This is a genomic window from Flavobacterium zhoui, from assembly GCF_042787235.1.
GTDB classification, from domain to species: Bacteria; Bacteroidota; Bacteroidia; order Flavobacteriales; family Flavobacteriaceae; genus Flavobacterium; species Flavobacterium zhoui.
On sequence record NZ_JBHZPY010000014.1, the window covers coordinates 1 to 57,671 of the forward strand.

The 57,671-nt window shown below is 33.3% G+C and carries 45 protein-coding genes and 3 tRNA genes (1 of these 48 running past the window's edge); 27 read left to right on the forward strand and 21 right to left on the reverse strand.

What is annotated here, in order from left to right; all coding sequences use genetic code 11:
- Positions 1 to 206: 206 nt before the first annotated feature.
- The 3 genes from ACFX5F_RS14185 (at position 207) to ACFX5F_RS14195 (ending at position 2,338) form a co-directional block, all read left to right on the forward strand.
- A complete protein-coding gene (locus tag ACFX5F_RS14185) occupies positions 207 to 1,058 on the forward strand; it encodes an NAD(P)H-hydrate dehydratase (protein ID WP_379852672.1) in 852 nt (283 codons plus the stop codon).
- Between the two features lie 124 nt (positions 1,059 to 1,182).
- Positions 1,183 to 1,977, forward strand: coding sequence for a HipA family kinase (locus ACFX5F_RS14190; protein ID WP_379852673.1), 795 nt, complete (start codon positions 1,183 to 1,185; stop codon positions 1,975 to 1,977).
- Positions 1,955 to 2,338, forward strand: coding sequence for a DUF3037 domain-containing protein (locus tag ACFX5F_RS14195; protein ID WP_379852674.1), 384 nt, complete (start codon positions 1,955 to 1,957; stop codon positions 2,336 to 2,338). The genes ACFX5F_RS14190 and ACFX5F_RS14195 overlap by 23 nt, the downstream gene beginning before the upstream one ends.
- A 198-nt stretch (positions 2,339 to 2,536) precedes the next feature.
- Here ACFX5F_RS14195 and ACFX5F_RS14200 read toward each other — a convergent pair whose 3' ends face one another.
- On the reverse strand, positions 2,537 to 3,040 hold the full coding sequence (locus tag ACFX5F_RS14200) for an SRPBCC family protein (protein WP_379852675.1): 504 nt from the start codon (positions 3,038 to 3,040) through the stop codon (positions 2,537 to 2,539).
- A gap of 56 nt (positions 3,041 to 3,096) precedes the next feature.
- Positions 3,097 to 3,606 carry a GNAT family N-acetyltransferase gene (locus tag ACFX5F_RS14205; protein ID WP_379852676.1) on the reverse strand — a complete coding sequence of 170 codons (510 nt, stop codon included), beginning with the start codon at positions 3,604 to 3,606 and terminating at the stop codon, positions 3,097 to 3,099.
- A gap of 362 nt (positions 3,607 to 3,968) precedes the next feature.
- Between ACFX5F_RS14205 and ACFX5F_RS14210 the strand changes: the two genes are divergently transcribed.
- Positions 3,969 to 4,508, forward strand: a complete 540-nt coding sequence (locus ACFX5F_RS14210; protein WP_379852677.1) for a lipid-binding SYLF domain-containing protein — start codon at positions 3,969 to 3,971, stop codon at positions 4,506 to 4,508.
- A gap of 132 nt (positions 4,509 to 4,640) precedes the next feature.
- On the opposite strand, the gene thrC is transcribed toward ACFX5F_RS14210, so the two are convergent.
- From thrC to thrA, 3 genes are all read right to left on the reverse strand, one after another.
- The gene (thrC, locus tag ACFX5F_RS14215) at positions 4,641 to 5,930 is read right to left on the reverse strand and encodes a threonine synthase (protein WP_379852678.1); all 1,290 of its coding nucleotides are present in this window, start codon (positions 5,928 to 5,930) and stop codon (positions 4,641 to 4,643) included.
- Between the two features lie 158 nt (positions 5,931 to 6,088).
- A complete protein-coding gene (locus tag ACFX5F_RS14220; protein WP_379852777.1) occupies positions 6,089 to 7,009 on the reverse strand; it encodes a homoserine kinase in 921 nt (306 codons plus the stop codon).
- Positions 7,010 to 7,101: 92 nt separating this feature from the next.
- Positions 7,102 to 9,549 carry a bifunctional aspartate kinase/homoserine dehydrogenase I gene (gene thrA, locus ACFX5F_RS14225; RefSeq protein ID WP_379852679.1) on the reverse strand — a complete coding sequence of 816 codons (2,448 nt, stop codon included), beginning with the start codon at positions 9,547 to 9,549 and terminating at the stop codon, positions 7,102 to 7,104.
- Between the two features lie 675 nt (positions 9,550 to 10,224).
- On the opposite strand from thrA, the gene hutH reads away from it, so the two are divergent.
- Genes hutH through ACFX5F_RS14240 form a run of 3 tightly spaced genes read left to right on the forward strand, consistent with a single transcriptional unit; the run spans position 10,225 to position 13,806 of the window.
- Positions 10,225 to 11,736, forward strand: coding sequence for a histidine ammonia-lyase (gene hutH / locus ACFX5F_RS14230; RefSeq protein ID WP_379852680.1), 1,512 nt, complete (start codon positions 10,225 to 10,227; stop codon positions 11,734 to 11,736).
- Positions 11,737 to 11,786: 50 nt separating this feature from the next.
- Positions 11,787 to 12,431, forward strand: a complete 645-nt coding sequence (locus tag ACFX5F_RS14235) for a DUF47 domain-containing protein (RefSeq protein ID WP_379852681.1) — start codon at positions 11,787 to 11,789, stop codon at positions 12,429 to 12,431.
- A gap of 28 nt (positions 12,432 to 12,459) precedes the next feature.
- Positions 12,460 to 13,806: an inorganic phosphate transporter gene (locus tag ACFX5F_RS14240; protein WP_379852682.1), complete on the forward strand. Its 1,347-nt coding sequence runs from the start codon at positions 12,460 to 12,462 to the stop codon at positions 13,804 to 13,806.
- 102 nt (positions 13,807 to 13,908) lie between these two features.
- Here ACFX5F_RS14240 and ACFX5F_RS14245 read toward each other — a convergent pair whose 3' ends face one another.
- The 3 genes from ACFX5F_RS14245 to ACFX5F_RS14255 form a co-directional block, all read right to left on the reverse strand.
- Positions 13,909 to 14,418, reverse strand: a complete 510-nt coding sequence (locus tag ACFX5F_RS14245; protein ID WP_379852683.1) for a DUF421 domain-containing protein — start codon at positions 14,416 to 14,418, stop codon at positions 13,909 to 13,911.
- A 21-nt stretch (positions 14,419 to 14,439) separates the two neighbouring features.
- Positions 14,440 to 15,810 (reverse strand): 30S ribosomal protein S6--L-glutamate ligase, encoded by a 1,371-nt coding sequence (gene rimK / locus ACFX5F_RS14250; protein WP_379852684.1) that lies wholly within the window; start codon positions 15,808 to 15,810, stop codon positions 14,440 to 14,442.
- A gap of 138 nt (positions 15,811 to 15,948) precedes the next feature.
- Positions 15,949 to 18,495: an ATP-dependent Clp protease ATP-binding subunit gene (locus ACFX5F_RS14255; RefSeq protein ID WP_379852685.1), complete on the reverse strand. Its 2,547-nt coding sequence runs from the start codon at positions 18,493 to 18,495 to the stop codon at positions 15,949 to 15,951.
- Between the two features lie 256 nt (positions 18,496 to 18,751).
- Between ACFX5F_RS14255 and gyrA the strand changes: the two genes are divergently transcribed.
- Both gyrA and ACFX5F_RS14265 read left to right on the forward strand, forming a co-directional pair.
- Positions 18,752 to 21,373 (forward strand): DNA gyrase subunit A, encoded by a 2,622-nt coding sequence (gyrA, locus tag ACFX5F_RS14260; RefSeq protein WP_379852686.1) that lies wholly within the window; start codon positions 18,752 to 18,754, stop codon positions 21,371 to 21,373.
- A gap of 47 nt (positions 21,374 to 21,420) precedes the next feature.
- Entirely contained in the window at positions 21,421 to 22,689 is a 1,269-nt protein-coding gene (locus tag ACFX5F_RS14265) for a tetratricopeptide repeat protein (RefSeq protein ID WP_379852687.1), read from the forward strand.
- Between the two features lie 50 nt (positions 22,690 to 22,739).
- Here ACFX5F_RS14265 and ACFX5F_RS14270 read toward each other — a convergent pair whose 3' ends face one another.
- Entirely contained in the window at positions 22,740 to 23,501 is a 762-nt protein-coding gene (locus tag ACFX5F_RS14270; protein WP_379852688.1) for a C40 family peptidase, read from the reverse strand.
- A gap of 71 nt (positions 23,502 to 23,572) precedes the next feature.
- Positions 23,573 to 24,751, reverse strand: a complete 1,179-nt coding sequence (locus ACFX5F_RS14275; protein ID WP_379852689.1) for an acetyl-CoA C-acyltransferase — start codon at positions 24,749 to 24,751, stop codon at positions 23,573 to 23,575.
- Between the two features lie 230 nt (positions 24,752 to 24,981).
- Here ACFX5F_RS14275 and ACFX5F_RS14280 point away from each other — a divergent pair.
- The 4 genes from ACFX5F_RS14280 (at position 24,982) to ACFX5F_RS14295 (ending at position 26,004) form a co-directional block, all read left to right on the forward strand.
- Positions 24,982 to 25,065: transfer RNA gene (locus tag ACFX5F_RS14280), tRNA-Ser, on the forward strand.
- 17 nt (positions 25,066 to 25,082) lie between these two features.
- A tRNA-Pro gene (locus ACFX5F_RS14285) sits at positions 25,083 to 25,157 on the forward strand.
- Positions 25,158 to 25,180: 23 nt separating this feature from the next.
- Positions 25,181 to 25,254 (forward strand) — tRNA-Arg (locus tag ACFX5F_RS14290).
- A gap of 93 nt (positions 25,255 to 25,347) precedes the next feature.
- Positions 25,348 to 26,004 carry a M15 family metallopeptidase gene (locus tag ACFX5F_RS14295; RefSeq protein ID WP_379852690.1) on the forward strand — a complete coding sequence of 219 codons (657 nt, stop codon included), beginning with the start codon at positions 25,348 to 25,350 and terminating at the stop codon, positions 26,002 to 26,004.
- On the opposite strand, the gene ACFX5F_RS14300 is transcribed toward ACFX5F_RS14295, so the two are convergent.
- The 9 genes from ACFX5F_RS14300 to tsaD all read right to left on the reverse strand — a co-directional run bounded on the left by ACFX5F_RS14300 (position 26,005) and on the right by tsaD (position 35,219).
- Positions 26,005 to 26,571, reverse strand: a complete 567-nt coding sequence (locus tag ACFX5F_RS14300) for a hypothetical protein (RefSeq protein WP_379852691.1) — start codon at positions 26,569 to 26,571, stop codon at positions 26,005 to 26,007. It abuts the gene before it with no gap.
- Positions 26,572 to 26,573: 2 nt separating this feature from the next.
- The gene (locus tag ACFX5F_RS14305; protein WP_379852692.1) at positions 26,574 to 27,755 is read right to left on the reverse strand and encodes a THUMP-like domain-containing protein; all 1,182 of its coding nucleotides are present in this window, start codon (positions 27,753 to 27,755) and stop codon (positions 26,574 to 26,576) included.
- Between the two features lie 2 nt (positions 27,756 to 27,757).
- Positions 27,758 to 28,849, reverse strand: a complete 1,092-nt coding sequence (locus ACFX5F_RS14310) for an AI-2E family transporter (protein ID WP_379852693.1) — start codon at positions 28,847 to 28,849, stop codon at positions 27,758 to 27,760.
- 74 nt (positions 28,850 to 28,923) lie between these two features.
- Positions 28,924 to 29,874: a zinc metalloprotease gene (locus ACFX5F_RS14315; RefSeq protein WP_379852694.1), complete on the reverse strand. Its 951-nt coding sequence runs from the start codon at positions 29,872 to 29,874 to the stop codon at positions 28,924 to 28,926.
- Between the two features lie 196 nt (positions 29,875 to 30,070).
- Positions 30,071 to 31,021, reverse strand: a complete 951-nt coding sequence (locus ACFX5F_RS14320) for a zinc metalloprotease (RefSeq protein ID WP_379852695.1) — start codon at positions 31,019 to 31,021, stop codon at positions 30,071 to 30,073.
- Positions 31,022 to 31,500: 479 nt separating this feature from the next.
- The gene (locus ACFX5F_RS14325) at positions 31,501 to 32,451 is read right to left on the reverse strand and encodes a zinc metalloprotease (RefSeq protein ID WP_379852696.1); all 951 of its coding nucleotides are present in this window, start codon (positions 32,449 to 32,451) and stop codon (positions 31,501 to 31,503) included.
- Positions 32,452 to 32,823: 372 nt separating this feature from the next.
- Positions 32,824 to 33,462 carry a DUF4159 domain-containing protein gene (locus tag ACFX5F_RS14330; RefSeq protein ID WP_379852697.1) on the reverse strand — a complete coding sequence of 213 codons (639 nt, stop codon included), beginning with the start codon at positions 33,460 to 33,462 and terminating at the stop codon, positions 32,824 to 32,826.
- 23 nt (positions 33,463 to 33,485) lie between these two features.
- Entirely contained in the window at positions 33,486 to 34,193 is a 708-nt protein-coding gene (locus ACFX5F_RS14335; RefSeq protein WP_379852698.1) for a 16S rRNA (uracil(1498)-N(3))-methyltransferase, read from the reverse strand.
- A gap of 3 nt (positions 34,194 to 34,196) precedes the next feature.
- On the reverse strand, positions 34,197 to 35,219 hold the full coding sequence (gene tsaD, locus ACFX5F_RS14340; RefSeq protein WP_379852699.1) for a tRNA (adenosine(37)-N6)-threonylcarbamoyltransferase complex transferase subunit TsaD: 1,023 nt from the start codon (positions 35,217 to 35,219) through the stop codon (positions 34,197 to 34,199).
- Positions 35,220 to 35,429: 210 nt separating this feature from the next.
- Here tsaD and ACFX5F_RS14345 point away from each other — a divergent pair, with 210 nt between their 5' ends.
- The 4 genes from ACFX5F_RS14345 (at position 35,430) to ACFX5F_RS14360 (ending at position 43,239) form a co-directional block, all read left to right on the forward strand.
- Complete coding sequence (locus ACFX5F_RS14345; protein ID WP_379852779.1) at positions 35,430 to 39,863, forward strand: translocation/assembly module TamB domain-containing protein; 4,434 nt, start codon at positions 35,430 to 35,432, stop codon at positions 39,861 to 39,863.
- Positions 39,864 to 40,180: 317 nt separating this feature from the next.
- A complete protein-coding gene (gene pfkA, locus ACFX5F_RS14350) occupies positions 40,181 to 41,167 on the forward strand; it encodes a 6-phosphofructokinase (RefSeq protein ID WP_379852700.1) in 987 nt (328 codons plus the stop codon).
- A gap of 76 nt (positions 41,168 to 41,243) precedes the next feature.
- Positions 41,244 to 42,248: a type I glyceraldehyde-3-phosphate dehydrogenase gene (gene gap / locus ACFX5F_RS14355; protein ID WP_073211298.1), complete on the forward strand. Its 1,005-nt coding sequence runs from the start codon at positions 41,244 to 41,246 to the stop codon at positions 42,246 to 42,248.
- A 139-nt stretch (positions 42,249 to 42,387) separates the two neighbouring features.
- Positions 42,388 to 43,239, forward strand: coding sequence for an N-acetylglucosamine kinase (locus ACFX5F_RS14360; protein ID WP_379852701.1), 852 nt, complete (start codon positions 42,388 to 42,390; stop codon positions 43,237 to 43,239).
- A gap of 144 nt (positions 43,240 to 43,383) precedes the next feature.
- On the opposite strand, the gene ACFX5F_RS14365 is transcribed toward ACFX5F_RS14360, so the two are convergent.
- Complete coding sequence (locus ACFX5F_RS14365; RefSeq protein WP_379852702.1) at positions 43,384 to 43,764, reverse strand: RidA family protein; 381 nt, start codon at positions 43,762 to 43,764, stop codon at positions 43,384 to 43,386.
- Between the two features lie 135 nt (positions 43,765 to 43,899).
- The gene (locus ACFX5F_RS14370; protein WP_379852703.1) at positions 43,900 to 46,647 is read right to left on the reverse strand and encodes a putative LPS assembly protein LptD; all 2,748 of its coding nucleotides are present in this window, start codon (positions 46,645 to 46,647) and stop codon (positions 43,900 to 43,902) included.
- Between the two features lie 82 nt (positions 46,648 to 46,729).
- Between ACFX5F_RS14370 and ACFX5F_RS14375 the strand changes: the two genes are divergently transcribed.
- The 10 genes from ACFX5F_RS14375 to ACFX5F_RS14420 all read left to right on the forward strand — a co-directional run.
- A complete protein-coding gene (locus tag ACFX5F_RS14375; RefSeq protein WP_379852704.1) occupies positions 46,730 to 47,899 on the forward strand; it encodes an N-acetylmuramoyl-L-alanine amidase family protein in 1,170 nt (389 codons plus the stop codon).
- Between the two features lie 47 nt (positions 47,900 to 47,946).
- Positions 47,947 to 49,104 carry an N-acetylmuramoyl-L-alanine amidase family protein gene (locus tag ACFX5F_RS14380; protein WP_379852705.1) on the forward strand — a complete coding sequence of 386 codons (1,158 nt, stop codon included), beginning with the start codon at positions 47,947 to 47,949 and terminating at the stop codon, positions 49,102 to 49,104.
- A gap of 50 nt (positions 49,105 to 49,154) precedes the next feature.
- Positions 49,155 to 50,120, forward strand: a complete 966-nt coding sequence (locus ACFX5F_RS14385; protein WP_379852706.1) for an MlaD family protein — start codon at positions 49,155 to 49,157, stop codon at positions 50,118 to 50,120.
- Positions 50,121 to 50,125: 5 nt separating this feature from the next.
- Positions 50,126 to 51,463 (forward strand): 4Fe-4S dicluster domain-containing protein, encoded by a 1,338-nt coding sequence (locus ACFX5F_RS14390; RefSeq protein WP_379852780.1) that lies wholly within the window; start codon positions 50,126 to 50,128, stop codon positions 51,461 to 51,463.
- Between the two features lie 58 nt (positions 51,464 to 51,521).
- Positions 51,522 to 52,313, forward strand: a complete 792-nt coding sequence (locus ACFX5F_RS14395) for a (Fe-S)-binding protein (protein ID WP_073211249.1) — start codon at positions 51,522 to 51,524, stop codon at positions 52,311 to 52,313.
- 33 nt (positions 52,314 to 52,346) lie between these two features.
- The gene (locus ACFX5F_RS14400) at positions 52,347 to 53,120 is read left to right on the forward strand and encodes a phosphatase PAP2 family protein (protein WP_379852707.1); all 774 of its coding nucleotides are present in this window, start codon (positions 52,347 to 52,349) and stop codon (positions 53,118 to 53,120) included.
- Between the two features lie 34 nt (positions 53,121 to 53,154).
- Positions 53,155 to 53,637 (forward strand): ABC transporter ATPase, encoded by a 483-nt coding sequence (locus ACFX5F_RS14405; RefSeq protein WP_379852708.1) that lies wholly within the window; start codon positions 53,155 to 53,157, stop codon positions 53,635 to 53,637.
- Positions 53,638 to 53,651: 14 nt separating this feature from the next.
- Positions 53,652 to 56,645, forward strand: coding sequence for a serine hydrolase domain-containing protein (locus ACFX5F_RS14410; protein WP_379852709.1), 2,994 nt, complete (start codon positions 53,652 to 53,654; stop codon positions 56,643 to 56,645).
- A 159-nt stretch (positions 56,646 to 56,804) separates the two neighbouring features.
- Positions 56,805 to 57,425, forward strand: coding sequence for a phosphatase PAP2 family protein (locus ACFX5F_RS14415; RefSeq protein ID WP_379852710.1), 621 nt, complete (start codon positions 56,805 to 56,807; stop codon positions 57,423 to 57,425).
- 38 nt (positions 57,426 to 57,463) lie between these two features.
- Positions 57,464 to 57,671: the 5' end (the start) of an MFS transporter gene (locus ACFX5F_RS14420; RefSeq protein ID WP_379852711.1), read on the forward strand. Its footprint extends 974 nt past the window's final position; only the first 208 of its 1,182 coding nucleotides appear in the window; its start codon is at positions 57,464 to 57,466; the stop codon falls past the right edge of the window.

A 57,671-nucleotide genomic window follows, 5' to 3' on the forward strand; every position in this document is an offset into this window, starting at 1 on the left:
TTTACTATATTTGACATAGATATTGGTTGTTTAGCGACTTCAAGATACTGAATTTCAGTATCTTGACCAATATCTAATCAATTTATTTTGCTTTAAATAATTACACCCAACGGGTTAGAACTTAAATTTTCAGAACGCCAAATTTTTAGAATTAGAATCATTAAATTCGGTTAATAATTTGTAATTTTAAACAAACTAATCCTCCGATGAATCCCATTTTTATTGACAAAATCGAAATCCTAAAACTCTATAAACGCGTTGATACACATACTCACAAAGGCATTCAGGGTCACGCTTTAATCATTGGCGGAAGCTATGGAAAAATTGGAGCTGTTTGTCTTTCATCCAAAGCGGCTCTTAAAAGCGGTTGCGGTTTAGTCACTGCTTTTATTCCAAAATGCGGGTATGAAATTGTGCAAATCTCCATTCCCGAAGTGATGGTTTTGACTGATGTTCAGGAAAAATTCATCTCGAATATCACTTTCGATATCAAGCCACAAGCGATAGGAATTGGTCCGGGAATAGGGCAGGAAGTTGCCACGCAAACAGCTTTTCATGAATTCCTAAAAACCAATAAAACACCTTTGGTCATTGATGCGGATGCGTTGAATATTCTATCCCAAAATAAATCTTGGCTTTCTTTATTACATCCTAAAACCATTATTACACCACATCCCAAAGAATTGGAGCGATTGATAGGAAAATGGAATTCAGAACCTGAAAAAATCGAAAAAACAATAACTTTTTCAAAACAATATCATCTTATTATTGTGATGAAGGGCGCTCCAACTCATATAATTGATGGCGATACAATTTACGAAAATACAACAGGAAATGCGGCTCTGGCCACCGCAGGATCGGGCGATGTTTTAACAGGAATGATCACCAGTTTATTGGCCCAATCCTATGAACCAATAAATGCAGCCATATTGGGTGTTTACCTTCACGGATTAACTGCTGATATTGCTTTGCCCGAAACCGGTTATCAATCCTTTGTTGCTTCGGATGTTATTGCAAATATTGGGAAAGCCTTTTTGAGTTTAGAAAACAAGGATTAGTATTTTGTTTTCCATTTGTCATTCGTGACAAATTATACGCAATCATTCTACAAAATTGTAATTAAATTCATCCTACTTATTTGTAAGTTTGTAGTCAAGAAAAATAGCTTTATCCAATTCAATTATGGAAAAAACACCCCATCTTAGAACCGTAAATGTTACAAGATACATCACTCCTTTGCGGGAAGGAGGTTCCTTACCTGCACTTGCGGAAGCCGATGACGATTTTAAATATGTGTTGAAATTCAAAGGTGCCGGTCACGGTGTAAAAGCCTTAATCGCCGAATTAATTGGCGGTGAAATAGCCCGTGTTTTAAACCTAAAAATGCCCGAATTGGTTTATGCCAATCTCGACGAAGCTTTCGGACGAACAGAAGCCGACGAAGAAATTCAGGACTTGCTTCAAGGAAGTCAGGGACTTAATTTGGCTTTGCATTATTTATCGGGTGCCATCAATTACGATCCTGTTGTAACGGTTGTTGATCCTGTTTTAGCGTCTCAAATTGTTTGGTTGGATGCCTTTATTACTAATGTCGACCGGACATTCAGAAATACAAACATGTTGATTTGGCACAAGGAATTGTGGCTGATTGATCACGGTGCAAGTCTATATTTTCATCATTCTTGGACTAATTGGGAAAAGCATGCACAAAGCCCTTTTGCACTGATAAAAGACCACGTATTATTACCTCAGGCTTCTTTGCTAAAAGAAACGGATGCGATATTCAAAGAAATATTAACTGACAAAGTGCTACAGTCCATTGTGAATCTTATTCCGTTGGAATGGCTGCAATGGGAAGATACGGATGAAACTCCCGAAGCCATCCGGGAAGTTTATTTCCAGTTTTTATCCATACGCTTAAACCATTCCGAAATTTTTATAAATGAAGCCCAAAATGCAAGAGAAACACTTATATGAGTATGCCGTAATCCGGGTTGTACCAAGGGTAGAACGCGAAGAATTCCTCAATGTGGGTATTATACTCTTTTGCAAAAAAGCCAAGTTTATAAAAGTGCTCTGTTCAATTAATGAAGCTAAACTTCAATTGTTTTCAGCCGATTTAGATTTGGAACAAATGCATTTAAATTTGCAGGCATTTGAGAAGGTGGGACATGGCGAGAAATCGGGTGGGCCAATAGCGCAATTCGATATTCCGTCCCGTTTCCGTTGGTTGACCGCCATTCGTAGTTCGGCTATTCAAACCTCAAGACCGCATCCGGGCATGTGCGATGATTTGGAACAAACAACACAACGCCTGTTTGAAGAAATTGTTTTGTAAAAGAGATTTAAACTCAAAAATTGTAGTCATAATTTGGGCGTAACCCCAAAGCAGAAAATCCCGTTTTATATTCACGAATTTGCGGCTTTGGGGTCGGGCTTTTGGCTCTATCTTTATTTTTTGAAAGAAAAAAAATAAAGGATACCGCCGCAATCCCTTACGCGAGCAGCCGAAGATTAAGAGAAATTTTACTTATCGCTAGATTCTATTTTCTTGAAATAACTTTTCCAATTGTTCAAGGCAAGCAGTAATACCTTGCTCAAAGCCCATTTCTATTATGGTCTTTATTTCTTCTTCACTTGAATAAATCATCTTGAATTCAACCAAAGTACCATTGTTTGTTTGAGTAAAAACAATTGATCCAGTTGAAACGGGTAGGGAAGTGTTTACATTTCCTTCTGCATCACAAAAACTATCTTTGATTTCAAAGCTTTCGTGAGGTCTTATTGCAGTATAGTCCATTCGTCCCCAGTGTTTTTCATTTTCAGGACTTACCATAGCATACAACCAATATCCACCAACTGAGAAGTCCATTGTTTTAGTTTCGGCTTTCCAAGGTTGTGGTGCCCACCATTGTTCCAGTAATTCACTTTCCGTGTAAGCACGCCACACTTTTTCAAGCGGAGCATTAAATTCTCTGGAAACAAGAACTGATTTTTCCTCTAAATCTTTTATTACTAGTGTTTTGTTGCTATTTTTCATTTTGAATTAAGATTTGTTTATAACCAGTTAACCATTTTTGTAAATGGACTATGAAATTACGCTATTTTTTTCTCTAACACAATTAATTCCAAGGGTTGTTCGGAGATTGAAATATGAACATCGCTTGCAGGGAACGGTTCTCTTGCTCCTGTATCTGCATAACCATGACGTTTGTACCATGCTATCAATTCCTCCCGAACGGAAATCACTGTCATTACAATTTTTGGTAATCCCAGAGTTGAAGCATGAATTTCGGCCTGCTGCAATAATTTTTTGCCAATGCCACTGTTTTGTAATTCTGGCGAAACGGTCAGCATGCCTAAATACAATTTTTGTTCTTTCTCCACCAACAACACACAACCTATAATCTGTTCGTTCTCCGTAAATTTCAGAATTGTATTTTTTGTATTCTGAATGATTTCAGCAAGTTCTTGTTCATTAGTTCGGAGTCCTTCTAGAATATTGGCTTCAGTGGTCCATCCTTTTTTAGAAGATTCCCCGCGATACGCTGAATTGATTAATTTATTTAATAAGGAAACGTCTTCTAAAGTTGATTTTGTAATCATGAATACTAATGTTATATTTTTTTATTTGTCTTTTTCAAAGGTAGAAAAAAGGATAACACAATTAGATTTTGGTATTATAGAACCTAGAGGAATTGGAGAAATCCCAACTATCGAGGTTGAAAGCTAAAAATACTTGAAAGCAAAAGTTCTAATTTCAAAAAAGTAATTCTGAAAGTAAAAGCAATAATTGTGTAACATTCCTTCAAAGTAATTCTGTTAATTTAGTTTTGTGTGATAATGACCTGATAAATCGAAATTTATATTATCTATAGTATTGATAATCAATGCTAAATTGAATTTTTTAAGGAATTTATCTTAACTTTGAATAAAGAAATTTAATACTAATTTAATAGCTGTAATATATGAAAAATTTAAAGATTATTTGGATAATACTGATTGCTTTTGCAATAAACGTAACACCTACATTTGGGCAATCGACTGCTAGAAAAAATAAAGTTATTGCAGACAGTCATACCGCCAAAGCAGAGTTCATTAAAAGTGATCCTTTAATGAAAGGACTTTTTGAAAAAGCGGCAGGTTATGTTATTTTTCCTAATGTTGGTAAAGCAGGATTTGGTATTGGAGGAGCAGCTGGAAACGGTGTTGTATATGAACATAACACGATGGTCGGTATGGCTAAATTGTCGCAATTGAGCATAGGATTTCAGGCAGGCGGACAAGCGTACCGAGAGGTAATATTTTTTGAGACAAAAAAGGAATTGGAACGGTTTAAAGAAAGTCGATTCGAGTTTTCCGCTCAAGCTTCAGCAGTTGCCGTAACCGAAGGTGCCTCCGCAAATGTAAAATATACAGAAGGCGTCATGGTATTCACCATGCAAAAAGGGGGACTCATGTACGAAGCATCGATTGGCGGGCAGAAGTTTAAGTTTAATAAATTGTAAGATTCTTTACTATTTCAAATTCGAGCGATTTAGTTTTAAACTGCTCGAATTTGATATATTAGAATTATTTAAAACAAAACGGCTGAGAAATTTTTCAGCCGTTTTTGTCTTTTTAAGAGGGAGCTATAGAAACTAGGCTAAAAACGCTTTCAATTCTTCATACGTTTTAATCTTTACACTTACTTTCTCTTTTCCTAATACACTTTCAATTTGTGTTGGAATCGGCAGTTTTACGTTTAATGTTGGTTCAACTGTATCCAAAAACTTAATAGGATGGGCGGTTTCTAAGAATATACCTATAGCATTTGGGTGGTTTTGTAATTCTTTTTTCAATCCTAGATAACCAACAGCTCCGTGAGGTTCTGCAATATAACCATCACTATTGTAAATGGTTTTCATGGCTTCTAAAGTCTCTGCATCAGAGAATGTAAACGAAGAAAAATCTTTTTTAAATTGCTCTAAATCATTGTCGTACATTTCCTGAATTCGGATGAAATTACTTGGATTCCCCACATCCATCGCATTCGAAATCGTAGCGATAGAAGGTTTTGGATCGTAAATTCCATTTTCTAAAAACCTCGGAACAGTATCATTTACATTCGTAGCGGCTACAAAATGCTCAATAGGCAATCCCATTTTTTTTGCAATAATCCCCGCACAAACATTTCCGAAATTTCCACTTGGACAAGAGAAAACTAAAGGTTTATCTTGTTTTTTTAAGACTTTATACGCAAAGAAAAAATAAAACATTTGCGGCAACCAGCGTGCAATATTTATCGAATTCGCCGAAGTCAGGTTTTTATGTTTTAGACTTTCGTCCAAAAACGCTTTTTTGACCATATCCTGGCAATCATCAAAAACGCCATCCACTTCAAGCGCTTTAATATTCTGACCCAAAGTGGTTAATTGTCGTTCCTGAATATCGCTCACTTTTCCTGATGGATACAGTATTATCACTTCAACGCCTTTTACGCCAAGGAAACCGCTGGCCACAGCGCCACCAGTATCACCGGAAGTTGCTACAAGAACTGTGTTTTTACTGTCTTTGTTATCTTTATTGAAATAACCTAAACAACGTGACATGAATCGTGCGCCTACATCCTTGAAGGCCATGGTTGGGCCATGAAACAATTCAAGGGAATAAATGTCTTTTTCCACTTCAACGAGAGGGAAATCAAAACATAAAGTTTCGGCAATGATTTGCTTTAAAGTTGATTCTGGGATTTCGTCACCCACAAATTGTTGAATCGCTTCAAAAGCAATTTCCTCGTTGCTTAATTTTTCGATAGCATCAAAAAAAGCAGGTGCTAACGGGGTAATGGTTTCCGGGAAATACAATCCTTTATCGGTTGCTAATCCTTGTATTACGGCTTCTTGGAAAGAAACTTTGGGTGCGTTATGGTTTAAACTGTAATATTTCATTGTGATTTTTGATTTCTGATTTAAGATTAACGGTTTTTTATTTGTTCTCGAAGATAAGCTACATCTGAAATGCTTCGTCAGTTCGTTGACGCTTGGGTCAAAAATCGTTAATCAAAAATCTTAAATGTTTCATTTTAAGTGTTCTCCTTTAATTTGTGCTATAAAATTTTCATTCCTTCATCGTTCACTTTAGAAACATGAATTTCATAAGGTAAATTCATGTCGTCGTAAACAGCGCTCATGGCTTTTGCAATTTTATCAGCGGTTTCCTTTCCTTTGCTTAAAGCAAAAATTGAAGGACCTGAACCTGAAATTCCAGAACCTAAGGCTCCGTTTTCGTAAGCTGTTTTTTTGATTAAATCAAATCCTGGAATCAATACACTTCGCAACGGCTCTACGATTTCATCATGTAATGAACGTCCGATTAATTCATAATCTTTGGTGTACAATCCGGCAATTAATCCGCCTACATTTCCCCATTGCGTAATGGCACTTTTCAAGGAAACCGTTTGTTTCAATACGGAACGTGCGTCCGAAGTTTTCAACTCAATTTGAGGATGTACCACAGTGGCGTACAATTCTGATGGACTTTCTATTTTAATAATGTCTAATGGATTTGAACTTCTCACCAACGTAAAGCCGCCCAAAAGTGCAGGAGCAACGTTATCAGCATGAGCGTTTCCGCTGGCTAATTTTTCGCCTTGCATAGCGAATAAAACCAATTCTTTTCTCGTAAATGGACGTCCTAGTAATTCATTGATTCCAAAAACAGCACCCGCTGAACTGGCGGCACTGCTTCCAATTCCGCTTCCGGCTTTGATGTGTTTGTAGATTTCGATCTCAAAACCAAATTCCGTTTCAACGGCTTCGAGCAGCGCCAAAGCAGATACTCCGGCCACATTTTTTTCGGTTTCCAAAGGCAAATCAGCACCCACAATTTTAGTGATGCGAATCCCTTTTATGTCTGATTTTCGAATAATCATTTCGTCACCCGCAGTTTCTAAACACAGTCCGAGGACATCAAATCCACAAGAAAGATTGGCGATTGTAGCGGGGCAAAATATTTTTATTTCATTCATGATTTCTTGTTTCATGTTTAAAGTTTCAGGTTTAAAGTTGTTGCCAGTTGTAGAACTTGAAACTTTAAACAAAGAAAACTTTAAACTATTTCTTATACGTTTCCAATTCTAATCACATCAGCAAAAATTCCTGAAGCCGTAACTGCAGCTCCGGCACCTGCACCTTTTATCAATAAAGGTTGGTCCACATAGCGGTCCGTAAAGAATAAAACAATATTGTCTTTTCCTTCCAAATTGTAAAAAGGATGGTCTTTAGGAATGAATCTTAAACTAACATTTGCTTTTCCGTTTTCGAATTGTGCCACATATTTTAAACGAGAATCTTTGCTTAAAGCCTCCTTGTAAATAGTTTCAAAATGTGCCGCATGAATTTTCAGGGATTCGAAGAAAGCTTCATTTGAAGTTGTTTCGAGACATTCAGCCGGCATAAACGATTCATTCGCAATTTCGTCAATTTCCATTTTGTAACCGCTTTCTCTGATCAGGATTAATATCTTTCGGGCAACGTCAATTCCGCTCAAATCAATTTTAGGATCCGGTTCTGTAAATCCTTGTACACCAGCTTCTTTAACGACATCATGAAAAGTGTTTTTTTTATCAAAATTATTAAAGATAAAGTTCAAACTTCCTGATAAAACAGCTTGAATTTTATTCACTTTATCACCAGAGGCAATCAGGTTTTTTACGGTATCAATAATTGGTAATCCAGCTCCAACATTAGTTTCAAACAGAAACGGAGCGTTGAATTGTCTGGATAGTTTTTTTAATTTTTTATAATTGTCATACTCCGATGCACAAGCAATTTTGTTACAAGTGACTACGGCAATATTTCGTTTTAAATATTGTTCGTAGGTTTTAGATACACTTTCATTAGCTGTGATATCCACAAAAATACTGTTGCGTAAATTCAGTTCTTTTACGTTTGCAATGAACTTTTCTTTGTCAGCAGGTTCTCCGGTTTCCAATAAAAATTGCCATTCTTTTAAAGCGATTCCGTCCTCGTCAAAATACATTTTTCGAGAATTGGACAACGCAATAACGCGCAGATTTATTTTTAGATTTTCTTTTAGGAATTTCTTTTGTTGGTGAATTTGCTCGATGAATTTCTCCCCTACATTTCCAACACCCATCACAAACAGGTTCAACTGCTTTGTATTTTCTTCAAAAAAGTTTTCGTGTAAGGTATTCAACGCCTTCTTAACATCTCTTTCGTTGATAACCGCCGAAATATTTCTTTCGGAAGCTCCTTGCGCAATCGCTCTGATGTTTACGTTATTTTTCCCCAAAGTACTAAACATTCGACCACTTAAGCCTTGGTGATTTTTCATGTTTTCACCAACTAAAGCAATAATGCAAAGGTTTTTTTCAACAATACAAGGGTCAATTTTGTTTTGTAATATCTCAATTTCAAAAGCTTTATTTATAGCTTCTTCGGCAACTTCAGCATCAGAATTTAAGATTCCAATACAAATTGAATGCTCCGAGGAAGCCTGAGTAATGAAAATTACATTGATATTTTCATGCGACAATACTTCAAAAAGCCTTTTAGAAGAACCGCTGACACCAATCATTCCAGATCCTTCAAGAGTTATTAAGGTGATGTTATCGATATGGCTAATTCCTTTTACCGGATTAGTGTGCGCCATTTCTTGATTTGAAATATAAGTTCCTTCGGCTTTTGGCTCAAAAGTATTTTTGATAAGAATTGGAATATTCCTTTTCAATACCGGTTGAATGGTTGGCGGGTATAAAACTTTGGCACCAAAATGCGACAACTCCATCGCTTCTTGGTAAGAAATGAAAGCAATAGGCTGTGCTTGTTTTACAATTTTTGGATTGGCGGTAAACATACCGTTTACATCTGTCCAAATTTCTAAGTCGGAAGAATTCAATGCTCCCGCCAGAATTGCAGCTGTATAATCGGAACCACCACGGCCCAAAGTAGTATTTATGCCATCAAGTGATGCGGCAATAAATCCGGGCATTACAACCACTTGATTATCATTCGATGCAAAAAAATCAGCAATTAATTGATTTGAAACTTCAAAATTTACTGTGGCTTTCCCGAAATGATTATCAGTTTTTATTAATTCGCGACTGTCTTTATAACCGCTGTTTTTTAGATTTTGTTTTAATGCTTCTGCGATAATGTAAGAAGACAATAATTCTCCAAAACTTAGAATAGTATCAGAAGTTCTATTCGATAATTCACCCAAAAGAAAACAGCCGTCCAATAAAGTTTCCAGATGGTTTACGATCCTTTTTACATGGCTTAACAAGCTGCTTTGTTCACTTACAGGAATAAATTCTTTTAAAGCATCTAAATGTTTTTTCTCTATTTCGGCAAGAATATCTTTGAAGCTTTCATCACCCGCAGCCGCTTTTTGGGAAGCGAGTTGCAGTAAATCCGTTACTTTGCTAAAAGCAGAAACTACTACTATTAATTTTTCCTCTTGTGCTTTATTAATGACTATGTCCAGAACTAGTTTTATATTTTGTGCATTGGCTACCGAAGTTCCGCCAAATTTTAATACTTTCATTTTGTTTGTTTTATTTTAAAAAAAGGAAATGCTATTTATACATCCAATATCTTTCCTTCTTTAAAAAAAAGAAAAATACAAAATAGGATTATATGTTAAATGTATACCCCTAAGGGGTAGTAGATGTTGTAGTTGTAAACGTAGAAGCAACAGAAATTGCAACCCAGATTTGAGTTGTTATCGAAGATTGATATGTTGTTCTATTTGCTTTCATTATTGTTTTTCAAAAGTACAATTTTTTATAAAAAGTGGAACACTTAATGCCTTTTTTGCGAATATTTTAAAAATTCAATCGCAACTGGATTAAAATTAGATATTGTTTAAAAATACTAGCTATTTATTGAAGCTATTCTTATTATTGTTTAAAATTCTGATCTATTGGTGAGTAGATTTAAGTGTTTTTTTTAAGGATAAATGCGAACTTAATAGCGTTTTATGCCTGATAGCCTAAATTTTTATTTAATTTTAAACAAAAACAAGTTTGAATTTTATATTGCAGATTCTAATCATTTGAAAATAAATAGAAAGGGATTTGAACAATAATAGTAAAGATAGGATTATTTGCATGAAATCTATTTATTGGGTTTTTTTATAGTTGAATTTTAAATTATCAATAAAATATGTTGCTTTTTAATATTGATTTATTCAATTTTGGGCAATTAAACAGAACGTGAAATGGACAATACACATTATATAAGTACAGCTGTACTTTCTTTAGAAGCTTTGCACGAAATTATCGCTCATCATAAATCTTTGGAGTTATCTGACGAAGCAAAAATTAACATCCAGAAATGCAGGGATTATTTAGATAAAAAAATGGAGACGCACTCAGCGCCTATTTATGGAATAAATACAGGTTTTGGGTCACTCTGTAATGTAAAAATCTCAAACGAAAATTTATCAAAACTTCAGGAAAACCTTGTAAAATCGCACTCTTGCGGAACAGGAGAAGAAGTACCAAATGAAATTGTCAAACTGATGCTGTTGCTTAAAATTCAATCTTTGAGTTATGGTCATTCAGGAATACAATTGCAAACAGTTGAGCGTTTGATTGCATTTTATAATAATGATATTTTACCTATAATATATACGCAAGGTTCTCTTGGAGCTTCGGGCGATTTAGCTCCATTGGCACATTTGTCCTTGCCTTTATTAGGCGAAGGAGAAGTGTTTTTTGAAGGGAAAAAAGTCCATTCCAGTGTAGTTTTAAAACAGTTTAACTGGGAACCTATCGTTTTAAAATCGAAAGAAGGTCTGGCTTTATTGAACGGGACACAATTTATGAGTGCTTATGGCGCACATATAATTATGAAAGCCAATAAATTCTCTTATTTGGCAGATTTAATAGGCGCCATTTCCCTAGAAGGGTTCGATGGAAGAATTGAACCTTTTAATGAATTAATCCATTTTATTCGACCTCATAAAGGTCAAATTGTAACTGCTAATCGTATAAAAGGTATTCTTGAAGGAAGCGATATTATAGAACAAGTAAAAATTCACGTTCAAGATCCATATTCTTTTAGATGTATACCTCAGGTTCACGGTGCATCAAAAGATGCCATTGACTATGTGAAAAAAGTTTTTAAAACAGAAATCAATTCGGTGACGGATAATCCAAATATATTTGCCGAAAGTGATCAAATCATTTCCGGAGGTAATTTTCATGGGCAACCATTGGCATTAGCCTTGGATTTCATGGCAATTGCTTTGGCTGAATTAGGAAGTATTTCTGAAAGAAGAACCTATCAATTGATTTCAGGTTTACGTAATCTTCCTGCATTTTTGGTTGATAATCCAGGACTGAATTCGGGTTTAATGATTCCTCAATATACAGCGGCCAGTATTGCAAGTCAAAATAAACAATTAGCAACACCTGCAAGTATAGATAGCATCGTGTCTAGTAACGGACAAGAAGATCACGTAAGTATGGGAGCTAATGCAGCTACAAAAGCATTGCGAGTTATGGATAATTTAGAGCGAATTTTAGCTATTGAATTGATGAACGCTTCGCAAGCCATCGAATATAGAAGACCGTTAAAATCGAGTGATTTTATAGAAATGTTTCTAGGTGCGTATCGTGAAGAAGTTCCATTGGTAAAAGAAGATCGCATTTTACATTACGATATAGAAAAGTCAGTGTCTTTTTTGAATAGTTTTCAGATCGAAGATGATTTGTTAACATTATAATAACATTAGCATATAATAAAGAAGTAATTTTGCAATCTAAAATTAATAAAATGTCATTAAATAGTATTTTCCAATTTTTGGTTCCTAAGGATAAAAAGTTCTTTCCTCTTTTCGAACAAGCTTCAAGTAATTTAATTGAATTGGCTTCCAATTTGCATGAAGCAGTAAATCTTCCGTTAAAGGAGCGTGAAGTTCTTTTTCAAAAAATAGATACCTTAGAACAAAAAGGAGAAGATATAACACGTCAAACCAATCTTGAGCTAAGCAGAAATTTCATTACCCCATTTGATAGAGAAGATATTCATTCCTTAATTACTTCAATTGACAATGTGGCTGATTATCTTCACGGAGCCGCCAGCAGAATGCGCTTGTATCAGGTAGATAAAATTACTAAGTCTATTAGAAAACTGACAGAAATCAATCTTGAAGCTTGTCAACATATTGATGTAGCGGTAAAGGAACTTAGAAATTTAAAAAATATCAAAAAGATTACTGATGCTTGCGCAAAAATAAATAAGTTAGAGAATAAATCTGATAATGTTTACAATAAAGCTGTTTTCGAAATCTTTGAAAATGAAACTGATGCAAAAAATATTATTAAGTATAAAGAAGTGTTGTCAGTTTTAGAATCAGCAACTGATAAATGTAAGAGTGTCGCAAGTGTTTTAGAATCAATTTCTGTAAAACATTCTTAATCTTTCAGTTTCATTTTAAAAATTTATTATGACTTTACTTATTGTTATTATAGTTTTGGCTTTAATTTTTGATTACATAAATGGTTTTCATGATGCTGCTAATGCTATAGCTACAGTTGTTGCTACAAAGGTATTAACTCCTTTTCAGGCCGTAATTTGGGCCGCATTTTTTAACTTTTTGGCCTATTGGGTTTTTGGTTTAGGTGTCGCAAATACGGTCGCAAAAACCGCTGAAACCAGCGAAATTAATCTTACTGTTATACTGGCAGGAGTAATCGCTGCTATTGTTTGGAATCTAATTACATGGTGGCAAGGAATTCCTTCCAGTTCTTCACATACACTGATAGGTGGTTTTGCTGGAGCTGCATTGGCGCATGCTATTGTTGTTCATGGTTTTGGTGACTACATGGTCCTTGAAGAAGGTGTTGCGCATACCAGACACTGGTATAATATCGTAAGTTGGTACAAAGCAGGTAAAGACGGTGGAATGCCATCTGGGGTTTTTATCATTGTTGCTTTTATTGTTTTGGCACCATTATTAGGAGCTTTAATTTCCTATTTAATCTCAATATGGCTTTTAAACGCCTCCAAAAAAAGTATTTTTCCTAAAATTTTCACGTTGTCTTTAATGGTATTGACAATTTGGTTTGTGCAAGGCCAAATGGTGAATTATGCTGATATTGAGAAACCACGTTTTGATTCTCATTTTTGGAGCTTTGTTTTTGAATCTCATAACATAAAATGGTTTTTGGTTGCATTTATTATCTTAACAGTAAGTTTATTTTGCTTAATATTTAGCAGTCTAAATCTACACCAAGCCACAGCCTGGTTAAAGAAAATGCAATTACTTTCATCCGCGGCTTTTAGTTTAGGGCACGGTGGAAACGATTCGCAAAAAGTGATGGGTATTATTGCTGCTGCTGTTGCAGTATACATAAATACCACTGGAGCAGATATTTTTACTCTTCCAGAGTGGTTACAAGTGGTTCTTCCAAATGAAGACAAAGGCATCAAAGGCGCAATGCCAGGTTGGATTCCCTTAGCTTGTTATACTGCAATTGCTGTAGGGACTTTAAGTGGCGGTTGGAAAATTGTAAAAACAATGGGTTCCAAAATTACTAAGGTTACCTCCTTTGAAGGAGTAGCTGCCGAGACTGCTGGTGCATTAACGTTGTATTTCACGGAGCATTTCAAAGTGCCGGTAAGTACAACACATACGATTACTGGGTCCATCATTGGAGTAGGGCTTACTAAAAGAGTTTCAGCGGTACGTTGGGGAATGACCGTAAGTTTATTATGGGCATGGGTTTTAACCATTCCTATTTCAGCTATTTTAGCGGGCTTGGTATACTACGCTTTAAGTTTATTTCTTTAAAATATTTCGATAGTTATTATTCATAAAAAAACCATTCCTCGTGAATGGTTTTTTTATGAATTAAATAGTCTTTAAAAACTAAAAAAAAATTAAAAATGACTTTTAAACCAAAATTTTTTTTCTTCTTATTTTTCGTTTATATTGGGTTTGTCTAAGGTCTTGATTTCCAGAAATGATGCTTATATTCCCATCGATCTCTAACATAGCTAATTTTACATCTTTAAAATATTCTAAGCCATGTTCGCGCATCGCTTCTTTTAATTCGTCAGCCGTGATGTTTAATCTACTTAAAGATTTAAAGTCTAAATTTCCGTCATGAATTAGAATCTCTGGTTTTTCCTGCATAAAATCGCTGAAACCTTTATATTTGTACATCAATTTCTTCAAAACAAAATTGATAAAGAAAAGTACGGTTGCCGCCGCTAATCCTCCCCAAAGTGTAGTGTCCTTGCCTACCATGGCGTTCTGCACAGAGTTACTAATTAATAAAATTAGTATTACATCAGCGGTATTCAGTTGTGATAATTCTTTCTTGCCAAAAATCCGTAAAGCAATAATCATAAAAAAATAAACGGATATGCTTCTCAATATAATATCGATATATGTATTCATTTTTTGCGATTATAAAATTAATTAAACCAATTTAAAATTCTTCTCAATGGCTTTTATCATTTCGCCAGCAATGTCTTTATTAGTAGCACCTTCAATACCTTCAAGTCCCGGCGAAGAATTAACTTCTAATAGTAAAGGCCCTTTTGCAGAACGAATAATATCTACGCCTGCGACTTTGAGATCCATGGCTTTAGCAGCTTTAATTGCGATGCGCTTTTCTTCGCTTGTTACTTTTATAATGGAGGCCGTCCCGCCGAGGTGTATGTTGGCTCTAAATTCACCTGGCATCGCTTCTCGTTGGATCGCAGCTACCACTTTACCGTCAATGACAAAACAACGAATGTCTTTTCCGTTGGCTTCTTTGATAAATTCCTGAACTAATATGTTAGCATTCAAGCTTTTGAAAGCATTAATAACGCTTTCAGCGGCTTTTTTTGTCTCCGCCAATACTACACCTTTTCCTTGCGTACCTTCCAGTAATTTTACAATTAGGGGAGAACCACCAACCATTTTAATTAGATCATTGGTGTCCAAAGGAGAATTTGCAAAACCAGTGGTAGGAATATCTACACCATGATTCAGTAATAGTTGCAAAGAATATAATTTATCTCGTGATTGCGTAATTGCGGTGGAAGAATTTAAACAAAAAACTTTTAAAGCTTCAAACTGACGCGTCAAAGCACAGCCATAAAAGGTAATACTAGGTCGGATTCTAGGGATGATAGCATCAAATTGATTTAGAATTTTCCCTCCACGGTAGTGAATTTCCGGCGTTTTTGCGTCTAACTTCATGTAGCATTCCTTAATATTCAAAAAGTGCATCTCATGACCACGCATTTCACCTGCTTCCATAATTCTCTTATTGCTATACAGGTCGGGATTACTGGCTAAAAGGCCTATGCGTAAACCAGAACTCGCTTTTTCAGAATTTTTATAAAGTTCCTTCAAACTTTCAGCTGTAGGTTGGCCTAAAAGATATTTTTGTTCAGGATCAACAAGAACTCTACCGCTCATGGCTTCACGGCCTAAAAGCATTCTAAAACCCATGGAATCCCTATTGGTCAATGTCATTTCTATTGGCCATATCGATTCTCCAATTTTTAAATTGGTTTTAATAACATAACGCTGCTCTCTAAATCCACTGGAACTTTTTACTATACGTTTGTCAACCAAAGGTGCCTCACAATGAATAACAGTTTTTAGGTTATTCTGAATGGGATTGATATCAAATTTTACCCAGTTGGCTTCATTTTTTATAAATGGGGCAATATTTATAGCGTGTAAGGCGGATGTTTTTGCACCTGAATCGACACGTGCTTTTATTGTTGGAATTCCTAATTCAGGGAATGAACACCATTCTTCGCTACCCAGGATGACTTTGTTTTGAGACATAAATTGATTTTATTTAACCTGTTCTTTTGAAATCAAATGTAAATATTTGTTTTCGAAAAAATAAGAATTTATGTAAATAATAAACCCGCTATGTCATAAAAACGTAACGGGTTATTAAGTATTTAAAGTTGAGATAAACTATAGATTGGTTGGTTCACCAGCCTTATGAACTTGTACCGTCAATTCTTGGGCTCCATCTTCAATATCCATAAAAATTTCATCTCCAGAAGCAATTTTTGAAGTAATAATTTCTTCAGCAAGGGTATCTTCAACATATTTTTGAATGGCTCTTTTCAATGGTCTGGCCCCAAATTGTCTGTCAAACCCTTTTTCCGCGATAAAAGCTTTCGCTTTGTCAGATAAACTTAGTTGATATCCCAATTCTGAAACACGAGCAAATAATTTTTTCAATTCGATTTCAATAATCAAATCAATATCATGTTTTTCTAAAGCATTGAATACAATTACATCATCGATTCTGTTTAGGAATTCTGGAGCAAAAGTTTTTTTCAACGCATTCTCAATAATACTTTTCGAATTATCATCGGCTTGGGCTACTTTGGCAGCAGTTCCAAAACCAACTCCTTGACCAAAATCTTTTAATTGTCTGGCTCCAACATTGGAAGTCATAATAATTATAGTGTTTTTGAAATCAATTTTTCGACCTAAACTATCGGTTAAATAACCGTCATCAAGAACCTGTAATAACATATTGAAAACATCAGGATGCGCTTTCTCAATCTCATCTAAGAGTACTACACAATATGGTTTTCTTCTAACTTTCTCTGTTAATTGTCCGCCTTCTTCATAACCTACGTATCCCGGAGGCGCACCCACAAGTCTAGAGATAGAAAATTTTTCCATGTATTCACTCATGTCAATTCGAATCAATGCATCTTCAGAATCGAATAGTTCTTTTGCTAATACTTTCGCTAATTGCGTTTTACCAACACCTGTTTGTCCTAAGAAAATAAAGGAACCAATTGGTCGGTTCGGATCTTTCAATCCGGCGCGATTTCTCTGAATAGAACGAGCAATTTTCATTACTGCTTCTTTTTGACCAATAACCTTACCTTCAATAAGTTCCGGTAATTTCGCAAGTTTGTTACTTTCGGTTTGAGCAATACGATTTACTGGAATACCAGTCATCATCGAAACTACATCGGCAACATTGTCTTCTGTAACTTCAATTCTGTTATTTTTGGCATCTTCTTCCCATTGTTCTTGGGCAATTGCTAAATCTTTTTCTATGCGTTTTTCGTCGTCACGAAGTTTAGCGGCTTCTTCATATTTTTGTTTTTTGACAACAACATTTTTCAATTCGCGAACATCGTCTAATTGACGTTCTAAATCCAGTATGGCTTTTGGAACTTCAATGTTTGTGATGTGAACTCTTGAACCTGCTTCATCTAAAGCATCGATAGCCTTGTCCGGTAAGAAGCGTTCTGACATATATCTGTCCGTTAATTTTACACAAGCTTCAATAGCTTCTTGTGTATAAGTAACATTATGATGGTCTTCGTATTTGTTTTTAATATTGTTCAAAATTGTAATCGTTTCCACAACGGATGTTGGTTCTACGATTATCTTTTGAAAACGTCTTTCTAGTGCTCCATCTTTTTCTATATATTGTCTGTATTCGTCCAAGGTCGTGGCACCAATACATTGGATTTCGCCTCTTGCTAAAGCAGGTTTAAACATATTAGAAGCATCAAGAGAACCGGTTGCACCACCAGCGCCAACGATCGTATGAATTTCATCAATAAAAAGAATGATGTCGTCGTTTTTTTCCAATTCATTCATAACCGCTTTCATGCGCTCTTCAAACTGTCCTCTGTATTTTGTTCCAGCAACAAGGCTCGCCAGGTCTAACGTAACCACGCGTTTGTTGAACAATATACGAGATACTTTCTTTTGAATAATTCGCAACGCTAAACCTTCGGCAATAGCTGATTTTCCTACTCCGGGTTCTCCTATAAGCAGTGGATTGTTCTTTTTACGACGGCTCAAAATTTGAGAAACACGCTCAATTTCTTTTTCGCGCCCCACAACTGGGTCTAATTTTCCCTCTTCGGCCATTTCTGTTAAATCTCTCCCAAAATTATCCAAAACTGGTGTTTTAGATTTTTTGTTTGACTTGTTGGCGGGATTATTAAAAGTTCCTTCTTTAAGACTGTCATCTTGTCCTGAATCGTCATTATAGGATTCGTTTCTTGGCAAGTTTTCTAAAAATTCTTCGTCATTTGGAGTCATATTTAAATATTGTTCTTTAGCTATATCATAATCAATTTTAAGTTTATTCAATAGCTTGGTTGTGGGATCGTTTTCGTTTCTTAAAATGCATAACAATAGGTGCGCTGTACTAATCGAGGAGCTCTGAAATACTTTTGCTTCAAGAAAAGTGGTTTTCAGCGCTCGTTCTGCCTGACGTGTCAAATGCAAGTTTTTCTTTTCTACATTGACTTCAACGCTAGGGCTTGCCGGACTTAGAATTTCTACCTTTCTGCGTAAATGATCTAGATCGACAGATAAGTTATTCAAAATTTGAATTGCTTTCCCATTACCATCTCTTAAGATCCCCAGCATCAGGTGTTCTGTTCCTATAAAGTCATGACCCAATCGCAAAGCTTCCTCTTTGCTATAGGTAATAACGTCTTTTACTCTTGGTGAAAAATTATCATCCATAATATATATTTGATACTGTAAATTTAGTGAATTAGTGATTGAAAAACAAAAATCGTTCCCTTAACAACTACTGTCAGCTAATAGACAAAAATATTAATAATATTAGCGTTAAATTTTATATAATTTATTAACTAAAAGGAAAGAAAAATTTGTTAATAAATCATTGAAATAAGTAGTCTGAAATAGGTTCAAAAATTTCAAAAAGACGTATATTGGCACGTTTTGAAACTAATATAATTTTTTAATATAACAACTTATGTCTGAAGGAGAAAAGTTAATTCCTATTAACATTGAAGATGAAATGAAAACAGCTTACATCGATTATTCGATGTCAGTAATTGTATCAAGAGCACTTCCAGATGTCAGAGATGGCTTGAAACCAGTACATCGAAGAGTACTTTATGGAATGCATGATTTGGGAGTAAACTCTAGATCTGCCCACAAAAAGTCAGCAAGAATTGTCGGGGAAGTTCTTGGAAAATATCACCCCCACGGAGATACGTCTGTTTATGATGCCATGGTTCGTATGGCACAGGAATGGAGTTTGCGTTATTTATTGATTGACGGTCAGGGTAACTTTGGTTCGGTGGATGGCGATAGTCCTGCAGCGATGCGTTATACTGAGGCTAGAATGCGTAAGATTTCAGAAGAAATTTTGGCGGATATAGATAAAGAAACGGTTGATTTTAAATTAAATTTTGATGATACCTTAGAAGAGCCAACGGTTATGCCAACACGTGTTCCTACCCTATTAATCAATGGGGCAACAGGAATAGCAGTGGGTATGGCAACTAATATGCCTCCTCACAATCTTACCGAAGTCATCAACGGAACATTAGCCTATATTGATAACAATGATATTGAAATAGATGAATTGATGAACCATATTAAAGCCCCGGATTTTCCGACCGGAGGGATAATATATGGATATGAAGGTGTTCGTGAAGCATTTAAAACCGGTAGAGGACGTATTGTAATGCGTGCTAAAGTTGGTTTTGAAGAAGTGGATGGTCGGGAGTGTATTATCGTTACCGAAATTCCATACCAAGTCAATAAAGCGGATATGATTAAACGTACTGCTGATTTGGTGAATGATAAAAAGATAGATGGTATTGCTAATATCCGTGATGAATCGGATAGAAACGGAATGCGTATCGTTTATATTTTGAAACGTGATGCTACACCAAACGTAGTTTTAAATACGCTTTATAAGTTTACACAATTACAATCTTCGTTCAGTGTAAACAATATCGCAATTGTAAAAGGGCGTCCGCAAATGTTGAATCTGAAAGATCTTATTCATTATTTTATTGAGCACCGTCATGACGTTGTGACCCGCAGAACGCAATTCGAATTAAGAAAAGCAGAAGCACGAGCTCATATTTTGGAAGGTTTGATTATCGCTTCTGATAATATTGACGAAGTTATTGCTTTAATCAAAGCTTCAAAAAGTACGGAAGAAGCAAGAGAAAAATTAATCGAAAGATTCAAATTATCAGACATTCAGTCTCGTGCAATTGTAGAGATGCGTTTACGTCAATTAACTGGTCTGGAACAAGATAAGTTAAGAACCGAATACGAAGAAATTATGAAGTTAATCGAGCATTTGAAAGCTTTGTTAGCCGATGTGAATTTAAGAACCGCGCTGATAAAAGAAGAACTGGAAGAAATTCGCGATAAGTATGGCGATGAACGTCGTTCTGTTATTGAATATTCAGGAGGAGACGTAAGTATAGAAGATTTAATTGCCGATGAAAATGTGGTAATTACCATCTCTCATGCAGGGTATATTAAACGTACGAATCTAACGGAATACAAAACACAAAATAGAGGAGGAGTTGGTCAAAAAAGTGCTGGAACAAGAGATCAAGATTTCTTAGAGCACATGTTTGTAGCAACGAATCATCAATATATGATGTTCTTTACTCAAAAAGGAAAATGTTTCTGGATGCGTGTTTATGAAATTCCAGAAGGAAGTAAAACCGCAAAAGGTAGAGCAATTCAAAATTTGGTAAACATAGAAAGCGACGATAAAGTAAAAGCATTTATTTGTACTCAAGATCTCAAAGATAAGGAATATATCAATAGTCATAATTTGATTATGGTAACTAAAAAAGGTCAGGTTAAGAAAACATCTTTAGAGAAATATTCTAAGCCTAGGGTAAATGGTGTTGCTGCAATTACCATCAAAGAAGGAGATGAATTATTGGAAGCTAAACTGACTAATGGAGAAAGCCAAATAATTTTGGCTGTAAAATCAGGTAAATTAGTTCGTTTTGAAGAAACTAAAACCCGTCCGATGGGAAGAACAGCTTCTGGAGTTCGTGGAATTACTCTTAAAGATGAAACCGATGAAGTAATTGGCATGGTTACTGTAAACGATATGAGCAGTGAAATTTTAGTCGTTGCTGAAAATGGTTACGGAAAACGTTCAAGTCTTGACGAGTACAGAATTACAAATCGTGGAGGTAAAGGAGTTAAAACTTTAAATATTACGGAGAAAACAGGTAAACTTATTTCTATAAACGCGGTTACGGATGCTGATGATTTAATGATTATCAACAAATCTGGATTAACTATTAGAATGGCTGTTGAAGATTTGAGAGTTATGGGTCGTGCTACACAAGGAGTAAGGTTAATTAACATAAAAGGAAACGATTCGATTGCAGCGGTTACAAAAGTAATGAAAGACGACGTTGCTGAAGTGATTGTTGATGAAGACGGAAATGTTATTGAATCAGAAGCTATCGAAAGAGTTAAGCCAGTATTAGAAGTTCTTGAGGATGAAAGAACGGAAGAAGATGATGACGAGGATGATTCTGAAGAGAGTGAAGAGGATGAAGAAGACGCTGACGACGACGCTGATGATGAAGCTTAAAAATTAGAATATAAACAAGAATAATTATTAAATAAAAATAGAATATTATGAAAAGTAAATATGTAATACTTACATCAGCATTATTGATATCAGTAGCTACTTTTGCTCAAAAAGACCAAATTAAAGCTGCTGAAAAAGCGATTAAAGGTGGTAATTCGCAAGAAGCAGTAAATATTTTAGTAGCTGCAGAAGCCGCTTCGGCAACTGCTCCAGATACTGAAAAAGCACAATTTTTCTTTATTAAAGGAAATGCTTATTTAGATTTAGCGAATAAAAAAGTCGATACAGATAAAAATCTTTCTTTTGCTGCAAAAGCATACCAAGATTTAATCTCAGTTGAAAAAACTTCAGGGAAAATAAAATTTTCTACTCAAGCAGCAGCTTCTATTACTGATATTAAATTTAAATTAATAAATTCTGCAATTGCAGATTCTAAAGTTGACAAGCATTCAGATAGCGCTAAAAAATTATATGATGCTTATCTATTAGATAAAAAAGACACTATTAATTTATATTATGCGGCTTCTACTTATGTAAATGCAAAGAATTATGATGAGGCTCTTAAGTTATATGAAGACTTAAAAACTTTGAATTATTCTGGAAAGGGAACTAGTTATTTAGCGGTAAATAAGTTAAGTGGGGAAGAAGATCTTTTTACCACAGCTACAGAAAGAGACAGAATGGTAAAATTAGGGACTCACGAAAAGCCAAGAACTGAAGTTATACCTTCAAAACGAGGAGAGGTATATAAAAATATGGCTTTAATTTTAGTTGAGAAAGGAAAAACAGAAGAAGCTAAAAAAGCAATCGCAGCTGCTAGAGTTGCAAATCCTGAAGACACTTCATTAATTCTAACGGAAGCAAATCTGTATTTAGAAACAAAAGATTTTGATACTTACAAAAAATTAATTTCAGAGGTATTGCTAAAAAATCCTAATGATGCTGATTTGATATTTAATTTAGGAGTAATCAGTTATAATGCTAAGAATAATGCTGATGCAGAGAAATATTATTTGCGGGCAATTAAAATCAAGCCTGATTATGTAAATGCTTATTTGAATTTAGCAATTATGAAATTAGATGCTGATAAAGCACTTTTTGAAGAAATGAGTAAATTAGGAAATTCTGAAAAAGACAATAAACGTTATGCGGTTCTGAAAAAGCAAAGAGAGGTAGTTTTTACAAGTGCTTTGCCTTATTTAGAAAAAGCAAGTGAATTGGATCCTAAAAATACAGAAGTAAAAAATACCTTATTAGGTGTTTACGGAGCTTTAGAAATGACTGAAAAGAAAAAAGCATTAAAAGCAAAAATGTAAATTTTGCTTTAGAGAAAAAAAACCTATCAAATATCTTGATAGGTTTTTTTTTAAATAATTTTTTTGATAACTCGAAGTTTGTGAGTATGCTTATTTGTTTCGGAATTAAATATTCCTAGATGATCTAATCGGTCAATTCGAACTTTTCCACTTGCATGAATAATATAATTATCATCCATAATTATCCCTACATGGATTATGTTGCCTTCCTCATTGTCAAAAAAAGCCAAATCGCCAGGTTCACTTTCCTCGATAAAACTTAAAGCTTCTCCTTGTGTTGATTGCTGTGAAGCATCTCGTAGTAATTTGTAACCATTCAGTTTATAAACCATTTGAGTAAACCCAGAACAATCAATACCAAAAGGGGTTTTTCCTCCCCAAAGGTATGGCGCGTTCAAATACATGAAAGCGGTAGAGATTAAGTTTTCTTTATTCATTTCTCCACTTGTTTTTGTTCCTTCAAAATCAAAACCTGATGTATTTATCTCATTATGATTTATAAAAGACAAGGAAGAACCCAAAGGAATTGGCATCAATAAGTTGGATGGACCAGTTATATATTCTATTAAATCTGCATTTAGAATGATAGCTTCAGTCGATAACTGATTGAAACTTGATTCAGAAATTATTTGGAACTGCTTAGAATCTACCCAGCCTTCATAACCATCATATTGCATTTTGATAAGGGACCACTGCCTTTGTTGTTCCAAAATTTCAAAATGTTCACCAAATAAAACTTGTGAAACAATTTCGCTTTTATCACTGGCTTCAAACCGAAGAGGTATCATTGCTAGGTTACAAATTCCAAACATTTATGTTAATTTATGAGTGAAGAAATGTGAGTTATAAGTTGTAAAACTCATAACTCACAATTCATAATTATTTAGGCTCTTTCGATAACAATTGCTGAAGCTCCACCGCCACCGTTGCAAATTGCAGCTGCACCAATTTTACCATTGTTTTGTTCCAAAACATTCAATAATGTTACAATGATTCTGGCGCCAGAGCAGCCTAATGGATGTCCTAGGGATACAGCACCGCCATTTACATTTACTTTAGTGTCTTCTAATCCTAGAATTTTGGCATTCGCCAATCCAACGACAGCAAATGCTTCGTTAAATTCAAAATAATCAACATCGCTTATGGCTAATCCTGCTTTCTCTAAAGCCTTAGGAATCGCTTTTGATGGACTTGTTGTAAACCATTTAGGTTCTTGCGCAGCATCAGCATAACTTCTTATGTAAGCTAATGGTTTTAATCCTAATGAAATTGCTTTTTCTTCGCTCATCAAAATGATTGCAGCGGCACCATCATTTATTGTAGATGAATTAGCGGCAGTTACCGTACCATCTTTTGTAAATGCCGGGTTCAATGTTGGAATTTTATCTAATTTTACGTTTGTAAATTCTTCGTCTTTAGAAACAATAATTGGATCACCTTTTCTTTGCGGAACTGGAACTGAAACGACCTCATTGTCAAATTTCCCGTCTTTCCATGCATTTGCACTACGCTCATACGATTGAATTGCGAAGTTATCTTGTTCTTCTTTGGTAAATTTATATTCAGATGCACATAAGTCAGCACATACGCCCATAGCATTGTTATCGTAGGCATCAGACAATCCATCTCTTTGCATTCCGTCAATCATGGTTGTTGGACCAAATTTTGTTCCATTTCTCAAATGCATATAGTGTGGAATCATACTCATATTTTCCATACCACCGGCAACAACAATTTCGGCATCACCGCACATAATTGCTTGTGCACCTAACATTACTGATTTCATTCCGGAAGCACACACTTTATTAATAGTAGTGCAAGCCACAGTATTTGGTAAACCAGCAAATAAGGCCGCTTGACGAGCAGGAGCTTGTCCTACGCCAGCTTGAACAACATTACCCATAAACACTTCATCAATTAAATTTGGATCTAAATTAATTTTATCCAAAGCTCCTTTTATAGCAACCGCCCCTAATCTTGGTGCAGGGACTGCAGATAATCCTCCCATAAAACTTCCGATAGGTGTTCTAACGGCAGACACAATAACAACTCTTTTGTTCATGATATATATAATGTTAGTTTATGTAGCAAATTTAATCTTTTTTATAGAATTTCATATTTTGATTGCATCTTAATATATTTTAAATATTTATTGAACTCTATATGTTTGATTGTGAAGTGTTTTTATAAAAAGGTCAAAAAATATTAAAAAAAAAGCCTTCAAATACTTGTGAGTAACGTAAAGATGTCTTAAATTTGCAACCGCAAAACAGGACACGTTTCCTTGAGTTTGGAGGGGTGCCAGAGTGGTAATGGAGCAGTTTGCTAAACTGTCATCGAGTAATCGGTGCCAGGGTTCGAGTCCCTGTCCCTCCGCTTTATATTTTGTTTTTCGGGGTGTAGCGTAGCTCGGTTATCGCGCCTGCTTTGGGAGCAGGAGGCCGCAGGTTCGAATCCTGCCACCCCGACTAGATTTTTTTACATGAGCAATGGAGGCATAGCTCAGCTGGATAGAGCACCTGCCTTCTAAGCAGGCGGTCGAAGGTTCGAATCCTTCTGCCTTCACAAAAACCGATACTTTAATTAGTATCGGTTTTTTTGTTTTTATATCTGATGTAAACCCCTAAATTATCTTATTTTTATAAAAAAATCATATTTATGACTTCCTACTTAAAATCAGGTATTCTTTTTTGTTTTCTTTTGGGAATGGTTTCCTGTAAATCACAAGTTGGAAGTACTAAAATGGAAGAAAAAATCATTTCTATTAGTGATACTGCCTTCGTGAATTTAAAAGACTATAATCAAGATTTTGTGTATGACATGAAATACGCGACAACTGATAATTTCTTAAAAGCAAGAGTGTATGATTGTGCGGAATGTTTTCTACGTTTAAAAACGGTGAAAGCATTGATTGAAGCGAATACGGCATTCAAGAAAAAGGGCTACAAAATCAAAATTTTTGATTGTTACCGCCCTTTGGATATTCAAAAAAAAATGTGGAAGATTGTTTCTAACCCGGAATATGTTGCAAATCCCGCCAAAGGTTCCATTCATAATAGAGGAGGAGCAGTCGACATAACTTTGGTTTCTATTGATGGAAAAGAACTAGATATGGGAACTCCTTTTGATTTTTTCGGCAAAGAAGCAGGGCACAATTTCACTGACTTAACCCAAGAAGTGAAGGCAAATAGAATGTTGTTAAAAGAAGGAATGACAAAGGCCAACTTTAATTCATTCGATTCTGAATGGTGGCACTATAACTTGAAATCAGGGTTGAATGATAAGATTTCAAATGTTAAATGGAACTGTGATTGATTATTCGATACATGGGATGGTGTTGATAAAGAATTTTTCAGGCTGGTAAACGATATTGTTTAATTCAGAAGTAAATTCTTTTTTGACCACATAATCTTCCGTATCGGTTAAATATTTAATCCTCATCAACGATACAGGTGAATTTTTTAATTCTTCAAAACTATCTTTCATAAACATAAAACTCCCTGTAATTACTCGATTGTCAAAATTTTTGTCATCCCGAATCAACGAGCCACAGTTTTCTTCATCGATATGAATTAAGGTGATTATTTTTCCATTGTTTAACTGTAAAAATAATTTCGAATTTTTATCAAAACAATTTGCTTTCAAGAATCCTTTGCTTTTTTGAAGCATTTGAACATTCAAGGTTGGTAATCCGTCTGTTAAAGCTAATGAAAAAAAGATATAGTTGGTATTACCGGCAAAATTTTGCTCGGAAATAATATATTCTTTTGTTGATTTATAAGTACCTATAGAATCGGTAACATCTAAGTTGAACTCACATGGTTTTTGAGCAAATGAAGTAAAGCTTATAAGTAATAAAGTAAGTGCGATCAGTTGTTTCATTTTTATTTTATTTTGGTGCAAATTAAAACTATTTTGCGATTATTTTCATCAGTTGTAAAAAAAGTAAAAACATTTCCTCCGTCTTTTATTTTCCATTTTTTTCGAATACTTTCCACTGCATCAGGAAAATTTCTAATCGTTATATTGGCTTTTTTGTTTTCTAAATGTGTTTTCATCTCTGTTTTATGGTACGGTATCGTATTTATAATTTCAAAAATTCTTCCTGGGAAATCTAGTAAATTTTCGGAGGTATATAAATGAGAAAACTTATGAAGTTTATTAAGCTTAAAAAAAGTACTCACTTCATCAAAGCCCCCAGATTTCATAATGGCGCTATTGGGCTCATACAGATATTTTTGAGGTAAACTAAAATGGGGTAATTTTGATTCCTCGTTTAATACAAATTCAAAAGTTTCTAATTTTTCCTTAACGATATTTACCGTTTTGATTGTAATTGCTCCATTATATTCTTTGTGTAATTCCCACAGCAGTTCTTTTACTTCGTTTTCTAAAGCAACAATATGAATAGTTTTTACATTATTAAGTTCTAATAAACCTGCCGAAATATCGAGCAATGGCGCTGTTTTTATTAAAATTGAATCCGAGTTTTTAAAATAGAAGTCTATATTTTCGGGAACATTTGGTAAGCAATCTTTTAGCATAAAAACTTTGCCTTTGGCATCATTCCTTCTGGAAGGATCAATATAAATCCAGTTCCATTTTTTGTTTAACAATGTTAAAGTTGCTAAGCTGTCTCCTGCATAGCAAGTGATATTCTTTGCTTCTAATTGTTCAAAATTATGTTTTACCAAATCTGATAAATCTGCATTAATTTCGCAATGAGCAACAGCTTTTAATTTTTTGGCAAAATAAAAATCATCTACACCAAAACCTCCAGTCAAATCAATTAAACTATCTCCATAAACAATGGTCGATTTGTACAAAGCTGTTTTTTCGGAAGAAGTTTGTTCAATGGAAATTTTAGCGGGGTAAATAATATTTTTTGTTGAAAACCAAGTTGGGAGTTTGTCTTTACTTTTTGTTTTGGCTTCTATTTGATTCAAAATTGAAATCCATTCTACTTCTGGAAAAGGATTCTTCTGCAATGCTAATTTTGAAATAGAGATTCCGATATTTTTTTTTATAAATTCTTGAATTTCAGAATTTAGAATATTTACATTCAAAATTAAATATTTTTAGTTAGCAATTGAATCACTTTATTTTCTGGGAAAAATTCTTTGCCAATTACTTTTAGTATAGTATAAAGTGGTACTGCTACAATCATTCCTAAAATGCCAAACAAAAAGCCAGCCATCAATATCACAAGAAATATTTCTAATGGATGCGAGCTGACACTTTTTGAAAAAATAATAGGTTGAGATACATTATTATCAATAATTTGAACAATCCAAAAGCCCAATAAAACATATAGAGTAGTAGGTAAAATTTCAGATTGAAAATCACTTCCTAAATTACTAATCATAGTTAGAATCGCTGCTAAAATAGAGGCTATTAATGGTCCAATATAAGGAATGATATTTAAAACGGCACATAAAAAAGCAATGACAATCGAGTTTGGAATCCCAAAAATGAGTAAAACAACAATATAGGACAGGAAAACGATAAATAATTGAATTAATAAACCGATGAAATAGCGTGACAACAAGTGATTTATTTTTTCTAAAGAATTCAAAATTTGGTCCTCGTGGCTATCTGGTATTATTTTTTTTGCTCCTAAAATGAATAATATTCGATCTTTCAAAAAGAAAAATGTAATAAATAAGACAGAAGCCAGTCCCATGCCAAAACTACTAATTGTTCCAAGGATTACATTTAAAAAATTAGGTATTAGATTAAAATTTATTTTAGAGGTAATATCTGCTTCTTTTAAAATTCTTGAGGAATCAATCTGGTGGCTTTCTAGGAAAATGGAAATTTGATTGATTAATTGAACAATGCTTTTTTCAATCTCAGCTGTATTTAAAAGAGATAAATTCTGACCTTGAGATAATATCAAAGGAATAAACATCATAATAAACCCAGCAATGATAAGAATGAAGAGGAATAAAGTTATAATTGTTGCGAATGTATGATTGAATTTTAATCTTCTTTTAAAAAAATCTAAAATTGGATTCCCTATTAATGTAAGAATTAATGCTATTACAAGGTAAATCAGCACCGATTGAATTTGATATAGAAAATAAAGAAACAGAGCAACTGAAACCAGTACGATTACTGCTCTCAATATTCCATTGGCTATAATTTTTGATGTGATCATTTATACTTTTTAGGATATAAAGATAAAAAAACTCGCTAACAAGTAGCGAGTTTTAAAATGTAAAATCTTAAAAATTATATTCCAAAAGCTGATCTTACACCACCCGAAACAAATAAAGCAGACATTCTTGCTTTTTGACCAGTAGTAAACATGTACATTCCTCTGTCGTCAGTGTAATCCATATAATTCATTGTCATTTCATTGTGATCTGGTAAACAGGCGCTTACATATGGATACGTTGGTGCACCAAAATTTGCAGTTTTGTGAACCGGAGTGTCAGAAACTAAGTCGTTCCCACATGAAGCATCACCCCAAATATGTCTAAGGTTCATCCAATGGCCTATTTCGTGAGATGCAGTTCTACCTAAATTATACGGAGCACTTGCCGCGCTTGATAAACCAAAGTAGAAAGAATCGATAACAACTCCATCAGTTGCTAAAGAACCTCCAGGAAATTGTGCATATCCTAAAATGCCACCTCCTATAGTACACGCCCACATGTTTAAAGTTGTGGTTGGAGAAGTAGGATCTAATCCTCCTCTTTTTGAATTTTTCATGGCATCTCTGGTCCCCCACGAAGTTTTAGTAGTTGATTTTCTATTAATCTTAACTAATTCAAAAGTGATACCAACATTTGCAGCTACACCAGCAAACTCAGCAGGAGTGCTACTGAAATCAGGGTTTGTTGCAGTAAAGTCTTTATTTAGGACATCAATTTGCGATTGAATTTGAGCATCAGAGATATTTTCAGTAGTAGTCCTGTACAATACATTAACAACTACCGGAATTGCTACTTTACCATTTACTAGACGGTTAACTAAAATTGATTTTTTTGTAAAGTCTTCAATTTCGTTCATTCTTAAAGCTAGAGCTGGATCAGCTTTCAATTGTTCTGTTAGAACGTCTTGTGACGCACATGTTCGTTTTAGGATAGCGTTTGTTGCGGAGGATGTTAATTCTGCTTGGTCATTTTGACAAGAAAATAACATCAAAAATGCTGCTGCAATTAAAATAATTTTTTTCATAATAATAGTTTTTAATTGTAAATGACTGTTTCCCAACTGAATACTAAGCAATTTACGATAATTATTTATGAAAAGTGGATTTACAAGCCTTAAATTATGATATGCCACTATCGGAGAAAAATGATGATTCTCTAAAAGTAAAGCAAAAAAAAACTCGCTAACAAGTAGCGAGTTTGTAAATCTAAAATCTAAAAAATTATATTCCGAAACCAGATCTTGCTCCACCTGAAACAAATAAAGCAGTCATTCTAGCTTTTTGACCATTAGTAAACATGTACATACCTCTATCGTCAGTGTAATCCATGTAGTTCATTGTCATTTCATTGTGAGCAGGTAAACATGTACTTACATACGGATAAGTTGGTACACCAAAGTTTGAAGTTTTGTGAACCGGAGTATCAGAAACTAAATCGTCTCCACAAGAAGCATCTCCCCATATGTGACGAAGATTCATCCAGTGACCCACTTCATGAGAAGCAGTTCTTCCTAAATTATAAGGATAGCTTGCAGCACTTGATAAACCAAAATAGTTAGAATCAATTACAACTCCATCAGTTGCTAATGAGCCTCCAGGAAATTGTGCGTAGCCTAAAATTCCTCCACCAATTGTACAAGCCCACATGTTTAATGTTGTTGAAGGTGTTGTAGGATCTAATCCTCCTTGTTTTGTTTTTTTCATTGCATCTCTAGTTCCCCATGATGTTTTAGTAGTTGATTTTCTATTAATCTTTACTAATTCAAAAGTGATATCAATATTTGCAGCAACACCAGCAAACTCAGCAGGAGTACTACTGAAATCAGAGTTTGTTGCAGTGTAATCTTTGTTTAATACATCGATTTGTGATTGAATTTGAGCGTCAGAAATATTTCCTGCGGTAGTGTTGTACAATACATTTACTACAACTGGAATTACTACTTTACCATTTACCAAACGGTTAGTTAACATTGATTTTTTTGTAAAAGCTTCAATTTCGTTCATTCTTAAAGCTAAAGTAGGATCAGCTTTTAATTGTTCAGCCAAAACATCTTGTGATGCACATGAACGACGAGCTGTAGCATTTGTTGCAGCAGCAGTAGATTCTGTTTGGTCATTTTGACAAGAGAAAAGCATTAAAAATGCCGTTGCAGTTAAAAGAATTTTTTTCATAATTAATTGGGGTTACTTGTTATAAAAGATAGGTTTTGGTTAATAATAATGCAATTCTATAATAATTTTTTGAATAAAAAAAATATATTTAAAAGAAAAATCTACCGACTATATCGTTTTCGTAAAGTTAATTTATCTGTTATGAGGTTTTACCTTACAATTAAATAATTAATGTGACTTTTTAACTGAATACTTGTCAATGATTATCGTATTTAGTGCCCTAATTAAAATATAATAAGAATATTTTAAAAAAAAATGTAATGTAGAGACATTCGATTTACTTGGTTTTTTAACCATAATAAAGTAAAGATTTTATTATTATCAGAAAACTAAATTACAGTGAAGGGATTAATTTAAGATCTTATTTATTATTGAATGTAAAGTGTTTTATTTTATGTAATGATATTATTTCCATTGACTTATAATTAATAAAAAACTCGCTAACTAGTAGCGAGTTTTAGAATCTTGAATTTTAAAAATTATATTCCGAATCCTGATCTTGCACCACCTGATACAAAAATAGCAGCCATTCTTGATTTTTGCCCATTTGAAAACATATACATTCCATTATCATCAGTATAGTCCATGTAGTTCATAGTCATTTCTACCGGAGTTCCTGAACATGTACTGTAATGTGGATATGCAGGAACACCATAATTTGCATCGTTATGAGTTGGTGTGTCAGATACTAAATCACTTCCACAATTAGCATCACCCCAGATATGACGTAAATTCATCCAGTGTCCTACTTCATGCGTCGCAGTTCTTCCTAAGTTGTAAGGAGCACTAGCAGTTCCGGATAATCCAAAATATTTTGAATCAATAGCTACTCCATCAGTTGAAGATGCTCCACCTGGGAATTGTGCATAGCCTAAGATCCCACCACCAATTGTACAAACCCATAAGTTAAGTTTTGTAGTAGGTGAAGTAGGAGCAAGTCCACCATAAGTTGTTTTTTTCATGGTGTCAGTAGTTCCCCATGAAGTTTTAGTTGTTGATTTTCTAATTACTTGATCTAATACAAATGTGATTCCAACATTTGCTTTTACACCTGAAAATAAAGAAGGAACTTTATTGAAATCAGAGTTTGTTGCGTTAAAATCTTGATTCAGTACATTAATTTGAGATTGAATCTGTGTTAAAGAGATATTTTCAGCAGTTGTTAGGTATAAAACATTTACCACAACTGGAATCTCAACTTTCCCGTTTACTAAACGATTGGTCAGCATAGCATTTTGGGTAAAAGCTTCAATTTGGTTCATTCTTAAAGCTAAAGTAGGGTCAGCTTTTAATTGAGCAGCTAATACATCTTGAGATGCACAACTACGTTTGGTAAAAGCAGTAGCATTTTGCGTTGTTGATTCAGTTGTGTCATTTTGACAAGAGAAAAGCATTAAAAATGCAGTTGCGGTTAAAAGAATTTTTTTCATAATAAATAAGGGCTTTTGTTATAAAATATTGGTTTTGGTTAATATTACTGCAATTATATAACAATTTTTTAAATAAAAAAATATTTCTAAAAATAATAAAAACGAATGGGTAACGTTGCATCACCTATTTCCACAGTTCTTAAATAATCATATTTAATTCCTTCGTATTAGGTAAATTTGTATTACAACACTTTCTTTTGTTGTAATTCGTCAATGGTAGCTTTGAAAAGCGATTAAAAGGAGAGAGGAGAATTGTTTATAAATACTACAATAATTCTAGATTGAAAACCAAATGTTTGGACAAACGAATGAATTAAAAAAAAAACTATTTTAAGAAAAAGAAATATGAAAAGTTATGATTGTGCTTTTTAACTACCAATTAAAGATATAATTTATGATATTAGCCCCCATTTTTAGTGCTTTTTCACGAACTTCTATTGGATCGTTATGTACTTCGGGATCTTCCCAACCGTCGCCTAAGTCACATTCATAGGTATAAAGCAGTACTAATTTGTTTTCTACAAATATTCCAAAAGCCTGTGGTCGTTTGCCATCATGCTCATGTATTTTAGGTAATCCACTAGAAAAAAGGTACGGTTTCTGAAAAATGGCATGATTTGAAGGGATTTCTACTAAATCAGTACTAGGGAATATTTTTTTGATTTCCTTTCTAATGTATTGATCCATGCCATAATTATCATCAATGTGAAGAAAACCGCCAGCTGATAAATAATTTCTAAGATTAATTACATCACTATCACTAAACACTACATTTCCGTGTCCAGTCATATGGACGAACGGATAGGAAAGCAAATCGGGACTGCTGGGTTCAACAGTTCCTGGCTTCGGTTTTATTTTAGTGTTTATATTCGCATTACAATATTTTATTAAATTGGGCAATGAAGTTGGGTTAGCATACCAATCTCCACCGCCACTATATTTTAATAAAGCTATTTCTTGCGAAAATGAAGAAATAGATACTAGAAATACTATGTAAAATATTTTTTTCATGACTCGCAAGAAGTTATTAATTATTAATTTTCATTAACAAAAACTACGCTATGACACGCAACAATTGCTGCAGTTTCTGTTCTTAATCGGGTATTTCCTAAAGAAACCGGAATATAATTTGAATCAAGTGCTAATTCGATTTCCTTTTCTGTAAAATCTCCTTCTGGACCTATGAGTATTGTAACATTTTCATTCGGTTTTAAGGCTTTTTTTAAAGTTTTTTTATCTGTCTCCTCGCAATGAGCTATAAAATTTAATCCTTGTTGTTTTTGTTTCAAAAAGTCTTTGAACGATATAGCATTATTTAATTTAGGAAGAAATAATACATTAGATTGCTTCATGGCAGTCAATAAAATTTTATCAAATCTTTCTGTATTAATTACTTTTCTTTCGGAACGATCGCAAATAATAGGGGTGATTTCATGAATACCAATTTCGGTAGCTTTTTCTAAAAACCATTCGAAACGATCATTCATTTTGGTTGGAGCTACTACTAAATGCAAATGAAATTTAGGAGTTGCTGATTTTTCAAAAGAAATAATTTTCACTGTGCATTTACTGTCAGAAGCTAAAGTAATTTCGGTCTTAAATAATAAACCTAAACCATTGGTAACATAGAGAATATCAGTATCTTTTTTTCGTAATACTTTAATAATATGTTTGCTTTCTTCTTTGTCAAAAGAAAAGTTTTCAGTGGTTTCATTAATATTTATGTTATAAAATAATTGCATAATCTAGAATTGTATTCTTGCTTTAGAAACGACAGATGAAGTTTCGAAATTTTCAGTTAAAAATTTTTGGTAACCTACAATTCCAATCATTGCAGCATTATCCGTAGTGTATTCAAATTTAGGAATAAATGTTTTCCATCCATATTTATTCTCCGTTTCTTTTAATGTTTTTCGGATTCCTGAATTGGCAGAAACACCTCCTCCAATTGCGATTTGTTTTATTCCTGTTTCTTTTACAGCTAATTTTAATTTATCCATTAAAATTTCAATTATTGTAAATTGAATAGAAGCACAAATATCATCCAAATTTCCTTCAATAAAATTTGGATTCTCAAGCTTTTTCTTTTGTATAAAATATAAAATAGCCGTTTTTAATCCCGAAAAACTAAAGTCTAATCCTGGAACTTTTGGTTTTGTAAAAGCAAAAGCCTTAGGATTTCCTAATTGCGCATGTTTATCAATTAAAGGACCGCCGGGGTAGGGAAGTCCGAGTATTTTAGCACTTTTATCAAATGCTTCACCAACCGCATCATCAGTGGTTTCTCCTATAATTTTAAGGTCAAAAAAATCATTAACTCGCACAATTTGGGTATGTCCTCCGCTAATTGTTAACGCCAAAAACGGGAAAGTAGGTTTTTCAAATCCTTCTTCATCGATAAAATGAGCTAATATGTGAGCATGCATGTGATTTACAGCAATCAAAGGAATTTTCAATGCTAATGCTAATGATTTTGCAAATGAACTTCCAACCAATAAGGATCCCATTAATCCAGGTCCTTGGGTAAATGCGATTGCTGATAGCTGTTCTTTTTGTATCTTTGCTTTTCGGAGTGCAGCATCTATTACCGGTACTATATTTTGCTGATGTGCCCTAGAAGCTAGTTCCGGAACTACGCCGCCATATTGAGTATGAATTAACTGATTAGCAACAACATTTGACAAGACTTTATCGTTTTGTAAAATAGCAGCAGCTGTATCATCGCATGAACTTTCGATAGCAAGAATAAAAACCTCTGGATTTTGCATAAAAAGGCACAAATTTTGAATTATATTTGACGAACTGATTTTAAAATATTTATTTTTACGGCGGAGCCAAAATTAAAGAATTTTTATTAAAAGAACCGCTGTTTCTAAAAGCAAAATAAAATATTATAAAAATTAAAAAAATAAACAAGTATCAAAAAATTTAGAAAAATAGTATTTCGTTCTATACTTGGACTTATCCTACTTTTATTGGTGCTTGGTATTGCATTGACAACACCTTTTGTTCAAACAAAAATAGCTCAATATTTTGTCCGAAGTCTTAATAAAGATTTTAACACTGATATTGCAATTGATGGAGTTGCAGTATCTATTTTTGGGGGTGTAAAGTTTAAAAAGGTTTTGATACTGGATCATCATAAAGACACTTTGATTTATGCAAATCGAATTAAAACCACTATTTTAGAGGGAAAAAAACTATTAGATGGTGATTTGGTTTTTGGAGATTTACGTTTAGATGGTTTAATTTTTAATTTAAAAACGTATAAAAACGAGAAATTCTCCAATATTGATAAGTTTATTGCCGCCTTTGAAACCGGAAAAAAGTCAAAAAAACATTTTCTATTAAAATCTTCTAAACTTCATGTTTATAATGGTCATTTCATTTTAACAGATGAGAATAGGGCGACCCCGGTATCAGTTAATTTTACTAAACTTAATGCCTCTGTCGATGATTTTCAATTGTATGGCTCAGAAGTCACTACCATAATCAACAAAATGTCCTTTCTGGATCATCGTGGTTTATATGTTGAGAATTTAAGTTCAAAATTTAGTTATTCGAAGAAGAGTATTAAACTGGAAGATCTTGATTTATTAACTAGGGGATCAAAGGTAAAGGGGACGGTCTATTTAAATTATAAAATAGAGGATTTCTCCAATTTTACGGATAAAGTTCAATTTAATATAAAATTGGATACGGCGTCAATTGCGTCAAATGACATTCGATTTTTTTATAAAGAGTTAGGGAAAAACCAACATTTTTTTACCAAAGCAAATATTAAGGGAACGCTGAATGATTTAAGGATAACAAATTTAAATTTAATTGATTCCAAAAACACTCAGATAATAGGTGATGTAAATTTCAAGAATTTATTTGCAAACAAAGAGCATGGTTTTTACATGTATGGTAAATTTGATAAACTTTATTCCAGTTATGACAAGCTGATAGTTATACTTCCTGATATTTTGGGAAAAAAGCTACCAACCACACTAAAAAAATTAGGAAAATTTTCTGCCAAGGGTATTACACATATTACTACTACGACAATTGATGCTGATTTTTCAATGGTAACAGAATTGGGAAAAGTGACTTCTAAATTACAGATGAAAAATATAGACGTGATCGACAAAGCGTCTTATATAGGAAATGTTATTATTGAAGATTTTGACATAGGTACTTTATTTGATCGAAAGGATATAGGAAGAGTAAGTTTCGATTTAGATGTGGACGGAAAAGGGTTTAAAGAAAAATATTTAGATACTTCGATAAAAGGAGATGTGAGTCAAATTGATTACAATAATTACACCTATAATAATGTAGTCGTAAATGGTAATTTTAAAATGCCTAATTATAAAGGACAACTTTCAGTAAATGACCCTAATTTAAGTATGACATTTGATGGTTTACTGGATTTAAGCAAAAAAGACAGCCGATACGATTTTCATATTAATGTTGAGAACGCTGATTTACATAAATTAAATTTTGTAAAAGATTCTATATCTATTTTCAAAGGAGATGTAGTGGTTCAAGCTTCCGGTAATACTATTGAGAATCTTCAGGGAGATTTGTATGTTAATAAAACTTCATATCAAAATGTAAAAGGAACCTATAATTTTGATGATTTTGCTATAAAATCAAGTTTTGATCAGAATCGAGTACGAACTATAGTTGTAAATTCTCCCGATGTTATGGAGGGTGAAATTGTTGGTAAATACGAGTTTAGTCAATTAAAAAATATGATAACTAATTCGTTAGGAAGTCTTTATACGAATTATAAGCCCAATAAAGTAAAAAAAGGACAGTTTCTTAAATTTGATTTTACCATTTATAATAAAATTATTGAAATATTCTATCCTGAAATTTCTATTGGACCTAACACTATTGTAAAGGGAAATATTAACTCAGACAATCAAGAGTTTAAATTAAATTTTAATTCACCGCAGATTAAAGCATCAGATAATACCTTTGATAACATCAGGATTTCGGTAGATAATAAAAACCCACTTTATAATGCTTATATCGAATTAGATAGTATAAAAAATAAGTATTATAAAATCAGAGATTTTAGTTTGATTAATGTAACTATGAAAGATACCTTGTTCTTTCGCTCAGAATTTAAAGGAGGCGATAAGGGGGAAGATTATTACAATCTAAATTTATACCACACGATTAATAAGAATAACAAGAATGTGGTTGGAATTAGTAAATCAGAAGTTAAATTTAAAGATTATTTATGGTTTTTGAATGAACAAGAGGCACCGGATAACCAAATTGTTTTTGATAAATCATTTAAAAATTTCAATATTGATAATATAATTCTGTCACATGAAGATCAAGCAATCTCATTGATGGGAGATATAAACGGACCGACTTACAAAGATTTAAAATTGAGTTTCAAAGATGTCGATTTAAATAAGATAACGCCCGAGAATGTGAAATTTGTTTTTAATGGTAATATTAATGGGGAAGTACATTACAAGCAAAATAAAAATGTTTATCAGCCAACAGCGTCAATTGAAATTGATCATTTAAACGTAAATAAAACTGATTTAGGTCTTCTAAATTTTAATATTGAGGGAGATGAAAACTTTAAAAAATTTACGATTAATTCTACCATTGAAAACGAAAATATAGAATCTTTTAATGCTAATGGAAATTTTGAAATTGTAAATAATGAGACGGTTCTAGATTTAAAATTAAAATTCGATAAATTTAATTTGGGAACATTAAGCTCTCTTGGCGGAGATGTTCTGTCTAATATAAGAGGTTTTGTTTCGGGAAATTCAACAATTCAGGGAAATCTTAAAAAGCCAGATATTAATGGTCGTCTCTATGTTGATGATGCTGGATTGACCATTCCTTATTTGAATGTAGATTATGCATTGAAAGATAAAACAATAATTGATCTTTCTGATGAGCGGTTTTTGTTTAGAGATAACACATTGACAGACACAAAATATGGAACAAAGGGGTCTTTAAACGGAAGTATTCAGCACAAAAATTTTTCGGATTGGAAATTAGACTTAACTATAAATTCAAAAAGGCTCTTAGCATTAGATACTAAAGACAGTGATGATGCAGCTTATTACGGTACCGTATTTATAGATGGTACGGCAACCATAAAAGGGCCTACAAATGGACTTTTTATAAAAGTTGATGCAAAATCGGAGAAAGGAACAACGATTAAAATTCCTATAAACAATGCGCAAAGTGTTAGCGATAATAGTTTTATTCATTTTGTTACTCCTAAAGAAAAATTTAATATCGAAAAAGGAATTTTTGAAAACACTAGAAATTATAAAGGACTCGAATTAGAATTTGATTTAGATATAACCCCAGATGCCGAAGTAGAAGTGATTTTAGATCGAAATACCGGTCATGGAATGAAAGGAAAAGGTTTTGGATCTTTGTTGTTTAAGATAAACACATTAGGTAAATTTAATATGTGGGGAGATTTCCAGGCGTATGAAGGAAGCTATAATTTTAAATATGGCGGACTTATCGATAAGAAATTTGCCGTAAAAAAAGGCGGGTCAATTACATGGGAAGGTAATCCTATGAAAGCACAATTAAATTTAGAAGCAGTATATAAAACGACTGCAAACCCTGCTGTGCTTTTAGAAAATTCGTCCTTTAATTCAAAGGTGCCAGTTGAAGTTATAATTGGTGTTCGAGGCGATTTGACGAGCCCGGAACCGGATTTTAATATTGAATTTCCAACGGTTAGTAATGTATTAAAATCTGAAATTCAATACAAATTAAATGACAAGGATGTTAGACAGACACAAGCTTTGTATCTATTATCGTCTGGTGGTTTCTTAAGTCCGGAAGGAGTAAATCAATCGGATTTTTCAGGAAGTTTGTTTGAGACAGCTACAAGTTTGTTAGGTGGTATAATACGTACTGATAATGAGAAATTTAAAGTTGGATTTAATTTCGTTTCTGCTGATAGGAGAATTGGAAGAGAAACTGACGGAAGATTTATAGCTACCATTTCATCAAAAATTAATGAAAGGATTACAATTAACGGAAAAGTAGGGGTTCCTTTTGGAGGGATTAATGAATCAGCAATTGTAGGCGATGTAGAAGTGCTTTATAGAGTTAATGAAGACGGAAGCATGAATTTGCGTCTTTTTAACAAAGAAAATGATATAAACTACATAGGACAAGGAATTGGTTATACACAAGGTGTAGGGGTTTCTTACGAAGTGGATTTTGATACCTTTAAAGAATTTGTCAATAAAATATTCAAAAGCCGTAAATTAAGAGTTGAGCGCAGCCCGAATCCTGCTTTAGAAGATCAGGACTCTGATTTAGCTCCTGATTATATTAATTTTTCGAATCCCAAAAAATCAAAAACTAAAAAACCGGACATCAATCAGGAAGCTTTAGCACCCGAAGAGGATTAATTCAACTTGATTATCATATTTCGATAAAAGATTTTGGATTGATTCGGTTGTACTTTGTTGTAAAATATTTCCCCTTACTTTTACTTAATTTCTCATAACTCATTTCTTAAATATTTAATTATTAACTATCTTTAACTGTTAATAATTAAAAAATAATTGATTTTTTTTAAATTTTGTTAAATAAAACCAATATTTTTTTGCTTTTTTAAAAACTTATTAACGAAAACGTTTGAATTTAAAGGACTGTCCTAATTTATTAAAAACTCAGCTCTATAAGTGCTGAATGTTTGTTAATTTTACACTTTAATACTTAAATAATGCCAAAAACAATAAAAAAGGTTGGCGTTCTAACCTCAGGCGGAGACTCGCCAGGAATGAATGCAGCGATACGTTCAGTTGTTAGAACATGCGCTTATCATAACATAGAATGTATAGGAATTTATAGAGGATATCAAGGAATGATTGAAGGAGACTTCAAAGAAATGGGGCCTCGAAGTGTAAATAACATAGTCAATAAAGGAGGTACGATTTTAAAATCGGCTCGCTCTACTGAATTCAGAACGCCAGAAGGCAGAAAAAAAGCACATGAAAATCTTATAAAAGCTGGAATTGATGCTTTGGTGGTAATTGGTGGTGACGGAACTTTTACAGGAGGTTTGTTATTTAATAGTGAATTTGATTTTCCAGTAATGGGAATACCAGGAACGATCGATAATGATATTTTTGGGACGAGTCATACGTTAGGTTATGATACAGCTTTGAATACCGTTGTTGATGTAATTGATAAAATTAGAGATACCGCAAGTTCTCACAACCGATTATTTTTTGTAGAAGTAATGGGTAGAGATGCAGGTCATATTGCTTTGAATGCCGGTATAGGTGCAGGAGCAGAAGAAATCCTTATTCCTGAAGAAGATTTAGGATTAGAAAGATTACTTGAATCCCTGCAAAAAAGTAAGGCTTCCGGTAAATCATCTAGTATAGTTGTTATTGCTGAAGGTGATAAAATAGGGAAGAACGTATTTGAATTGAAAGATTATGTTGATGCTAATTTACCGGAATATGACGTACGTGTTTCAGTTTTGGGTCATATGCAACGTGGTGGTTCACCATCTTGTTTTGATAGAGTTCTGGCAAGTAGACTAGGAGTAAAAGCGGTTGAATCGTTAATAGAAGGGAAATCAAGTTACATGGTTGGCCTACAAAATGATAAGGTAACGTTGACACCATTAGAGCAAGCTATTAAAGGTAAAACAGAAATAGACAGAGAATTATTAAGGGTTTCAGACATCATGTCTACATAAATAAAAAAATGAAGTTTATTGTGAGGAAATTAGACTTTAAATGAAGTTACAGAAAATAAACAAAAAATCAATTAAAATGTCAAAAGTAAAATTAGGAATAAACGGTTTTGGAAGAATTGGAAGAATTGTATTCAGAGAGTCTTTCAATAGAGATAATGTAGAAGTTGTAGCTATAAATGATTTGTTAGATGTAGATCATTTAGCTTACTTATTAAAATATGATTCAGTTCACGGTCGTTTCAATGGAACTGTTGAAGTAAAAGAAGGAAAACTTTTTGTAAACGGAAGAAATATTCGTATCACAGCAGAAAGAAATCCTGCAGATTTAAAATGGAATGAAGTTGATGTTGATGTAGTTGCTGAATGTACCGGTTTCTTTACTACTATTGAAACTGCAAATGAGCATATAAAAGGTGGAGCCAAAAAAGTAATAATTTCTGCTCCTTCAGCTGATGCTCCTATGTTTGTAATGGGTGTTAATCATGAATCGGCAAAAGCGTCTGATTTAATCGTTTCTAATGCTTCTTGTACAACGAACTGTTTAGCTCCATTGGCTAAAGTTATAAATGATAATTTCGGAATTGTTGAAGCATTAATGACTACTGTTCATGCTACAACTTCAACTCAAATGACTACTGATGGTCCTTCTAGAAAAGACTGGAGAGGTGGACGTGCTGCTTCATGTAACATTATCCCTTCTTCTACAGGTGCTGCTAAAGCAGTAGGGAAAGTTATTCCTGCATTGAACGGAAAATTAACAGGTATGTCAATGCGTGTTCCAACAACTGATGTTTCTGTAGTTGATTTAACTGTAAAAGTTGAAAAAGAAACTTCTTACGAAGAAATTATGGCAGTATTGAAAAATGCTTCTGAAACTACAATGAAAGGTATCTTAGGATATACTGAAGATTTAGTTGTTTCGCAAGATTTCGTTTCTGATTCAAGAACATCTATTATTGATGCTAATGCTGGAATTGGATTGAACTCTACTTTCTTCAAAATCATCTCTTGGTATGATAATGAATATGGTTATTCTAGCAAGTTAATTGATTTATCTGTACATATTGCAGGTTTAAAATAATTCTTTATATTTACAAATCCCGTTATATTATATTTAACGGGATTTTATTTTTTGCGCACTTTTCAAAATCCAAATTTTATGCTGTGGGTATTTTAATTTAAATTGCTCAAAATTCAAAAACCAAAAAAACCAAAAAAAAATGAGATTATTAGTTGATAGTGGTTCTACCAAAGCCGATTGGATTGCGATAGATGATGATGGGAAAGTATTGTTTACAACACAAACTTTAGGATTAAATCCTGAAATTTTAGACGGAGACGAAATAATTGAACGTTTGAATGACCGTTTTGATATTTTGCAAAATAAAAAGGAAGCTACCCATTTGTTTTTCTATGGAGCAGGGTGCGGAACTGAAAGAATGAAAATTTCTCTCTCACAAATCTTTCAAAGCTATTTTCCAAACGCAATTATAGTCGTTGAAGAGGATACTTATGCTGCTGTATATGCCACTACTCCTAAAGGTGAAAAAGCTATTGTTAGTATTTTAGGTACTGGGTCTAACTGCAGTTATTTTGATGGGAAAGAATTACATCAAAAAGTGCAATCATTAGGCTATATAGTTATGGATGACTGTAGCGGTAATGTTTTTGGAAAAGAATTAATTAGAAAGTATTATTTCAACAAAATGCCTAAGGAATTAGCTGTTGAATTTGAAAAAGAGTACGATTTAGAGCCTGATGCAGTTAAAAGTAAATTATATAAAGAAGCAAATCCAAACGCTTATTTAGCAACATTTGCAAAGTTCCTAATTCAACATAAAGACAATGAGTTTTGCAGAAAAATTATCTTTAAAGGGATGAAATCTTTTGTAAAAAATTACATTAAACAATACGAAAACTGTAAAGAAGTTCCTGTTCATTTTGTAGGTTCCATTGCCTTTTATTTGAAGGATGAATTGCAAGAGACTTTTGATAAATATGAATTGAAATTAGGAAATGTTCTTAGAAGACCAATTGACGGACTTATTGCTTATCATATAGCAAATAAATAGTTTTAAGAAGGATTGTTCCGTTTTCCATAAATAAAAAACACTACTGATTTACTTGTAAAAAAGTAAATCAGTAGTGTTTTTTATTTACAATCAATTTTATTACTATGCTAGCTGTATTAAGAAATGGAACTGATCTCAAGATTACTAAAAAATAGCAATCATAGAAATTTCCACATTTACATTTTTTGGCAAACAAGCCACTTGAACTGTTTCACGAGCGGGCGCGGTTTTTTCGTCAAAATAAGCGCCATAAACGGTATTTATTTTTCCAAAATCATTCATGTCCATTATGAAAATAGTTGTTTTCACAACGTTTTCAAATGTCATTCCGGCAGCTTCCAGAACTGCTTTCATATTTTGCATCACTTGTTCGGTTTCGGACTCAATAGTATCCGTAACTAATTCTCCAGATTTTGGATTTATAGCAATTTGTCCTGAAGTATAAAGCGTATTTCCTTTAAGGACGGCTTGGTTATAAGGACCAATTGGAGCTGGTGCATTTTCGGTAAAAATTATGTTTTTCATAAAATGAATGTATTAGATTTTTAAAGGTTTTTTTGGAAATTAATCAAATGTGATTCATTAGTTTCTGTTTGTAAAGATGTAAAATCCTTGCCTATTTTCTGTTTGAAATTAATCGTAATCAAAAAAAATAAGAAACTATCGATTGGTTCTACTACGTTTATCCCATTTAATATCGCTTAATACTCCGGCTTTGATCCCAATAAAGAATCCCCAGTTAGCATTATCTCCAAATGGTGTCCAATTGAAATCCATTCTCCAGCTCAGTAAATCTCTTTCGAAACGAAACTGTGTAAATGTTACTCCTTTTTGAACAAAATCATAACCTGTAGATACACCTGCTTTCCATTTAGGTGTAATGTCTGCATTAGCTGAAATCATTAATGAATTCCCAATAATTTTCTTTTCTCTGTTGTTATTCCCATAAGTGAGTGAATATGCAAATGTCATATCCCAAGGTAACTTAGCACTAAAAAACTCCGATATTTTGTCCTCTTCATTTTCTTCTTCCTCACCAAATTGACTTTTTCTGCTATCGCCTAAATCTGTGTTTGTTCCAAATAAATCATCTTCACGACCACCGTTTCTTTCACTTTGAGTGTTTTTTTCTTTCTTAGGTTTATCCTTTTCCTTACTTGATATGGCGTAATTCAAAGTCATATTTGCACTTGTCATTCGGAATAAACTTCCTCCATTGTCAATATTGAACACATTAATTCTGGTTCCTGAATTATTGATGGCATAAGGATCTAATGTGGCGCCAAAATTCACATTCATCTTATTTTTTAATAGTTGTGTACCACCGCTAACTCTAACTGGTGCAAAAGCAAGAGAGGTAACTCCGTCAGCGTTTAGGTTGTAACTTGTAGAAAGATTCAAATTGTTAAGAAGCATTACTTTTTTAGGTTCAATTTTTGTCGAATCCTTATCAGTGACTTTTGCTTCAAATGTATTACTCAAATCGAAACCAAGCGTGTTAGAGTTGCTGTTTCCAGGTGCTCCAAAGATCCCACTTTCAAATCGGGAATATTGTTTAATCATAGTTCCAGTAGCATCAGAAGCGTAACTATCATAATATTTTTCAAAACTTGGAGTGTAGCCATAGGAAACAGAAGGTCTCATGACGTGTCTGATGGATTTTATTTTTTTATCATCACCAAAATTAAAAGTACCATAAATTGTAGTTCCTAAACTGGATGAAAAAGAATACGTTCTAAAAGCATCAAAACCATTGATCGTATTATCTACCACTTTACTTTGATCTATATCGTAATTTCTTGAAATCGTTTTGGTGTACCATACTTCTCTGTAATTGAAGGAGCTGGAAGCACTGAAATATTTAAATAATTTAAAATTAGTACTTAGCGGAATCGTGTGTTCAATACCCGTTTTAGCATCTCTAAACATTTGTGGTTTAAAGAATAAAGAATCAGTCGTTACAATACTGTTTTTTCCACTTAAATTATATTGTAGGTTGATATTCTTGAAAAATCCTTTTTTGACACCGTCTTTACCAACAAAAGGATAAATACGATCCATACTTACCTGAAGAGTAGGCAACGTCATGTTAATTTCTTGGGTTTGCGTGTTTTGCGAATGGGTTGCAGTCAACGACATTCTAACTTGAGGAACTGTATTGAATGTTTTACTGTATGAAATCGAGGAACTTAATGTGTTATTCAGGTTTGATCCCACATTTGCCTGATTGATAGACTGCCTAAAATATTTACTGCTCCCTAGATTTACAGATGCCGAAAAACTTGAATTCGGATTCGATTTTGAATCCTTCGCATGTGACCACTGTATGTTGTAAATTTTTTGCTTGGAGTAATCAGGATATCCTCTTTCACTGTTAATTAAATTTTCAAATCGAACATTGAAATTACCTCTAAATTTATACCGTTTGGCATAACTGGATTCAAAACGCATCCCATAACTACCATTGGTATAGTAATCACCTAAAACAGTCAAATCATAATTGTCGCTTAGCGCAAAATAATATCCAGCATTTTGCAACGAAAAACCTCTGGTGTTAGAATCATTGTAACTAGGTAAGATTATTCCTGACAGGCTGGTTTCTTTACTCATAGGAAAAAAAGCAAAAGGCAATGCTATTGGTGTTGGAACATCAGCGATAACCATATTAGTCAATCCCGTGACTACTTTTTTGCCCGGAATAAATTTTACTTTTCTAGTTTGGAAATAATATTCCGGATTATCTACATCTTTTGATGTTGTAAATCGAGCATTTTTCAAGAAATAAACAGAGTCATTTTCTTTTTTTGTGATTTCTGCTTTTATTTTAAATTCCCCTTGGTCAGATCTTGAATTCCAAATTAGTGCTTTTTTAGTTTTAAAATTAAAACGAATGGAATCAGGTTCAACAACGTTACTTCCTTGTTTAAAATTTGGATATTGCGTGTATACTCCTGAAGAATCTTTTAGTCGACCTGCATATACTTCATTCTTTTCATAGTCCATCACGATAATACCAGATTTTAGTTCTATGTCCTGATAATATAGCTCAGCCTTGTTATATAAGGTGATAAGTTTTTTCTTTTGATCAATCTTAGCGTAGTCTTCGGCTTTGTATTTTACTTTACCTTCCAGAAATGCTTTTTTTTGCTTTATAGTATCGATTTTTATTGAATCGTTTTCCTTTTTTATTGTGGTTGCTGATTTTTTACTATTAGGAACAGCAGTTTTAGAGCTATCTGTTTGTTTGCTAGTAGGTATAGTAGTTGTTTTTTTTGTTATACCTTGAGAATATAATTTTCCTGATCCTATGGTTAGGAAAATTGATAATAAAACGATATTAAATAAGTTTGTATGCAAAGGTTTAAATGCTATTTTTGTAAAATTATGGCCTGTTTTTTGACACGTCAAACTTACATATAATTTTTTGTCAAAAATAATCAATTATAGAATTTATAACCCTAGAGTTTTAATTAAATTAATTTTAAGAATTATGAATATTACATTTAAAATTAAAATGCTAGTCACCTTCTTTTTAATGGTAGTTACTTTTTCTGCCTATAGTCAGTCAAATGTCTTTAAAGTAACATTAGATGCAGGACATGGAGCTCATGATTTTGGAGCAGTGTATAATGGTCACGTTGAGAAAAACATAGCTTTGGCTGTTGTTCTTAAAGTAGGAAGAATTTTGGAGGCTACTCCGCAAACAAACGTCATTTATACTCGAAAAACTGATGTTTTTATTGATTTAGTGGAGCGAGCTAATATTGCTAACAGAGCTGATGCCAATATTTTTGTTTCGATACACTGCAATGCAAATAGAAATACTGCCGGATTTGGTACGGAAACGTACGTTATGGGTATGACAAAAGTGGCTTCAAACTTAGAAGCGGCTAAAAAGGAGAACTCCGTTATTACTTTGGAAAAAGATTATAAACAAAAATATGAAGGGTTTGATCCTAATTCTCCTGAGACCATGATTGGTATGACGCTAATGCAAGAGGAATACTTAGATAATAGTATTTCTTTGGCCAGCAAAGTTGAGGATGCTTTTGGAGCTCTTGGTAAAAAAATTAGAGGAGGAGGAGTAAAACAAGCGCCTTATATGGTACTTCATAAAGCGTACATGCCCCGAGTTCTTATTGAAATGGGCTTTATTTCTAATTTTGAAGAAGGGAATATTTTAGACTCTGAAGAAGGTCAGAATGAAATTGCAAAAGCTATTGCATCGGCGATTATTAGTTATAAAAATGAATATTACGGAAGTGGCGAACCGGAAACCTTTGATACTAAACCATCACAGAAGATCATTGAAAAACCAATTAGAGATACAGTTACGGCGGTCAGACCTAAATTGAATTCTAATTCTTCTGAACAAAAAAAAACTCTGAAAGGAACTGATAACTCAGCCGCACTATTTAAAGTGCAACTTTCAGCAAGTATTAAAAGAGTTGAATTGCAACCAAGAAATTTCAAGGGGTTGAAAAATATATCTGTAGCCTATGATAACAATGTCTATAAATATATGTATGGGGAAACTGCTGATTATGAAGAAGCAAAAAAGCAATTGCAAGAGGCTAAACAAAAAGGCTATGATTCTGCATTTTTAATCGCCTTTAAAAATGGCGAAAAAATCAGCGTTGAAGACGCGATTAAAAATTAGCATACTAGAATAGGTTTCCAATTAAAATAAAAAAAACTCCCTGAATTTTGAAAATATCAAAAGAAATTAATGTCAAGTTCCTGTTTATAATCCTATTTTTTTCTTTAAATATTATTTCTCAGTCCAGTCGCAATTTTGTTATTATACTAGATGCAGGACACGGAGGCAAGGATCCAGGGAACTCTTATAATGGTTTTGTAGAAAAAGATATTGCCCTTAAAACTACTTTAAAAGTTGAAAAATATCTTCAAAGAGATCGAGACATTCAGGTTATTTACACTAGAAAAAAAGATGTTTTTATAGAATTAAGAGAAAGGCCAAAGGTTGCAAATAATATTGATGCTAACTTGTTTATTTCTATACATTGCAATTCTGTTTCCAATGCAACTCCATACGGTACTGAAACTTTTGTAATGGGTTTGGCGCGCAGCAACACTAATTTTGAAATAGCGAAAAAAGAAAACTCGGTAATATTATTGGAAAAAAATTATAAAAAATCGTATAAAGGTTTTGATCCTAATAAGCCTGAAACACTTATAGGACTGAAGATTATGCAAGAAGAATACCTGAATAGAAGTATTAGTCTGGCATCAAAAATAGAAAAGAATTTCACTTCTAAATTAAATAGAAAATCGAGAGGAATTAAGCAAATGCCTTTGTGGGTTTTGGATGCTGCATATATGCCAAGTGTCTTGATTGAATTAGGTTTTTTATCCAATAAAGAAGAAGGACTTTACCTGAATTCTGAATCGGGGCAAGAAAAAATGGCAGAAACCATTGCTGGTGCAATTATTAGTTACAAAAAACAATATTTTGAAATCGATTCAGAGGAACCGACATTCGAAAGATCAACGAAAAATCAAAGAAAAGACACTGCAACTATTTTAAAAAATAAAACATCGAAGGAAACAGTATCAGCACAAAAAAAGACTGTTGATAAGGAATCCTCTGGAGTAGTTTTTAAAGTTCAAATTGCAACTTCAAAGAAAAGCATCAAATTAATACCCGTTAATTTTAAAGGATTGAAAAATGTGTCATTATCAACAGAAAAAGGAAATTTTTATAAGTACAATTATAGTTCAACATCAGACTATACTGAAGCTAAACGAAATTTAGAAATTGCAAAATCTAAAGGGTTTCCCTCTGCATATCTGGTAGCTTTTAAAAATGGTGAAAAAATTAGTATACAAGAAGCCGTTAAATAATAATAACAAGTTTAAATTTTTATATTAAATTTGTGCAAAATACTTAAATTTTGAAAATAACAAGAGAAATTAAAACTGCCGTACTAGTCATTGCATCTATTTTATTATTTATTTGGGGCTACAGTTTTCTAAAAGGAAGAGACCTTTTTACAAATTACAAAACTTTTTATGTTGAATATAAAAATGTTGAGGGATTGGCCACATCTTCACCTGTGACCTTAAATGGTCTAATCATCGGTAAAGTAAATAGTATTGCTTTAAATCACGAAAACGGAAATCTATTAGTTGAACTTCAATTAAAAACGGATTTCCCAATTTCTAAATCCAGTGTAGCCACAATTTATGAGCCAGGATTTATTGGAGGGAAGCAAATCGCGATTTATCCTAATTTTGAAGATAAAACCATTGCAGAAGATGGACAAAAACTGCGTGGAGACGTAAAAATAGGACTTACTGAAAAAGTAGGTGGTCAATTAGCTCCGCTTCAGGAAAAGTTTGAAAAAATAATGCTTCATACAGATCAACTAATAACAGGGGTTAATAATGTTTTAGATAAAAAAGGTCAAGAAGATTTGAAAGTAAGTTTATCAGAGTTGTCTAAAACCATTGAACAGTTTCATAGAGCATCAGCAAGTGTAAATACTTTATTAGACGAAAACAAAGCGCAAATAAAAGGAGCTGTCACTAACTTCAACAAAATTTCTAACGATTTTTCTAAAATATCGGATTCAATCAATAAAGCTGATTTAGGAAAAACCGTAAGAAATCTAAATAAAACATTGGCAAGAGTTGACGGTATAATGAGCGGTTTAGAAGCTGGAAAGGGTTCTATGGGAAAATTATTGCACGATGAAGCCTTTTATGATAATTTAAAAGCTACTACAAAAGAATTAGAATTGTTACTGCAAGATATAAGACTAGTACCAACAAGATATGTTAATATTTCTGTATTTGGAAAGAAAAATAAACCATATATTGCTCCAAAAAATGATTCAATAATTAAAATAAAAAATTAGCAATGATGAGCTATTTAGACAATATATTATTTGCCATATTATTGGTTATAGGTTTTGGATATTTTTATAATAATATTAGGAAAATTATTAGAAATATTAATCTTGGTGTAGCTGTTGATAGAAAAGATAACAAAAAAGCACGTTGGAATAATATGGCCATGATTGCTCTTGGTCAGTCTAAAATGGTGAAACGACCTATAGCAGGAGCACTTCATATTATTGTGTATATTGGTTTTGTTATAATCAATATAGAATTATTAGAAATAATAATTGATGGTTTATTTGGCACGCACAGGGTATTTGCTTTTTTAGGTCCTGTGTATAATGTATTGATAGCATCTTTTGAAATATTAGCAGTATTAGTTTTAGTTGCTGTTATTGCTTTTTGGACCAGAAGAAATATTATAAGATTAAAACGATTTGCAAGTTCAGATTTGAAAGGCTCTCCTAAAAATGACGCTAATTACATTTTATATTTTGAGGTTGTTTTAATGACTTTGTTTTTATTAATGAATGCAACTGATTTGCATTTACAAAATGTTCCTGGAGGTTTTTCTCATTTTATCAAAGCAGGTTCATTTCCTATCAGTCAATTTATTGAGCCGTTATTTAACGGGATGTCAAACGAATTGGTGATGCTTTTTACCGAAATATTTTGGTGGTTGCACATCACTGGTATTTTGATTTTTATGAATTACTTGTACTTTTCGAAACACTTACATATTCTCTTGGCTTTCCCTAATACTTATTTTGCAAATCTAAATCCTCAAGGTCAATTTGATAACTTAGAATCCGTTACAAAGGAAGTAAAGATGATGATGGATCCAAACGCAGATCCATTTGCAGTAGCGCCACCAGCCGCTGAAAATGAAGCACCAAGTAAGTTTGGAGCAAGTGATGTCCAAGATTTAAATTGGGTTCAATTATTGAATGCTTACACTTGTACTGAATGTGGTCGTTGTACTTCCTCATGCCCAGCTAATATTACGGGAAAAAAATTATCTCCTCGTAAAATCATGATGGACACTAGAGATAGACTTGAAGAAGTGGGCAGGAATATCGATGCTAATAAAGGAGTTTTTATTCCGGATAATAAATCATTGTTAAACGATTATATTACACCGGAAGAGCTTTGGGCATGTACTTCTTGTAATGCATGTGTGGAGGAATGTCCAGTAAGTATAAGTCCGCTATCAATAATAATGGATATGCGACGCTATTTAGTTATGGAACAAAGTGCCGCGCCAATGCCAATAAATGTTATGATGACCAATATAGAAAATAATGGTGCGCCTTGGCAATACAATCAACAAGACCGCTTGAATTGGAAAAACGAAAACTAATATTTTAAAGTTTAATTGGTTATTCATTTAAACCTTTAACCGAATCAATAAAAAAATCATGTCAGAAAATTTAATAGTGCCAACAATGGCAGAAATGCTAGCTCAAGGGAAGCAACCAGAAGTTTTATTTTGGGTAGGTTGTGCAGGAAGTTTTGACGATAGAGCAAAAAAAATAACAAAAGCATTTGTTCGAATTTTAAATCGTAGCAATGTTTCTTTTGCGGTATTAGGTACTGAAGAAAGTTGTACTGGAGATCCTGCAAAAAGAGCTGGAAATGAGTTTTTGTTTCAAATGCAAGCCATGATGAATATTGAGGTTTTAAATGCATATGAGGCAAAAAAAATAGTTACTGCTTGTCCGCATTGTTTTAATACTTTGAAAAATGAATATCCTGAATTAGGAGGAAAGTACGAAGTAGTACATCACACGGAATTTTTGAAATCACTTTTAGATGATGGAAGATTGACAATCGAAGGAGGGCAATTCAAAGGAAAAAGAATCACTTTTCATGATCCGTGTTATTTAGGAAGAGCTAATAACGTGTATGAAGCTCCTAGAGATCTGATACTTAAACTGGATGCCGAATTAGTTGAGATGAAACGTTCTAAAGCAAATGGATTATGCTGTGGTGCCGGTGGAGCACAAATGTTTAAAGACGCCGAACCTGGAAACAAAGAAATCAACGTTGAAAGAACCGAAGATGCATTAGAAACAAAACCCGATATTATTGCTGCTGGTTGTCCATTTTGTAATACAATGATGACTGATGGTATTAAAAACAAAGAAAAAGAGGGTGATGTGAAAGTTATGGACATTGCTGAATTGATTGCTAATGCGCAGGATTTGTAGAAAAGTATTTTAATTTCTTAATCAGTTAGTATTATGATTTATAAAAAGGTTCTATTTTTTATTATAATACTATTGAGTTTGTTCTCATCTGCTCAGTCAGTTGATTCAACTAACACTGCAGATAGTTTAGCAATTAAAAATAAGCCACAAATCCAGTTTAGAGCAAAACAATTAATTATTCCTGCTGCTCTAATAACTTATGGAATTATAGGAATTGGTAATGATCAGCTCGAATCATTTAATGATCAAATTAAAGAAGAGGTAAAAGAGAACATCGATAAAAAGTTCACTATTGATGATTTTTCGCAATATCTTCCTTTGGCTTCCGTTTATGGTTTGAGTGCTATTGGTATTAAGGGGAAAAATAATTTCCGTGATAAAACCATTATCGTTGCAACTTCATATTTAATTATGGGAATTGCAGTAAATAGTTTAAAAAGGACTCTTAAAGTAGAGCGGCCTGATGGCTCTGGCTTTAATTCTTTTCCTTCGGGACATACTGCTACTGCTTTTATGGGAGCAGAATTAGTTTACCAAGAATACAAGGATGTGTCTATATGGTATGGTATTTCAGGATATTTAGTTGCTACGGGCACAGGAGCATTTAGGCTTTATAATAACAAACACTGGCTCACGGATGTAGTTGCTGGAGCAGGAATTGGAATATTAAGCGCAAAGGCTGCTTACTGGCTATATCCTTCCATTAATAGATTACTAGCTTCTAAAAAACAAACAAATAAAAAAACAGCAGTTATTCCTTATTATGACGGTAAACAAGTAGGATTTGGACTTGTTTCAACGTTTTAATCATAATAACAGCGTTAATTATAAAAATAAAATTATGTACGTTCCTTTTGAAAATTTACCCGAAGAATCTAAAATCTGGATTTATCAATCAAACAGAAAATTTTCGGATGCCGAGTTTTCTGAAATAGAAACCGCTTTGCAATTCTTTCTTGAAGGCTGGGCTGCACACGGAACAAGCCTAGTGTCTTCTTATCAGTTAAAATACAATAGATTCATTATAATTGCCGTTGATCAGGATGTTCAGGCTGCAACAGGATGTTCAATTGATTCATCTGTTGAGTTTATTCAAAGTTTAGAACAAAAATATGCGGTTGATTTATTGGATAAAATGAATGTGACTTTCAAATTAGGAGAGCATATTGCACATAAGCCTTTGATTGATTTTAAGAAAATGGTTAAGGATAAAGCTGTTACTGAAAACACTATCGTTTTTAATAATTTGGTTAATAACATTGAAGAATACAATGAATCTTGGGAAGTTCCTGCCATTGACAGCTGGCACAGTCGCTTTTTTTAAAAACAAATAGTTCAATGAAAAAAATAGGCATCAGAATTGTTTTATTTTATGTCCTGTTTCTTTTTGTTGCCGCTAGTTGTGTTGGTAAAAAAATTAATAAGCCTAAAATAATTGTAAGCAATATTCCATCGAAAACAGGTAATTCTGTAAATGATGATTTAAAAAATGCACCGACACTTTTTGAGTTACCTCCTGAAGGAACTAAATGGGTAGATAGTATTTACGCTGTAATGAATTTAGACGAAAGAATAGGCCAATTATTTATGGTAGCTGCTTATTCTAATAAAGATACAGTTCATTTAAATGCTGTTGATAGACTTATTACTCAAAACAAAATTGGAGGATTAATCTTTTTTCAAGGTGGTCCTGTTCGTCAAGCAAATTTGACAAATCGTTTTCAATCCAAATCTAAAATCCCATTATTTATAGGCAATGATGCGGAATGGGGTTTAAATATGCGATTGGATTCTACCGCTCGATATCCTTGGAATATGACTCTTGGAGCCATTCAGGATATGAAATTGATACAGAAATTGGGAGTTCAAATGGGGGAACAAAGCAAACGATTAGGGATTCAATTTAATTTTGCGCCTGTTCTTGACATTAACACAAATCCCAGAAATCCTATCATAGGTTTTCGCTCTTTTGGTGAAGATAAATATAAAGTTACAGAGCGAGCAATTGCTTTAATGAAAGGGGTACAAAGCCAAGGTATTTTCTCGACCGGGAAACATTTTCCCGGGCATGGTGATACAGAGACGGATTCTCATAAAGGACTGCCAACAATTAATTTCTCTAAAGAAAGATTGGAAGAGGTGGAGTTTTATCCTTATAGAAAAATGTTTCACGAAGGACTTTCTTCGGTTATGGTTGGGCATTTGAATGTTCCCAGTTTAGAACCAAGGCCAAATTACCCTTCATCAATTTCTTATAATGTAGTCACTGCTATTCTTCAAAAAGAATTGGGTTTCAAAGGACTTATATTTACGGATGCTTTGAATATGAAAGGGGTTAGTAACTCTAATATTCCGAGTGAAATCAATTTTGAAGCTTTTATGGCTGGAAATGATATTTTATTATTTCCTGAAAATGTTCCTATAGCAATAGATAAATTTAAACTTGCCTATTCTACTAATTTAATTTCGGAGGAAAGATTAGCTTTTTCAGTAAAAAAGATTCTAAAATTTAAATATAAAGCGGGTTTAAAATACTATAAACCTATTGAAATATCTAATTTATATAAAGACTTAAATGCAACTAAAAATGACGCTTTGCAGTATGAATTATTTGAAAATGCTGTTACTGTTTTAAAAAATAAGACCTCTCTTTTACCTATTAAAAATTTAGAAAATCAAAAAATTGCTTATGTAAAAATGGGGGATGACAGTAATGATACTTTTGTTTCTACATTAAAAAAGTATGCAGAGATTACAGTTTTGTCAGATAGTAACTTGGATAGTTTGCAAGAGAAATTAAAATTATTTTCGACGGTGATTATTGGTTATCATAAATCAGATGTAGCTTTTAAAAACAGTGATTTAAACTCAGAGGAACTATTTAAAATCAATTATTTAGCCAGCAATAATAATGTTATTCTGGACATTTTTGCAAAACCATATTCTTTATTGCCTATTGCAAATTTTGATGATATTGAAGGCTTAATCGTTTCTTATCAGAACAGTACGATTGCGCAAGAAGTTGCGGCAGAATTGATTTTTGGAGCTATTGAAGCCAAAGGAAAATTACCGGTATCCATAAACACAAATTTCAAAGTTAATGATGGTTTAGCAACCGAAAAACTAAACCGATTGGGATTTACCGCTCCAGAAAATGTGGGGATGAATCCTGAAATACTGTCTAAAATTGATGCTTTAGCCCAAAAGGCTATCAATGGCAAAATGACTCCTGGAATTCAGGTAGTTGTTGCTAGGAAAGGAAAAGTTATTTACCAAAAGTCATTTGGCTATCACACCTATAACAATGATTTGAAGGTTGTGGATTCAGATATTTATGATGTCGCATCATTAACAAAGATTCTGGCTACTTTGCCAAACGTGATGCAACAATATGATCAGCAAAAAATTAATATGGAAACGACATTAGGAACGATGTCTCCAATATTTAAAAATTCCAATAAAGAAAATATTCATTTCAAGGAATTATTGTCACATTATGCAGGACTTGTAGCGGGAATACCATTTTATAAGTCAACAATGGATAAATCGAATCTTTTAGAAAAATATTTTAGAAAAGTATCCAATGATCAATTTTCTAAACAGTTAGGAGATAGTCTTTTTATAAGAAATGATTTTCATGACTCGATAATGAAAATGATTGTTAAAAGTAAATTAGCTGTTAAAAAAGAATATAAATACAGTGATCTTACTTTTATGATTCTTAAAGATTATTTAGAAAATACAACGGGTAAAAAATTAGATGATTTAATCCAGGAAAATTTTTATCAATCACTCGGAATGAATAATTCAAGCTTTAATCCATTGAAAAAGTTTGATAAAAACAGAATTCCACCGACCGAAATGGATTCTTATTTTCGTAAACAAATTTTGCAAGGTTATGTGAATGACTTATCGGCAGCATTAGAAGGTGGCGTTTCTGGTCATGCAGGTGTTTTTTCGAATGCCATGGATGTGGCTAAAATTATGCAGTTGTATTTGCAAAAGGGGAATTATGGAAATCACCAATATTTTTCTGAGAAAACATTTAATGATTTTAACACCTGCTATTTTTGTGCAGAAGGAAATAGGAGAGGTATAGGTTTCGATAAGCCACAGTTAGGTATTGCAGGACCTACCTGCGGATGTGCTTCGATGACTAGCTTCGGGCATACTGGTTACACAGGTACGATGGCGTGGGCCGATCCTGAAACAGAAATAGTTTATATATTTTTATCTAATAGAACTTTTCCCGTTGCAGCAGAAAACAGACTTTCTAAAGAAAATATTCGAGAAGATATTCAGGAAGTAATTTATGATGCGATCGTAAAATAGCGGAATTAATCACTTTAAAAGCAAAAAGCCAATATGAAATTAGTAAACAATTTCGCATTGGCTTTTTGCTTTTAAAAGCCATTTAGGAATTTAATTTTGAAACATTTATTTGAAAATCGCTTTATGTATTATAGTATATTTGGTTTGAAAATTAAGAGTATGAATAATAACAAAAATGTTTTTAAAATAAGCTATTTAACGGTTTTACTTTTTTGCACAACATTTTTAAATGCACAAAATATCGATATCAATATTTTGCGTGATATCAATGTTCACAGAAATACATCCTTAGACCACACTTTTAAGACAATAACAAATAGTGCGATTCCAATTAGTGTAGCAGCACCAATTATTATTTATTCCGTAGGATTAATTCAGAAAGACAGTACAATCAAAAAACAGGCAATATTTATTGGAGAAACTTTTCTGGTTTCAGCATTTATAACAACTGCTTTAAAACGTACTATAAAGCGGGAGAGACCATTTGATACGTATTCAGATATTGATCAGGCGACGTCGGCACCGGGTTATTCATTTCCTTCCGGTCATACTTCTACCGCTTTTGCAACAGCAACGTCATTGAGTATGGCTTATCCAAAATGGTATGTTATTGCGCCTTCTTTTGTATGGGCGAGCGCAGTAGGATATTCTCGAATGCATTTAGGGGTACATTATCCCACGGATGTATTTGCTGGAGCAATTATAGGAAGTGGCTCTGCTTATATAACGTATAAAGCTAATAAATGGCTTAACAAGAAAAGGTCTAAAAAGGAAAGATAATTGCTATTAAGAATAGGATTCACTGAAAAAAAGGCAAAATGAAAATACTGAATTACATAACAAAAACAGTCTGGATATTATCACTAGTTAGTCTATTTACGGATACAGCGAGCGAAATGCTTTACCCAATAATGCCTATATACCTTAAATCGATTGGGTTCTCGATTGTATTAATTGGTGTTTTAGAAGGCTTTGCCGAGGCTTTAGCTGGATTAAGTAAAGGATATTTTGGTAAGTTATCTGATA

What these genes read in the sequence shown, in the direction of transcription:
- ACFX5F_RS14365 (WP_379852702.1), bottom strand. Translation starts at nt 43,764, where the DNA reads ATGAAAAACATAATTTTTACCGAAAATGCACCAGCTCCAATTGGTCCT.
- ACFX5F_RS14400 (WP_379852707.1), top strand. Translation starts at nt 52,347, where the DNA reads ATGATTTATAAAAAGGTTCTATTTTTTATTATAATACTATTGAGTTTG.
- ACFX5F_RS14195 (WP_379852674.1), top strand. Translation starts at nt 1,955, where the DNA reads ATGCAAGAGAAACACTTATATGAGTATGCCGTAATCCGGGTTGTACCA.
- gyrA (WP_379852686.1), top strand. Translation starts at nt 18,752, where the DNA reads ATGTCTGAAGGAGAAAAGTTAATTCCTATTAACATTGAAGATGAAATG.
- ACFX5F_RS14330 (WP_379852697.1), bottom strand. Translation starts at nt 33,462, where the DNA reads ATGAAAAAAATATTTTACATAGTATTTCTAGTATCTATTTCTTCATTT.
- ACFX5F_RS14190 (WP_379852673.1), top strand. Translation starts at nt 1,183, where the DNA reads ATGGAAAAAACACCCCATCTTAGAACCGTAAATGTTACAAGATACATC.
- ACFX5F_RS14275 (WP_379852689.1), bottom strand. Translation starts at nt 24,751, where the DNA reads ATGAACAAAAGAGTTGTTATTGTGTCTGCCGTTAGAACACCTATCGGA.
- ACFX5F_RS14300 (WP_379852691.1), bottom strand. Translation starts at nt 26,571, where the DNA reads ATGAAACAACTGATCGCACTTACTTTATTACTTATAAGCTTTACTTCA.
- hutH (WP_379852680.1), top strand. Translation starts at nt 10,225, where the DNA reads ATGGACAATACACATTATATAAGTACAGCTGTACTTTCTTTAGAAGCT.
- rimK (WP_379852684.1), bottom strand. Translation starts at nt 15,810, where the DNA reads ATGTCTCAAAACAAAGTCATCCTGGGTAGCGAAGAATGGTGTTCATTC.
- thrC (WP_379852678.1), bottom strand. Translation starts at nt 5,930, where the DNA reads ATGAAATATTACAGTTTAAACCATAACGCACCCAAAGTTTCTTTCCAA.
- ACFX5F_RS14310 (WP_379852693.1), bottom strand. Translation starts at nt 28,849, where the DNA reads ATGATCACATCAAAAATTATAGCCAATGGAATATTGAGAGCAGTAATC.
- ACFX5F_RS14375 (WP_379852704.1), top strand. Translation starts at nt 46,730, where the DNA reads ATGAATATTACATTTAAAATTAAAATGCTAGTCACCTTCTTTTTAATG.
- thrA (WP_379852679.1), bottom strand. Translation starts at nt 9,549, where the DNA reads ATGAAAGTATTAAAATTTGGCGGAACTTCGGTAGCCAATGCACAAAAT.
- ACFX5F_RS14235 (WP_379852681.1), top strand. Translation starts at nt 11,787, where the DNA reads ATGTCATTAAATAGTATTTTCCAATTTTTGGTTCCTAAGGATAAAAAG.
- ACFX5F_RS14390 (WP_379852780.1), top strand. Translation starts at nt 50,126, where the DNA reads ATGAGCTATTTAGACAATATATTATTTGCCATATTATTGGTTATAGGT.
- ACFX5F_RS14185 (WP_379852672.1), top strand. Translation starts at nt 207, where the DNA reads ATGAATCCCATTTTTATTGACAAAATCGAAATCCTAAAACTCTATAAA.
- gap (WP_073211298.1), top strand. Translation starts at nt 41,244, where the DNA reads ATGTCAAAAGTAAAATTAGGAATAAACGGTTTTGGAAGAATTGGAAGA.
- ACFX5F_RS14205 (WP_379852676.1), bottom strand. Translation starts at nt 3,606, where the DNA reads ATGATTACAAAATCAACTTTAGAAGACGTTTCCTTATTAAATAAATTA.
- pfkA (WP_379852700.1), top strand. Translation starts at nt 40,181, where the DNA reads ATGCCAAAAACAATAAAAAAGGTTGGCGTTCTAACCTCAGGCGGAGAC.
- ACFX5F_RS14265 (WP_379852687.1), top strand. Translation starts at nt 21,421, where the DNA reads ATGAAAAGTAAATATGTAATACTTACATCAGCATTATTGATATCAGTA.
- ACFX5F_RS14395 (WP_073211249.1), top strand. Translation starts at nt 51,522, where the DNA reads ATGTCAGAAAATTTAATAGTGCCAACAATGGCAGAAATGCTAGCTCAA.
- ACFX5F_RS14240 (WP_379852682.1), top strand. Translation starts at nt 12,460, where the DNA reads ATGACTTTACTTATTGTTATTATAGTTTTGGCTTTAATTTTTGATTAC.
- ACFX5F_RS14270 (WP_379852688.1), bottom strand. Translation starts at nt 23,501, where the DNA reads ATGTTTGGAATTTGTAACCTAGCAATGATACCTCTTCGGTTTGAAGCC.
- ACFX5F_RS14325 (WP_379852696.1), bottom strand. Translation starts at nt 32,451, where the DNA reads ATGAAAAAAATTCTTTTAACCGCAACTGCATTTTTAATGCTTTTCTCT.
- ACFX5F_RS14320 (WP_379852695.1), bottom strand. Translation starts at nt 31,021, where the DNA reads ATGAAAAAAATTCTTTTAACTGCAACGGCATTTTTAATGCTTTTCTCT.
- tsaD (WP_379852699.1), bottom strand. Translation starts at nt 35,219, where the DNA reads ATGCAAAATCCAGAGGTTTTTATTCTTGCTATCGAAAGTTCATGCGAT.
- ACFX5F_RS14410 (WP_379852709.1), top strand. Translation starts at nt 53,652, where the DNA reads ATGAAAAAAATAGGCATCAGAATTGTTTTATTTTATGTCCTGTTTCTT.
- ACFX5F_RS14415 (WP_379852710.1), top strand. Translation starts at nt 56,805, where the DNA reads ATGAATAATAACAAAAATGTTTTTAAAATAAGCTATTTAACGGTTTTA.
- ACFX5F_RS14200 (WP_379852675.1), bottom strand. Translation starts at nt 3,040, where the DNA reads ATGAAAAATAGCAACAAAACACTAGTAATAAAAGATTTAGAGGAAAAA.
- ACFX5F_RS14405 (WP_379852708.1), top strand. Translation starts at nt 53,155, where the DNA reads ATGTACGTTCCTTTTGAAAATTTACCCGAAGAATCTAAAATCTGGATT.
- ACFX5F_RS14360 (WP_379852701.1), top strand. Translation starts at nt 42,388, where the DNA reads ATGAGATTATTAGTTGATAGTGGTTCTACCAAAGCCGATTGGATTGCG.
- ACFX5F_RS14220 (WP_379852777.1), bottom strand. Translation starts at nt 7,009, where the DNA reads ATGAATGAAATAAAAATATTTTGCCCCGCTACAATCGCCAATCTTTCT.
- ACFX5F_RS14255 (WP_379852685.1), bottom strand. Translation starts at nt 18,495, where the DNA reads ATGGATGATAATTTTTCACCAAGAGTAAAAGACGTTATTACCTATAGC.
- ACFX5F_RS14210 (WP_379852677.1), top strand. Translation starts at nt 3,969, where the DNA reads ATGAAAAATTTAAAGATTATTTGGATAATACTGATTGCTTTTGCAATA.
- ACFX5F_RS14315 (WP_379852694.1), bottom strand. Translation starts at nt 29,874, where the DNA reads ATGAAAAAAATTATTTTAATTGCAGCAGCATTTTTGATGTTATTTTCT.
- ACFX5F_RS14335 (WP_379852698.1), bottom strand. Translation starts at nt 34,193, where the DNA reads ATGCAATTATTTTATAACATAAATATTAATGAAACCACTGAAAACTTT.
- ACFX5F_RS14245 (WP_379852683.1), bottom strand. Translation starts at nt 14,418, where the DNA reads ATGAATACATATATCGATATTATATTGAGAAGCATATCCGTTTATTTT.
- ACFX5F_RS14295 (WP_379852690.1), top strand. Translation starts at nt 25,348, where the DNA reads ATGACTTCCTACTTAAAATCAGGTATTCTTTTTTGTTTTCTTTTGGGA.